Consider the following 53,586-nt stretch of genomic DNA (forward strand, 5'->3'; position numbering starts at 1 on the left):
CGCCCGGCTGGACGGCGAGGTGGTCGTGGACGCCTGGGCGGGCACGGCCGACCCGGCCGACGGGAGGCCGATGGGGCCCGACACCCTGGTGCCGGCCTGGTCGACCGGCAAGGGCGTGGCGGGGGCGTTGGTCGCCGTGCTGGTGGACCGGGGGGTGCTGGCGTACGACGCGCCGGTGGCGCGGTACTGGCCGGAGTTCGGCGCGGCGGGGAAGGAAACGGTCACGCTCGGGCACGTGCTCACCCACACCGCCGGGCTCCCGCACCTTCCGGCGGACACCACGCCCGAGCGGCTGCTCGACCTGCCGGCCATGGCCGACTGGCTCGCCGGGCAGCGCCCGCGCTGGGAGCCCGGCAGCGCGATCGGCTACCACGCCTGGACGTACGGCCTGCTGCTGGCCGAGATCCTGCGCCGCGCCACCGGCCGCACCTGCGACCGGCTCCTGCGCGAGGAACTGGCCGGCCCGCTCGGCCTCGCCGACGACCTGCTCTTCCACACCCCCGAGCACCTGCTGCCGCGCCTGGCCACCTGCCAGGACGGCGGCTGGGCGGCGCGGCTGCGGGGGATGCCCGCCGATTCGCCGTTCTTCGACTGCGCCCCGCGCGGCGTCCTGCCCGTGGCGGAGCTGGCCAACCGTGCCGACGTCCGGCGCACACCGCTTCCCGCCAACGGGACGATGACCGCCCGTGCCGCCGCCCGGCTGTACGCGGCCCTGGCGCGCGGCGGAGAGCTGGACGGCGTCCGGCTGCTCTCGGCGGCCACGCTGCGGGCGGCGACCACCGGCTGGGCGAGCGGAACGGACCGGTCGCTGGGGATCACCTGGACGATGGGCCGCGGCTTCGTGATCGGTGACAGCTCGTCACCACCGGTGCGCCCGCCGGGCGGTTTCGGCACCACCGGGTCGGGCGGCAGTACGGCCTTCGCCGACCCGGCGACCGGGTTCTCCTTCGCCCTGGTCAAGACCCGGATGACGCTGCCCGGCCTGGACGCCCGCCTGGTCGCCGAGATCCGCACGGCCCTGGGCCTCCCGACACCGGCCCCGGCCGCGTCGGGACCGGCGGGTCCGCCGGATTCGGCGGACCGACCCGGCGCCTGACCACGCCCGCCGTCCGCCCGCCGTCCGCACGCTCCCGCGTAGGGTCGGCTCGGCGGCGGCCTGCCGCCGCCCGAGGCCATGCCCGAGGACGACGAGAGAGAGCCGAGCCCCACCGTGTCGAACGCGCCCGTGATCCGCAGCGACGTCCCCGGGTCCTTCGCCTGGGGGGTCTTCCACGAACGCCACCCCGAGCTGGTCCGGCGGCTCCTCGCCGCCCTGCCGTACGGCCCCGCCGAGCGGGAGGCGGTCGAGCGGCTGCTCGCCGAGAGCACCGTCGGTGTGCTGGAGCCGCTGGGTGCGGACGCGCGGAACGAGCAGGCCGCGGGGGACGCGGAGCGGTGGCCGGCCTGGGGCGAGGGGCTGTGGGGCCGGCCGTGGGGTGAGGCGCCGTTCCTGTGGGCGGAGAGCTACTTCTACCGCCGGCTGCTGGAGGCCACCGGGTACTTCCGGCCCGGCGCCTGGCGGGGCGTCGACCCGTTCGCGCCGTTCAAGGCGGCCGAGCTGGCGGGGCCGGCGGTGGACGAGGAACTGGCGGCGCTCGGCGGACTCGACGGGCTGCCGCCGGCCCGGCGGGCGGACGCGCTGCTGTCCTCCGCGCTCTGGGGCAACCGCGCGGACCTCAGCTTCGGGATGACGGCCGAGCCGGGCGGGCCGGCCGCGTCCGAGCTGGTCGCCGACGACAGGGCGCTGCTGTGGGCCGCGCTGGAGCGGGCGGCAGGCGGGCGGGTGTGCGTCGTCGCGGACAACGCCGGCCGGGAGCTGCTGCCGGACCTGGTGCTGATCGACCACCTGCTCGCCCGTGGCCTGGCGGCGCAGGTCGTCCTGTACGTGAAGCCGCAGCCGTACTTCGTCTCGGACGCGACGATGGCCGACGTCCTCGCCGCGCTCGAACGCCTCCGCGGCGCCCACGTGGCCGCCGCCGCAGCGGTCGGCGAGCGGCTGTGGCGGGCGATGGGCGGCGGCGCGCTGGTGGTCCGCACCCACCCGTTCTTCTGCGCGCCGCTGCCGTTCCACGAGCTGCCCGCCGACCTCCGGGCCGAGTTCGCGGGCGCGGCCCTGACGGTCGTCAAGGGCGACCTCAACTACCGCCGCCTGGTCGGCGATCGACTCTGGCCGCCGACCACCCCCTTCACCGAGGTGACGGGGCACTTCCCGACGGCCGTCGCCGCGCTGCGGACACTGAAGTCGGACGTGATCGTCGGTGTCGAGGCCGCCACCGTCGCCCGGCTCGACGGCACCGGCGTCCCGTGGCGCACCAGCGGCCGCCACGCGGTCGTCCAGGTCGACGCACGGCCGTAGGCCCTGGCCGGCGGATCGTGCCGGGCGCCGATCCGACAGGATCCGCCGGACCGGACCAGCGCCCGCGGGCCGGCGCCGTCCGCGGGGTGCCGGCCCCGGGGCTCCCGGGCCGCGGCCGGTCAGCCGAGCAGGGTGCCGCGCTCGCGGGCCAGGGCCTCCAGGCCGTACCGGGCTACGTGCTCCGGGCTGGTGAGGTCGATCGTGCGGATCCCCGCGGCGGCCAGCCGTTCGTTGATCTCGTCGAGGTGCTGCTGGACCAGCTGCTTCTCGGCGTCGGTGGTGCGGCCCTTGTGCGGCTTGCCGGCGTGTTCCAGGCTCGCGTAGTTGACCCGCTCCTTGGCGCCGGCCGGCGCCGCGGCCTGGCCGGGGATCGCCGGGGCGACCCGCTTGGCCGTGCGCAGGACCTCGGACATCGGGGTGGCCGAGGCCAGCCGGTTGAACGCCTCGGCCTCCATCACGACCGTCTCCGGCCCGTCGGCGTCGGGGTAGTGCAGCTCGACCGTCACCAGGTCGAGCGCCAGCTCCTCCACCGCCGTCAGTTCGCTGCCGAGCGCCTCGATCTCGACCGGTCCGTCCTCCAGGTCGGGGTGCTGGCGGACGACGATGCGCACCAGGTCGTCGTCGTTCTCCACGTGCGTACCGGTCAGGTCCGAGAACCGGATGATCTTCTGGCCCATCTCTACCTCTCATGGCGGCGGTGATCAGGCCAGAGCCTACGCCCGGTCCTCTCCGCGCTGAGGACCGGTCAGGACCGCTCGGGACTGCTCGAGACCGCTTGGGACCGCTTGGGACCGCTTGGGACTGCTCGGCAACGCTCGGCAACGGCGCCCACGTCCTGAACCCCCGGATGGGGCCGCTACCGCTCCACTGTGGCCGAGGCGGCCGTCTCCAGGGCGGCCGCCCCCCGCTGGCACATCCCCTGCGGGCGCCAAATCGGGTGCGGGGGCTCCACACCGGGTGATACAAGGTCCGGGTGACTCAGCACCTCTCCTTCCCCACCCTGCTGCGGATGATCGACGAGCGGTCGGCCGCGTTCCGCGCCGCCGTCGCCGCGGCCCCCAGCCTCGACGCCGACGTCCCGAGCTGCCCCGGCTGGACGCTGTACGACCTGGCGAACCACCTCAGTGAGGGGGACCGCTTCTGGGCCCACATCGTGCGGAACACCGCGCCGGGGGACGAGCGGCCGAGCAAGGACGGGCTGGCGGCGCCCAGGGAGCGTGCGGCCCTCACCACCTGGCTGGCCGACTCGACCGGCCAGCTGCTCACCGCGCTGCGCGAGGCCGGCCCGGACCGGGGCTGCTGGGCCTGGTGGGAGCCGCTCGCCTCGCCGCACACCGTGGCGGCGGTGGCCCGCCGCCGCGTCCCGGAGTCACTGATCCACACCTACGACGCCCAGCTGGCCTCCGGCACCCCGCAGGAGCTGCCGACGCCCGAGGCGCTCGACGCCGTCGAGGAGTTCCTCGCCACCGTCTGCACCGTCACTGTTCCGTGGCCGGGTGAGCCCGCCACCATGGACTACCACACGGCCGAGGGCGGCTCCTGGCGCCAGACCGTGGACGCCGCCGGGTCCCGCTTCACCCGCCTCACCCCGGCGGAGGCCGCCGAGAGCAAGCCCACCGCGGCCGTCCACGGCACGGCGAGCGAGATGGCCCTGCTGATGTACATGCGCATCCCGGCCGACTCGCTGCGGACGGAGGGCGACGCCGACCTGCTCCGGCAGCTGCAGAACTGGGGCTGAGAGGGCACCGCCACCGCAGAGCCCGAGCGTCCGGACGGCGGCAGTTGTCCGGCGGATCAGGCGCGAGCGTGATCCGCCGGACACCCGGAGGGGTTCAGGTCGCCGAGAACCGAGCGACGTACTCCGCGAACGGCGGGATGCCGACCTCCGCACGGCGCTCGTCCATGCGCTCGGGATCCTCGCAGGGCCACGGGACCGGCGCGCCCCCCCTTCACCCCGGCGATCTGCGTGCCGTAGACCTGCTTCCGCCCTTCGTTCACCAGCGTGCGATCACGGAGGAAGGCGAGATCGCGCGGGCGGGCCTGGCCGTCGGCCACCGCCCGCTCCATCAACCGCAGCGCGCGCCGCTGGACATCGAGCTGCCGGTCGGCATGCTGGGCGATCAGCCACGCGGCCCGAGCCGCTTCCTCACCGAACAGCTCCGCGGTCGGCCACCCGTGCGCGTCCATGATCTCGGCGAGACGATCCGCGTGCCGGGCCGTCAAACGACGCCACGCCAACTGCTCCGCCGGGTCATCGCCGTTCGCCTGGCGCGCGCCCCGGTGGTCGGCCGCGGCCATCGCCGTGAGTTCCGCGGCCACCGCGGCGATGTCGGATGTCATCCCCACTCCCCCTCAGATCGACGTTCTTCCCTGGTCACCAGCAACCCTAGGTGCCCACATCACGACGGAATCTCCTCCCGGAGGCCGGTGACAAGGCCGCCCGGAGGTTGGGATACTCGATCCATCGGCGGAGCCGGAACCGGATCGACGCACCGCTGACGGTCCCGTGGGAGACGAAGGCCCGGTGTTGGTCACGGTGGAAGCAGCGCGAGCCGTCCTGTCCGGGCCGGTGTTCGTCCGGGTGCGTTCGGAGGTGGGCACCGCGGTCGTGGTCTGGCGCGGGGCCGCCGAGCCGGTGGGCCGGAAGCACCGCGTCGAGTGGACCGTCGACGAGGACATCGTCTGGCCGCGGAACACCCGGCTGAGCTCCGTTGCCGCGCCGGGGTTGTGGGAGGACGGTGACCACACGGTGCTGCGCGGGGTGCTGAGCCGCGACCAGGACGGCGGGGCCGTCCTGGACGTGGACGGGTCGCTGATCCTCCTCGACCTCGCCGGGCCGCCGCTGCCGGGCGGTGTCGACGGGGCGTGGGTCGAGGTCCGTGTCGAGCGCGGCCGCGTCGCCGTCTGGCCGTACCAGGTCTGAGCGCGGGTGGCCGGGTGCGGCCAGGCCCACTCGGCCAGGAGCCCAGGGTGCGGTGCCCGCCGGTTCGCGTAGGGTCTGCGGCATGCTCCTGTGGATCAACGGTCCGTTCGGCGGCGGCAAGACCCAGACCGCGCACGAGATCCGGCGGCGCCTCGCCGGCAGCGTCGTCTGCGACCCCGAGCACGTGGGCTTCGGTCTGCACCGGATGCTGCCGCCGGCACTGCGCGGGGACTTCCAGGACCTGCCCGCCTGGCGGCAGGGCGTGTTCGAGGTGCTGGACCGTGCGCTCACCGACCACCACGGCGTGGTGATCGTGCCGATGACGGTCGTCGAACCGGCGTACTTCCGCGAGACCGTCGGCCGGTTGCGCGAACGCGGCCACGACGTCCGGCACTTCGCGCTGCTGGCCGAGCGCGCCACGGTGGTGCGACGGTTGAGCGAGCGCGGCTTCGGGCACGCGGTGCGGTGGGTGGCCGGGAAGGACGCCCCGCTGCGCCGCGAGAGCTTCGCCCTGTCCAAGCTCGACCTGTGCCTGGAGCGCCTGCGCGGGGAGGAGTTCGCCCAGCAGCTGTGGACCGACCGGCTGACCGTCCCGCAGGTCGCCGACGACATCGCCACGACGTCCGGGCTGACCCTCGCCCCCGACACCGACAGCGCGATCCGGGGACGCCTGCGCCGGGCCTGGACGGGGGCCCGGCACATCCGGTTCGACTGAACCCCCGGTCACCGTGCGGGACCGGGGGCGGAACGTCACACCGTCAGGCGGGGACGTTGCGGATGATCGCGTCCGTCAGCGGCGAGAGCTGTGCGGACAGTCTGTCGAAGTCCGCGACCCGACCGTCGGACCACTGGGCCTGGCCGACCAGCAGCGCGCGGCCCAGCCCCCCGAACGCCTGCACGCGGTTGCCGGCGGCGGCCAGCCGGGTCAGGCCCGAGTCCGTGGACGGGAGTTGGACGGCGACTTGGAAGGACTCGGGGTGGGAGGCCAGGAAGGTGATCAGGTGCGGGACGTCGCCCTGGTCCTTCATGGTGAACAGCGCCAGGTTGTACTGGTTGCCCTCGGCGTCCCGGTACAGCGCCAGGCCCGCGCCGAGACAGCCGTGCCCCTGCGTGATCATCCCGGCGAGGGACGGCGCCACGGTGTTCGCGCCGGTGCAGGCCGGGAACGCCACGTTCGACACCAGCGAGTACCCCTGGACCTGCGCGGGGAAGACGGACAGCGGGATCGGCGCGGCCGGATCGTTCGGTGCCGCCGCCGGAGTGTCGAGCGGGGGCGTCACCGCGCGCGGCGAGGGCGCGGTCGGCACGGGGGCGACCGGCACGGGAGGTGCGGCGACCGGTGCCGGGTCCGGATCCGACGTCTGGAGCAGGTACGCCCCCGCCCCCGCGGCCACCACCAGAACAGCGGTCACCGCGGGCAGCAGCCGACGCCACGACGACGGCCGCCCCGGCTGCCCCTCCGACCGGGCGGACGGCCCCTCGGACCGGCGCGCACCATCGGCGGAACCCGGCCTCTCCACCGCCTTGCTCTTCTCGAACTCCCTGACGAACTCTTGCCACTGATCTTCACCGGATTCACGCATGCTCACAGCCTCGACACCTTAGTGATCGCCACCACCACGGGGAAGGTCGGCCCCCGTCGCCACTGTCATCGGACCCCTGAGGTGCGGGCGGGCCGACGGCGCTCGGCGGGTGGGCGACCGCGATCTGTCGGTGAGATGCCGGTGGGGGCTGCGAGCGTGGGCGGGTCAGTGCTCCCCGTGAGCACACTGCCCCCGAGCGCAAGGAGCCGGTCCCCGTGTCCTCCACCCCCACCTCCCGGACCCGTCCGTGGAACGTCCGCCGGCTCCCGTCCGCCGAGGACAGGACCGTTCTGGTCACCGGCGGCAACGCCGGGATCGGCTACTTCGTCGCGGAGCAACTCGCCGCCGCCGGCGCCGTCGTCGTGCTCGGCAGCCGGGACTCCGCGAAGGCCGGGGCCGCCGGCGCGGCGATCCGCGCACGCGTCCCCGGGGCGCGGGTGCGGCACCTCCGGCTGGACCTCGCGGACCTGTCGTCGCTGAAGGCCGCCGTGGACGGGCTGGACGTCGGTCATCTCGACGCGGTGGTGCACAACGCGGGGGTCGCGCTCGACGACCCGCCGCGTCGGGAGACCGCGGACGGCCACGAGCTGATGTTCGGCACCAACCACCTGGGCCACTTCGCGCTCACCCGGTGGCTGGCCCCGCTGCTGTCCGCGGCGCCGGAGGGCCGTGTCGTGACGGTGGGCAGCTTCGCGGCACGCTCCGAGCGACTCGACCCGGACGATCTGCAGTCGACCCGGGACTACCGGCCCAAGCGCACCTACGGGCGGTCGAAGCTGGCGCAGATGAGCTTCGGCTTCGAACTCGACCGCCGCCTGCGCGCCACCGGCAGCACGGTGCTCAGCGTGGTGGCCCACCCCGGCGGCGCGCTGGACTCCCTCACCCCGCCCCGCCCGCCGCTGCCCACGGCGACCCCCGGCGAGCGCCTGCGGGCGCTGCCCGCGGGCATCCTGGTGCAGGGCAAGGACGCCGGGGCATGGCCGATCGTCCGCGCCGTCCTCGACCCCGACGTACGGGGAGGGCAGCTCTGGGGACCGAGGATCTTCGGCCTGCGCGGCGACCCCCGGCCTGAGCCGGCCCTCCCGCACATGACCGACCCGGCCCTCGCCGCCCGCCTGTGGACCGCCAGCGCGGAACTCACCGGCGTCGAGTCGCACCTCGGCTTCCGGTAGGTGCCCCGCCGGCCGCTCGCGCAGCTGCATGCCGGTCAGCCGCCGCCGTGGTCGGCCGTGTCAGCGCCCCTCGCGCACCTCGAACACGCCGCTGTCCCAGTAGACGGACGGCTCGTCGGCCTCGCTCGGCCAGTCGCTCTGCAGATGGCGGCGACCGCGTCCGAGGGCGCCGACCCGGTGCGGACTCAACCGCCCGGCCACCAGGTCGTCCGCCTCCGCGTCGGTGACCGGCAGGACGGTCCGGTACTGCGCGTCCCGCGAGTCGACCCAGTCGACGTACTCGGTGAAGACGCTCACGAAGGCCTGCGAACAGCCGCCGCAGCGCTGGACGGTGACGATGAAGTGCGAGTCGTCCAGGATCGTCTTCTCGACCCGGACTCCCGTGGGGCTCCGGTGGTGCGCCCGGGCGACCGAGGCGTCCTCGGCACAGCACGCCGCACACCCGAATTCCTGGGACTCCGTCATGCCCACCCCCGTGGTCGAACCCTCTTCCGCCCTGGTGCCCCAGGCTAGACGGCGCCGCTGACAGGCCGGGCCCCGAGCCCGGCCGGACGCCCGGGCGCGCGCGAAACCCCGTTGACCGGTGGGGGAGGATGGGCGCGTGATCTCGAAGGAGCGGGCGGTCGAGCTCGTCGACGCCCTGTTGGCGCGCGAGCGGCCGAACTGGGCCTGGGCGCGGTTGATTCCGGATCTGGTCGTCCATGCCGTCGAGGAGCGCGCGGTGGGGTGGCTCTGCTACTGGACCTCGGGCGAGGGCGCCCGGGATCCTGGGCGGCGCGGGAACCTCCTGGGCGGGCCGTTCCTGGTCGACCGGGAGGACGGGAGCATCCACTTCGTTCCTGGCTGCCGCTGGACGGACGACTGGGAGGACTTCTACCTCTGGCAGGTCAAGGGCGTCCGGGCGCCCGACCCGCTCGCCGCGGCCGTCCGCCGCCTCGCGCAGTCCGCCGGGACGGCCGCCGCCATGCGGCACCTGCGCAAGCGGGCCGGACGGATGAGCCTGCGGGAGGCGAAGGCCTACGTGGAGAGCGTCAGGGACGGCAGCGAACCCTCCGAGGAACTGCTGAGCCTCACCCGTGACCCCGACGCCTGGCGGGATCTGGGCCCGATCGAGACGCTGGCCGGCCCCGTCCGGTAGGCGCACTTCCCGGACCAGCGGTACGCGTGACCGCGTCGGGGCGGCGGCTGCGGACCCGCCCCCCCGACGAGCCGGGGCGTGGACTACTGCGTGGACGGGAAGGCGGGCGGTCCGAAGCGGACGGGGTCGTGCCAGGGTTGGGTGCCGACGACCCACGCGACGTTCAGGAAGCCGTCCTTGTCCACGGCGAGGGCCGTGAGCAGGTCGGGCTTCTGTTTGGCCATGCGCAGGGCACCGCACCGGCACCGGCACCGCGCCGGCACGGCTCCCGGGTGCGTCACCGGAAGGCGGCGAGGCGGGCGAGCGTGTCGGCGGCGGGCTCGGTGCGGGCCAGGCGGTGGCCGGTGCCGGCCCACAGGTGGATCAGGTCGGTGTCGCCGGCGGCGGTGGCGGCCCTGCGCAGCGGGCCGGTGAGGTGGTGGACCGCCGGGTAGCCGAGCGGGGCGAGCGGTTCGTAGGTCTCGGTGAACCGGTTGCGCAGGGCGCGGGCGGGGCGGCCGGTGAAGGCGCGGGTCAGGACCGTCCCGGTGGACGCCGGGTCGGCCAGGGCGGCCTTGTGGGGTGCGGAGGCGCCGCTCTCGTGGGTGCGGAGCAAGGCGGTGCCGGCCATCACGGCGTGCGCGCCGGCCCGCAGGGCGGCGGCGGTGTCGGCGGGGGTGGCGATGCCGCCGGTGGCGATCAGGGGCAGGGGGACGGTGCGCCGGACGTCGCTCACCAGGTCGGGCAGGGGGGTCGGGGCGAGGGGCCGGGCCGGGGTGAGGGTCGCGGAGTGTCCGCCGGCCGCCGGAGCCTGAACGACCAGCAGGTCGGCTCCGGTCTCGGCGGCGGCGAGGGCCTCGGCGGGGGTGGTGACGGACTGGGCGACCAGGCTGCCCACGTCCTGGAGGGCCCGGACGGTGTCGGGGTGCGGCAGCCCGAAGGTGAAGGAGACCACGGGGACGGGGGTCCGGAGGAGCAGGTCGAGCTTGTCCGCCCAGGCGTCGTCGTCCTCCGTGACGGTGTCGGCGGGGAGGGTGACGTGGTGGCGGTCGGCCTCCGGCTGGAGGACGTGGGCGTAGGCGCGGTAGGCGTCCGGTTCGACCGCGAGCGGATTCGGGGCGAACAGGTTGACGCCGAACACCACGCCCGAGGACCGGACCTCGGCGATCTGGGCGGCGAGCTCGGCGGGGGTCCGGTAGCCGCCCGCGAGGAAGCCGAGCCCCCCCCGGCCCGGGCCGCGGCCCGGACCAGCGCCGGGGTGCCGGGGCCGCCCGCCATCGGGGCGGCCCAGACGGGCAGTGCGGTGGGGAGGGCGGTCAGATCGCGGGGCATCACGGAACTCCGGGGGAACGGGCGGGCGGGGGTCAGGGGACGACGGGGCGCGGGATCCGGCCCTTCGCCGTCGACGCTAGACCGTGGGCACGGATCCCGGGAAGGCCGGTGGCGCTGCGGTCGGCTCCGCGGGTCCTCCGGGTACGCCCACAGGGGGAGGGCGGCCCGTCCTGCGGGCGGACGGCGTACGGCCGGGCGCGCCGTATCGTCGGTGCCATGAGCCGAGGACTGCACCTGGACACCTACCTGCTGGCCTTCGACACCCGGGCCGGGGCCCTGCAGGACCGCACCCGCGCCGGCTACCTGGTGCGCGCCGCCGCCCTGGCCGAGCTCGCCCACCGGGGCGCCGTCGAGGAGGACGGGGCGGGCCGGGTCCGGGTGGTCTCCGGCGCGGCCACCGCGGACCCGGTCCTGGACGAGCTGCTCGCCGAGTTGGGCGGGGCGGCGCGCAGCTGGAAGGCCTGGATCCGGCGCGGTCGCGACGTCACCCTGGAAGCCGTCGAGGAGCGCCTCGCGGTGCTCGGCGTGGTGACGATGGCGGACCGCGACCCCTACGGCCCGGTCGTGCCGCACCGCCCGGTGACGATGGACGACCCGCGCGAGGCCCTGGACCTCCAGGCCCGGGTGGCCGAACTGGTCCGCGGTGGCACGCCGGTCGCCCGGGCGCCGTTCGCGGACGCCGTCCTCGCGGCGCTGGCCGCCCACGGGCACCTGCGGCTGGTGCTCTCCCGGGACGACCGCCGGGCCCACGCCGACCGGATCTCCGCCCTCACCCACCGGCTCGCCGACCACGCCCCCGGCCTGGCCAAGGCCGTCGGCGGCCTGAACCTGGCCATGATCGCCGGCCAGGGCGGCCTGGGCGGCGGCTGAGCGGGCCGGGCCCGCCCCGGCCGGCGCGACGGCGGACCCGCCGGCGGTCGGTGGACGTCCTCACCGACCCCCACCGACAAGGACGCCCGCCTCCGCCCGCTCCTCCGACCGGCTCTCCCGACCCCTTCCCGGGGCCCCGCCGCGCCGCGGGCCGGGCAGCGCGGACAGGGTTCACGGCTGCTCGGTCACGGCCGTTCGGGCAAGGCGCTCGGTCACGGGCGGGCGTCGACGGGCGGGCTTCGGCTAGCCTCCCCCCTCGTGGACGTTCCCCCCGAGCCGCCGACCCTGCGGGTCTTCGTGGCACTCGCGCCGCCCGACGACGCCAAGGACGAACTGGCCCGCGCCCTGCAGTCCGCCTACGCCGGGTACCCGCGGCTGCGGTGGAACCGGATCGAGGACTGGCACATCACCCTCGCCTTCCTCGGCGAACTGCCGGTCACGGCGGTGCCGCCACTGCGGTCGGCGCTGGCCGCCCTGGCCGCGTCGCGCCCCGCGCTGCGGCTGCGCCTGCGCGGCGGCGGCCACTTCGACGAGCGCCTGCTGTGGAGCGGGATCGACGGGGACCTGGACGGGCTGCACGTGCTCGCCGCCGACGTCCGGGAGCTGGTGAGGTCCCACGGGATCGCGTTCCGGGAGCGCCCGCTGTACCCCCATCTGACGCTGGCGCGGTCCCGCCGCGACGACTCCGTCAGCGTGCCGCTGGCCGCGGCCGGGCTGACCGGGTTCGCGGGCCGGCCGTGGCGGACCGAACGCCTCCACCTGGTCGGCAGCAACATCGGCCGCGGGCCCGGGCCGATCCGCTACCGGGACATCGAGGCCTGGCCGCTCGGGCGTCCCTGAGGCACCGCCGTCCGGGCCGTCGCCGCCGGGGACGCCTCAGGAGGACTGGTCAGTCCCGCTGGGGCCACGCGGCGCGCGACAGGGACAGGTGGACGCCGAAGTCGACGGGTCCGGCGGCGGCACGGAGGTCCGCCTGGAGCCTGTCCACCCGCTCCTGGCGGGCGGCCTGGCGGCCGGCCGTCCACGTCGACGTGATCTCGATCGCCACCGGCAGCCCGATGCCGTCCCGCGGGCCCGGCGGCCGGAAGCGGATCTCGACGTCCCCGGGCCGCAGGTCACCGTCGTCCGGCTCCTCCGGGCCCTCCACGGCCAGGGACACCAGGTGCGGCAGCGCGGCGCCCGACGCGCGCAGGAGCGGCTCGGGCACGGTGGGCGCGCAGGTCCCGTCGACGAGCGGCATGCTCCGCCCCCTCACCGCTGCCCCCGCCCGGCCGGAGCGCCGCCCCCGCGTCCGCGCCGCCGCTCCAACGGCGTTGGCCGGCACCCCGGTTGGGCTCGGACGCGCTCGGCGGCCCGGCCGGCCCGCCCCAGTGGCGGCCGGCCGTGAGCGGGGGCGCGCCAGACCGCCCGGTGGGCCGGATCCGCGGGGCAAGCCCTACGGCCGGTAGTGCTCGGCGAGGTCGCCGTAGCCGCCCGCCGTCCAGACCACCCGACGGAAGTCCGTGAGGGGGAGCGCCGCGGTGCCCTGCCCGGCGCCGGGCGGGAAGTGCGCGGTGCCGCAACGGGCGCAGTACCACGCCTGGTTCCAGAGCTGCTCGGCCCGCGGCCGGCCGGCCAGGCGCTGCCGCCTGGCGAGGAGCAGCGCCGTCCCGCCCGCCAGCAGGGCCAGCGCGCCGAGCAGGATCAGGTACGACCCCCAGAGCGGGACCAGCGCGTCGTTCGCGTCGGCGAGCGGCGCCGCCGCGTGCGTCACCGACGGGGCCGGAGCGGCCTTCGGAAGGGCGCCGGGGAGGTCGGTCGGGAGGTCGTACGAGAAGCCGTGCGGGAACCCCGGGTTCCTGGTCACCCAGTCCGGCGGCGAGAAGTCGGGCTGCTGGAGGACGGGCGCGCTGCGCGCCATGGCGCCCTGGATGAACGTGAAGACCGCCCCGAACAGCGCCAGGAGGCCGAGGGTCAGCAGTGTCCGGGCCGCCGGGGTGGCCGTGGGCGGCGCGGGGGCCAGGGCTCGGCCGAGCGCGGAGACCTCTTCGTGGGTCGTGGTCCGGGTGCGGCCGTCGCGGTCGGACCGGCGCACGGTGACGTTCCGTCGCTCGTCCAGGTGGACGGCCGGTACGCCGCGGACCCGGTCCGTGCGCGCGCAGCTCGGGCAGGGCGGCAGCGTGCCGGGCGGCGGTGGCGCGGGTTCTGCGTCGTCGATCGACATGTGTGAAGTCCCCCCAGGAGTAGGGCAGTCGAGCTGCCCTTCGTACCCGGGTGGACGTCGACGCGCCGCCTCCGGTTGCGCACCGCGACGTGGTCCGGTCAGCCGGCCCCGGCCGGGCGCACGGACCAGGGCGGTCGTCAGCCGTGAGCCGTCACCCGTCAGCCGTGGCCGAGGCAGCGCTTGAGCTCCTTGAGGTCGTAGAAGTGGCTGCCCCGGCTGACGGGCGTACAGGAGGGCTTGAAGGCGGTCTCCTGCTCGTTGTAGAGCATCCGCACCAGGTAGGTCGGCGACGTGCCGTCGGCGGGCGTGTTCGCGAACAGGTCCCACTGGATGTTCGCGGCCATCGGCGCGACCTCCGCGCCGCGCCACGGGTTGGTGCGGTAGGAGTACGGCTCCCCGGATCCGGCGGGGCCGGCGGGCTCGGTGCTGCCGGGCAGGCCCATCAGGGCGGCGAGCGGCTCGATCTCCTCGGCGTGGGTGAAGCGCAGGACGGCGCCGTTGTCGCTGGAGCCGTCCGCCTTCGCGGTGGCCTGGGCGAGGAGGTCGTCGAGCAGCACGCCGGCCATCCGGTAGGTGATCGTGCGGCCGCTGAAGGCCGGGCCCTTCTGGTAGAACTCCTCGGCGTCGTCCAGGTAGGCGAACCACTGGGCGTCGCGCGGGGTGAGGAAGCGCGTGAGGTCGACGTCCGGGGCCTCGACGCTCAGGTCGGGCGCCGCGGCGAAGAGTTGGTACAGGGAGCGGGCGAAGGAGACCTGGTCGGCGGTCGGCAGCGCGGAGGCGAAGTCCTGCCGGAACAGGCGGGCGACGACGTGCCGTGCCGCCTCGGCGGTGCGCGGGTCGGCGTCGATCGCCGCGAGGACGGCGGCCAGCTGGGGGTCGCCCGCCAGGTAGGCCTGGTAGTCGGCGTTCTGCGGCTGCTTGTGGAAGTACAGCAGGTCCTTGTCGGTCACCGGCGCCTTGATCAGGCCCGCCAGCGCCGGGTCCCCTTCGGTCAGACCGCCGGTGAAGGCGCCGGCACTCGCCACGGTCCGCGCCACGCCCGAGGTCTCGACGACCACGGGCTCGTGCTCGGTGGCGATCCTCGCGAACAGGGAGGGCAGGCGCTGTTCCATGCGCAGCGCGGTCTGCCGGTGCTCCTGCGCCCCGCGCGCGGAGAGGTTGCCGAAGCCGAGGGCCGAGGCCGCGTCCAGCAGCGACCGCACCTGCGGGCCCAGGTCCTCGCCCAGACCGGTGAGGGCGTCCTGCTCCTCGGCCGTGCGCAGCAGGGCGAGCACGGCCTCGCCGTCCTTGCCGTCCGACATGGCCCGGGAGCCGTGCCGGGCGACGTTCTCGGTGAACACCGGGCTGAAGCCCCGGGGCGGGCGCTGGTAGTGGTCCGCCTTCTCCTGCGGCGCGTAGGGCGTCTTCGTGCCGTACAGGTCCCGGCCGGCGTGCGGCGCGGCGCCCGCCTCCCGGGCGGAGGAGGATCCTGCGGTGCACAGGACGCCGACGGCCAGGGAGGCGGCCATGACGACGGAGAGCGGAGCGGTGCGCTTCAACGCGGGTCCTTCGGTCGCAGCGGACTACCGGTCGGTAGCCTCGGTCGCTCCGCAGGTTCGCGCAGCGACGGGAACCACCGCCGACACCGGGCGGTGGACGGGATGAAGGACGGCTGAACGGCACGTGAGGGGCCGGCCGGGAGCACTCCCTCGATTGTCCCGCGCGCGGGGAACGGTGTCGACGGCGGCGAGCCCGGAGCGGCTCCTCCGGCCGGAGCCAGGGGCTCAGCGCCGCTTCCCGCGGTACTGAGTCCTTCTCATCGGGACCGGACGGCGGCCTCCCGGCCCTGGAAGGTGCGGCGGTACGCGGCGGGTGAACCACCCGGGCGTCCGCCGTCCCTGTCGTCCGTGCCGAGCCGCCTCCACCGTTGCGGTCAGCTGTGGTTGACGATGACGGAGATGCCCCAGCCGACCGCGGCGAGGACGACCGCGAAGCACACCGCGGCGACGGCGTACCCGCCGGCCCCGGGGCGTCCGGCTCCCGTCGGGCCGGTTCCCGTCGGCTCGGCCCCGCTCGGCCCCGTTCCGCTCGGCGGGGCGAGGGCGCGCAGGCCGACGGCGAACAGCGCGGGCAGGCCGGCACCCGTGAGCAGGCCCACCACGATGATCTTCCAGAGCGCGTCCAGATCGATCCACTTCACAGGGGCACCTCGTCGCTGGGAGGCGGAGGGACGACCGAGCCGGTCCACGCGGCGTTGACGTTCTCCGGGGTGACGGCGGGGTGGCGGGAGGCGACGAAGAAGGCGATCGAGGCCAGCACCAGGACGACGAAGACGACCACCACCCCGGCGGTGCCGCCGATCCCGTGGGCGACCCAGTAGGCCAGCGCCCCGACCAGGCCTGCGGCCGGGAGGGTGAGCAGCCAGGCCGCCACCATGCGGTGCGCGATGTTCCACCGGACGACCGCGCCCTTCTTGCCGACCCCGGCACCGAGGATCGACCCGGTGGCGACGTGGGTGGTGGACAGCGAGTAGCCGAAGTCGGTGGAGCAGAGGATGACGGCGGCCGAGGCCGACTCGCTGGCCATCCCCTGCGGGGGCTCGATCTCGACCAGGCCCTTGCCCAGCGCCCTGATGACCCGCCAGCCGCCGATGTAGGTGCCCAGGGCGATGGCCACGGCGCAGGAGGCGATCACCCATGGCGGGGACTTCGCGCCCGCGCTCAGCGTGCCGTTGGCGATCAGGGCGAGGGTGATGACGCCCATGGTCTTCTGCGCGTCGTTGGTGCCGTGGGCGAGCGAGACCATGCAGGCCGAGCCGATCTGCCCGGTCCGGAAGCCGCGGGTGCGGGGGCGCTCGGCGACGTCGCGGGTGAGGCGGTAGACGAGGAAGGTGCCGATCGCCGCGATCGTGCCGGCGATGAACGGTGACAGGGCGGCCGGCACGATCACCTTGGCGACCAGGCCCTGCCACTTGACGGCGGAGGAGCCGGCCGCCGCCATCGTCGCCCCGACCACGCCGCCGATCAGCGCGTGCGAGGAACTGGACGGGATCCCGACATACCAGGTCGTCAGGTTCCACAGGATGCCGCCGGTCAGGCCCGCCATGACGACGGTCAGCGTCACGTCGTGGCTCTGCACCAGCCCGCTGGCGATGGTCGCGGCGACCGCCGTCGACAGGAAGGCGCCCACCAGGTTCAGTGCCGCCGAGACGGCGACCGCGACGCGCGGGGGAAGGGCTCCGGTGACGATCGAGGTGGCCATGGCGTTGCCGGTGTCGTGGAACCCGTTGGTGAAGTCGAAAGCCAGCGCGGTGGCCACCACCAGCGCCAGAACCGCGTCGTTGCTGGTCACGGGAACGAACCTAGCCTGAGGACCGCCGCCGCCCCCGTCCCCGGCCACCCGGACGGGGGCGGCGCCGAGGGGGATCACCCGTTCGGGCCAGCGGCCCGGCGAGGAGTCCCGGGGTGCGCCGGACGGCCCGCGGAAGGGCGGCCGTATCGTCGGGCCGGGTCGGGCCGGGTCGGGCCGGGTCGAGCGGGGTCGAACGGGTCGAGCCGGCAGGCAACCCGGGACGCGCCCCACCGCGTCGAGCTGCCGTGAGAGCAACGACGAGACCGCGGCCCGACCGGCCGCTGCGGCAGATGGGAACGGCACGGACACCATGGCGGGGACGACGGCAGGATGACGAACGCGACACCACCGGACTTCGAGGAGTTCGTCGCCGGCGCCGGGCCGAAACTCCTGCGGGTGGCCTGGCTGCTGACCGGCGACCCGCACCAGGCCGAGGACCTGCTGCAGACGGCGCTCGCCAAGGTCTGGCCCAAGTGGCGGCAGATCGCGCCCGACCGGCCCGAGGCGTACCTGCGGAAGGTCATGGTGAACTGCCACGTCTCCTGGTGGCGACGGCGCTGGACCGGGGAGCTGCCGCACGGCGAACTGCCGGAGCCGCCGCCGGCGGCGGACCCGTTCGACGGAGTGGTGCTCGGCCAGGTGGTCGCCGAGGCCATCCGCTCGCTGGCGCCCCGTCAGCGGGCCGTGGTGGTGCTCCGCTTCTTCGAGGACCTCAGCGTCGAGGAGACCGCGGAGGTGCTGCGCTGCAGCACGGGCACCGTCAAGAGCCAGACGCACCGGGCGCTGGCCCTGCTGCGCGGCCGGCTTCCGGCCCGGGAACTCCTGCTGGAGGGGGGACGTCGTGAGGGGAACTGACCTGCTCGACCCGGACGGGCCGACCGGCGGGGGGCACGACGAGGAGGAGCTGCGGATCCTGCTCCGGGACGCCGTTCCGGTCCTGGCCTCGCCGGACGACCGGATGGAACGCGTCCTCGCCCGCGTCGACCGGGCCAAGCGCCGACGGCGGGTGGCCGGGCTCGCGGCCGGGTTGGGAGTCGGACTCGCCGCCGCCGTCCTGGCCGCCGCGCCCGCGCTCGCACCCGGGCGGGGAGCGGAGCCACCGGCCGGGTCGCTCTTCGCGGCGGCGCAGAGCCCCGCGGTGTCGCCGTCGGCCTCTTCGCCGCCGTCCGCCGCTCCGTCGCCCTCGGCCGATCCGGTGCCTTCGGCCGATCCGCTGCCTTCGGCCGCGCCGGTGCCGTCGGTGCCGTCCGTGCCGTCGGGAGGGGGGGCCGAAGGGGTGGCAGGCTCCCCCGGTACCCCGGCGGGCACGGTCTTCTTCCCGCTGTTCCCGGTGATGCTCGTCGACGCGCCGGCGGACTGGCACGCGGTGGCCACCCCGGCCCTGGACTCCGCCGGGCGCTTCGGCTACCTCGGCACCCAGCCGTTCGACCGGGCGCCGACCTGCGTGGAGGGCCCCCTCGGGTGTTCCGTCCCGCTGCGACTGGCCGACGGCGGCGCGGTGCTCACCTTCCGCCTGGTGGACCCGGCGCTGGTCGACAAGTCCGGCTGGGACCAGACCAGGCTCGTCGAGACCGGGCCCGACAAGGAGTGCCAGGGCTTCGGCGGTACCCGCCGGCAGTTCGGCGTGCGCACCATCGTCACGGGCAGCCCGCGCGCGGTGGTCGAGGTGACGGCCTGCCTGCGGCAACCGTCCGAGGCGACGTTGCGGGAGGTGCAGCAGGTGTACGACTCCACCAGGCCCAGCCCGACGCTCAGCCGCTCGCCGTACGCCACGGGCGACTGAACGGCCCGAACCGCCGTGTCCCCACCCCGTCGCCCCGACGCGCCTTGGCTCCCGGCACGACTGAACCGGGCGCTCCCCGGCGTACCGCGGGCACTCGGGCACCCGGGCGTCGGGCACCCGGGCGCGGGCGTCAGGCCGGGCGGTGGCGGGTGTGGCGGGTGGCACCGAAGCCCGACTCGTGGTCCCACACGTGGGTGCAGGCGGGGCACTGGAGGTGGAGCAGGCTGCCGGTGTGGGCCAGCAGGTAGCGCCAGTGGTCGGCGCAGGTGCGGTCCTCGGCGCAGGCGGCGCAGTCCCGGCCGTCGTCGCAGCTCGGGCAGGTCACCCAGGCGCGGCGGCCGAGGTCGGCCTGCGGGTCGATCGGCAGCAGGCCGATCCGGGGGGTGGCCGGGCGGGTGGCGGCGGGGGCGGCGGTGCGCTTGCGGAACATGGACGACGAATTTAGGTAAGGCTTGCCTAACTGTCAAGCGCCGAGTTCCGGCCGGGCGCCGCCGTGCGCGTCCCCCTGCCCTCCGGGCGCACCCCGGGGCCCTACCGTCCCGCCCCCAATCGGCCTATCGTTGGCTGGCGCAAGCTATCGATTTCGCGATCCCCCTGTTCGATCCCCGGGGGCCCGGCACGGGCCCCGCACCAGGAGGCAGCGGTGGCGACTCGACTCTCCGACAGCGGCAGCCGGACCGGACGCGCCCGTCCCGTCCGCGGCGGTGTGGCAGCCGACCACCCCCGGTACAAGTGGGTGGCGCTGTCGAACACCACCCTGGGCACGCTGGTCGCCACCATCAACGCGTCGATCGTGCTGATCTCGCTGCCCGCGATCTTCAACGGCATCGGGCTGGACCCGCTGCAGCCCGGCAACGTCAGCTACCTGCTCTGGATGCTGATGGGGTACATGCTCGTCACCGCCGTCCTGGTGGTGACCCTCGGCCGGCTGGGCGACATCCACGGCCGGGTGCGGATCTACAACGCCGGATTCCTGATCTTCACCCTCACCTCGGTGGCGCTCGCGCTCGACCCGCTGAACGGCGGGGCCGGCGCGCTCTGGCTGATCGGGTGGCGGGTGGTGCAGGCGGTCGGCGGGTCGATGCTGATGGCGAACTCCGCCGCGATCATCACGGACGCGTTCCCGGCCAACCGCCGGGGCACCGCGCTGGGGGTGAACATCGTCGCGGGCATCGCCGGCTCCTTCATCGGCCTGGTGCTGGGCGGCCTGCTGGCCGAGTGGAACTGGCGGTCGATCTTCTGGGTCAACGTGCCGATCGGCGTCCTCGGGACCGTCTGGGCGTACCGCTCCCTGCGCGACACGGGTGTCCGGCGGCCCGCCCGGATCGACTGGTGGGGCAACGTCACGTTCGCGGTCGGCCTGACCGCCCTGCTCGCCGCTATCACCTACGGCATCCAGCCCTACGGCGGCCGCACCATGGGCTGGACCAACCCCTGGGTGCTGGCCGGGATGATCGGCGGGGCGGCGCTGCTGGCGGTCTTCTGCCTGGTCGAGTCCAGGGTCGCCGAGCCGATGTTCCCGCTGAAGCTCTTCCGCGACCGGGTCTTCACCGGCGGCAACGCCGCCACCCTGCTGGGCTCGATCGCCCGCGGCGGGCTCCAGTTCATGCTGATCATCTGGCTCCAGGGCATCTGGCTGCCGCTGCACGGCTACGACTACGCCGACACCCCGCTGTGGGCGGGCGTCTACCTCGTTCCGCTGACCATCGGCTTCCTCGCCGCCGGACCGCTGTCCGGCTACCTCTCGGACCGCGCCGGGGCCTGGCTGTTCGCCTCCGGCGGGCTGGTGGTGATGGCGCTCTCCTTCGCCGGACTCCTCCTGCTGCCCACCGACTTCGGCTACCCGTGGTTCGCCGTCCTGGTGTTCCTGAACGGCCTGGGCGGCGGCCTGTTCGCCGCGCCCAACACCTCGCTGATCATGTCGAGCGTGCCCGCGGAGGCGCGCGGCGCGGCCTCCGGCATGCGGGCCACCTTCCAGAACGCCGGGATGGTGCTCTCGATCGGCGTCTTCTTCTCGCTGATGGTGGCGGGCCTGGCCGGCTCGCTGCCGCACACCCTCACGGCCGGTCTCACCGCGCAGGGCGTCCCGGCCGGGGACGCCCGGGCCATCGCCGCGCTGCCGCCGGTCGGCACCCTGTTCGCCGCCTTCCTCGGCTACAACCCGGTCCGGGAGCTGCTCGGACCGCACGTGCTCGGGCAGGTGCCGCCGGCCAACGCGCAGACGCTGACCGGCCGGGAGTTCTTCCCGCAGCTGATCTCCGGGCCCTTCCACCAGGGCCTGGTCGTGGTGTTCTGGCTGGCGATCGCCATGTCCCTGGTCGCGGCGGCCGCCTCGCTGGTCCGCGAACGCCCCCGGTCGCCCGCCACCGGGCCGCACCGGGCGTCGGCGAAGGCGGACGCGCCATGACCGGCGCGGCAGGCACCCGCGGTGGCGACGACGGCGCCGGGCTGTCCGCCGAGGGGGTGGTCAGGCTGCGCCTGGTGATCGGCCGGCTCAACCGGCAGCTGACCCGCGCCTCCGGCCACCAGGACCTGACCGCCGCCCAGCTCTCCGCGCTGGCCCGGGTGGAGCAGCACGGACCGCTGCGACTGGGGGAGTTGGCGGCGCGCGAGGGGGTGACGGTGCCCTCCCTGGTCCGCACGCTGGCGCCGCTGACCGCCGGCGGACTGATCGCCCGGTCACCGGACCCCCTGGACGGCCGCTCCCAACTCCTCACCCTGGCACCGCAGGGCGAGGAGGCGCTGGGCCGGATCCGCCGGGAACGCTCCGCCCTCCTGGCCCGCCGCAGCACCCGGCTCAGCGCCCGCCAGTGCCGCGAGCTGGAGGCGGCGCTGCCCCTGCTGGAACTGCTGCTGGACGAACCCGAGGAGCCTGAGGGGCCGGAGGAGCCTGAGGGGCCGGGGGAGCCTCGGCGTCAATCCTGGTGACAGCGGCGGGCCCGGTCGACCATCATCGGCCGGTGACCGACGCCGTGGACGTGCTGGAACTGCGCATCATCTGCCCGCCGACCGCCGGGATCGGGCTGGAGGTCCGCCCGATCATCGGCGGACGGGACGTGTTCGCCGACACCCGCTACCGGAGCGTCAGACCGAGGCACCTGCTGGGTTCGGCCGGGCTGCTGCGGGCCACCGCCACCCCTCGCGAGGTCCGCATCGCCGAGACCGGATGCGTGGACACGTGCTGCGGCGCCGCCCACGTGACGATCAGGCGCGAGAGGGAGCACGTGCGCTGGACCGGCTGGCGCAATCCGATGGACAGCGATTTCCGTCTGGCCGACTACCGGTTCTCCGCCGCCCAGTACGACGCCGAGGTCGCCCGGGCCGAGGCGGACCGCAGGTGGCAGTGGACCGGCGCCGTGGTCGCCGACCTCCTCGAAGCGAAGCTGACGGGAGACGGCAGCGGGCTGGCCGCATGGGACTGCGAGCTCGAAGCGATCTGGGACAGCTGGAAGGAACCCGGCTGGATCGACGTCGTACTGCGCCATCCCCGCGTCCGTGACGAGTGCGAGGACGACTGGCTCCAGTTCGGGATCAGACTGCCGATCTCCGCGGACGACCCGGCCGGTCAGGCGGAGCGACTCGAAGCCCGCCTGACCGCCGAGGACCCGCGTGCCACGGCGCAGGTCTGGGGCGGTTCGCAGACGGCCGCCGAGAAGCTCGGCTACCGCTGGCCGCCGGAGTATCCCTGGGAGGCGTGAGCAGGACGTCCTCTGGCAGCCGACCGGCGCTTCGCCCCCCACCCCGCCCCAGTGCTGCGCGCAACGGCGGCCCACCGGACAGGACGGCGGCCGCATGGGCCTCCCGCGCGCGGGTACCTGCTCGGCATGCTGACTCTCGGCATAGAGGAGGAATACCTCCTCCTGGACCCCGCCACCGGCCTCCCGAGGGCGCGCGCCGCCCAGGTACGGCGCGCCGCGCGCCTCCAACCCGCGCTTCAGCGCGGCGAGGTCCAGCACGAACTCCTCCAGGCGCAGCTCGAAGTCGCCACCCCCGTCTGCCGGGGTCTGGAGGAAGCCGGCGGGCACCTGCTGCGGATGCGGTTGGCCCTGGGGGAGGCCGCCCGGGAGGAGGGCTGCCGGCTGGCGGCGTGCGGGGCTGCCCCGTTCGCCGAGCGCCTCCCCGTGCCGGTGACCGATACCGCCCGTTACCGTGCCATGCACGCCGATGCCCGACGGCTCACCGACGAGCAGCTGATCTGCGGGATGCACGTCCACCTCGGGATTCCCGACCGTGCGGCCGGTGTCACGGTGATGAACGGGCTGCGGGGCTGGCTGCCCCTGTTGGTCGCGCTGGCGGCCAATTCGCCGCTGTGGCAGAACACCGACAGCGGGTTCGCCAGCTGGCGCACGATCGTCTTCGGCCGCTGGCCCGTCAGCGGACCGCCGCCACGGTTCGACGGTGCGCAGGACTACGGTCTGCGCACCACCGCCCTGGTCGAGAGCGGGCTGATCCGTGACATCGGACAGGTCTACTGGCACATCCGCCTCTCCGAGCGCTTCCCCACGGTCGAGGTCCGCGCCATGGACGTCCAGCTGCGGCCCGACGAAGCGGTGATGCTCGCAGGCATCGCGCGGGCCCTGGCCACCCGGTCCCTCACCGACGCCCGAGCCGGGCACGAGCCCGCGCCGGTCCATGGCGAACTCCTCACGGCCGCGGTGTGGCACAGCGCGCGCCACGGCACCACGAGCACCGTGTTCGAACCCCTCTCCGGCCGTCTGCTCCCTGCCGCCGAAGCCACCGCCGCCCTTCTCGACCACATCGGCCCGGTGATCGACCACACGGGGGACCAGCGCCACATCACCCCCGTCCTGGAACACCTCCTGAAGGAGGGCAACGGCGCCACACGTCAGCTGCGCCGGCTGCATGCCGAGGGCCGTACCGGCCTCGTGGCGATGGTCACCGACCAGACCACCGGCCACTGACCGCCGCCTCCGCGAAGACGGTGGTCTGCGGTCCGTCGCCACCATCGGCAGAAACCTCCAGGGCAGGGACGTGGCTCACCCGCTCCACCACGATCGCCGACCCGGTCGGCGGGGAAGGCGGCGTCGTGATGGCGGCGGTGATCGGCACCCTCGGTGGCCGATCACCGCCGTGGTCGCAAGGACCGCGGGCTCCGGCGAGGTCAAGGCGATCCGCAGCAGCTCCGAGGCGACCATCGCGCCCTGCACCATGAGCGGCACCGTTGCCGCCACCGGGGCACACAAGCGCCCGCCTCCTGGAGGCCTGGAGGCCTGGGCGCCTGGAGGCCTGGACGCCGCAGCGACGGAACGGGTCCAGGGCCTCGTGAAGCAGCGTCAGTCGCTGGAGATGGCCTCGAGAAGGTCCCCGACCTTGGCATCGGGGAGGGCGCGGGCGACGTCGGCCAGGGCGACGATGCCGACCAGGCGGTGGCCGTCGATGACGGGCAGCCGGCGCACCTGGTGGGAGCCCATGGTGCGCAGGATCTCGTGGGCGTCGTCGTCGGCGCCGATGGTGACGGCCTCGCCCTGCGCGAGTTCGCCGGCCTTCACCCGGGCGGGATCCTGGCCGGCCCCGAGGACCTTGACGACGATGTCACGGTCGGTCAGGACTCCCTTCAGCCGGTCGTCGGTGCCACAGATCGGCAGGGCGCCGACTCCCAGCCCGGTCATCTTCTTCGCGGCCTCCAGGACGGATTCCAGCTCGCCGATGCACTCGGCGCCCTCGGTCATGATCTCGCGAGCCGTGGTCATGGCGTTCTCCTCGCGTCGTAGGGGTCACCGGACGCGCCGCGCCGCGCGTCGGCCTGGACGCTGCCCCACGCGGGGTCGCGGTGTCGTCCGCTCTCTCGCCAGCGCGGCTGCCCACCTTCCTGCCGGTGAATCCCGAGGCCGTCGTCGAGGTCGAGACCGACGAGCGGGCCGAGTGCGCGCGATACCGTCCCCGGCACCCACGAAGGACGCCACGACGTGGTGCCGGGAGTCGGCCTGCGACTCCCACTCCTCGCCGTCGGTCCGGCTACGGCGGCCTACTCGTAGTAGCGGCGCTCTTCGACCACCTCGTCGGCGTCCACCCTGCGGCCCACGCGCCGGCGCCGGAACACGTTGACGTACGTGATCATTCCCAGCAGGCCGGCGGCCATGAGGATCCAGCCGACCATGTGGACGTTGATGCCCTTCAGATGCCAGTCCGTCGCGAAGACCATGATGGCGCCGACGGCGAACAACCCGATGCAGCCACCGATACCCATGCTGTCTCACTCCTCATCAGTCGGCTTGTCCCCCGACTGCCCCGGATCCGGGATCGGATGCCGGTGGCGACGAAACTCCCCGGAGGACGGCGGGTCCGGCCTCCTGCCGCCAGCGGTCAGCGGCGACCGTGCGGGGCTGCAGATGTCGTCTCGGTCAGGCCGCCGGTGTAGCGGGGGAGTTCGTCGCCGGGCGAACCCCCCCCGAGTGTCGAAGCCTCGTAGCGAGGAATGCCGGTGGCTCCGGCAGGTCGACGACGCTGCACCGGTCACCGCCGGGATCCAGCCCTTCCTGAACGAGTCGGACAGGACTGCTACTCGGCATCTGCGGGCGCGGACGGTCTGATCAGGACCCGGCCGAACAGCGCCCCGCCGTAGATGGTGTAGCCGACCCCGACCAGCCAGGACTGCACCACCAGGACGGTGCCCACCGTGCCGTAGGACACCGCGTTGGCCACCAGCAACGGCGCCAGCACGAGGTAGGAGAAGAACCAGAGCCCGACGAGAGCCACCACCGTGGCGACCGCGCCCGGCAGCAGCAGCCTGCCCTCGACGCGGGAAGCGAGCAACAGGTGCTGCAGCCACCAGAACAGCAGGACGCCTCCGCCCAGGGTGACCGCGATCCGCAGTCCCGGCTGCAGCACCGTGGACCGCCCCAGCTGGCCGCTCCACTCCGCCGCGAGGATGTAACCCAGCAGGCCCGCGAGGCCGACGGCCTGTCGGGCGGCACTGTGCCACGGACCCCGGGGGAGGTCCCAGACCCGCTCGAACACACCCTGCACGGAGGCCATCAACGACACTCCGAACACCGCCACCGCCACCACACCGCCCACGGTGGTCGTGCTCAGGGTCCGGCCCCGGCTGCTGAACAAGTCCCGGACGGCCCGTTCGCCCGCGGCCCGCAGGCCCATCCCGTCGGTGATCCACTGCGCGAGCCCGCTGCCGCGGCTGGCCGACGCCGCCGCGATCACCACGAGCAACGGCATCAACGTCACCAGGAACAGCGCCCCGAACGCCATCGACCGCTCCAGCACCTGCAACGCCCGCCCGCGCCGCCACAGCTCGGCCCCCCGCGCCTTGACCCACCGCACCCCGCTCACCCCGCACCCCCTCCCTCCTGGACTCCGCCGGCCTCCGGCGGGCCCGAAGCTACCGGCGCCGTGCCCCGAAACGGTGTCGGGACACTCCGGGTGGACGGCAACGCCCTCCCGCTGCCCAGGGAAGGCCGTCCGCCCAGCCGTCCGCCCGGCCGTCCGTTCGGTAACGCATCGGGGCAGCCGTGCCGACGGGCCCGCATACAGTCCGAAATGCGGGTTATGAGGGGGATCAACGCCGGCGGCCCACCTGGGGCGGCAGTGCGGCGAGACCCTTCCACGGACAGGAGAACGGCACATGGGACACGGCGGCAACGTGATCGACGAACTGATGACGGACCACCGGGAGGTGGAGGAGCTGTTCGCCCGGGTCCAGGCGCTGCCCGCGGGCGACGAGCGGCGCCGCGAGGTCGCGGACCAGTTCACCATCGAGCTGGTGCGCCACTCGGTGGCCGAGGAGCAGTACCTGTACCCCGCGGTGCGGGAACACGTGCCCGGCGGCGCGGAACTCGCGGACAAGGAGATCGCGGACCACGAGACCGTCGAGAAGCTCCTCAAGGAACTCGAGGGCGTGGACTGCGGTGACGCCCGCTTCGGCGTGCTGGTCGACCGGATCGTCTCGGAGGTGTCGGCACACATCCGTGACGAGGAACAGAACCTCTTCCCGGCCCTGGCCAAGGCCTGCTCGGCGGAGCGGCTGAACGAACTGGGCGACCAGGTCCGGCGAGCGAAGAAGCTCGCGCCCACCCGTCCCCACCCGGACGCGCCCGACAACAAGCTGCTCGCCGCCGGTACGGGCCTCGTCGACCGCGCCCGCGACCTCGTGACCGGCCGCGGCAAGTCCTGACCTCGGGCCCGTCATGGGCCGGCCCGCCGTGAGGAACGGCGGGCCGGCCCATGACGCGTTCCGGCGCCGATCGGCCCTGCCCGGCGGCCGCGGCGAGCCGCGCCCGGGAGTCGGCCTCCGCGTCCGGGAGCCGGCGTCCACGCCGGGTGTCGGCCGCGTCCGGCCGCCGTCCACGCGCCGACGCCGGACGGTTCCCGGAGGAACCGCCCGGCGAAGGGTGACGGCGCCCGGCGCGTGCCCGTCGGTCCGCGCGGTCCCCGCGCGGCGCGTCCGGGGGCCGGTCAGAGGAAGGGGCCGACGTAGAAGGGGCCGTAGTAGGCGTCGTAGCCCGCCTGGTAGTCGGCGCCGCTGCCGTGGGTGGGGTCGAACGCGGGGCCGTTCTTGATCTCGTCCTTCGTGCGGTCGACGTACACCTTCTTCTCGTGCGGGTCGACCCTGGCCACGGTGCCCGCCGGCAGCAGGACCCGGGTGCCGAAGATCCACGGGCCGGTGTCGACCACGAGGTGGGAGGCGCCGACCTCCTCGGAGTGCTTGTCGACCTTGCCGATCGGGCCGTCGGTGGCCTCGACGTGGAAGCCGACCAGGTCGGCGCCCGAGACGTGGCCGGATTCGGAACGGAACTCCCAGATCCTGCTGGCGCTCATCTCTCTCCTCGCGTCACGGCGCCGCCCGTGCGGCGCGCTCCGTGGCGACCGCCTTCCCGCGCTCTGCGGTTCCATGCCCGCGGCGCGCTCCCGCGAGCGGGTCCGGCGGCTCCGGGCCGAACGCGCGACCGGCCCGTTCGGCGAGCGGACGCGAGAGCGGTCCTGTCCGGGCCCTGCCGTGCCCTTCGGGGGCGTGACGCCGTGACGGGCTGAGCCGTGACGGGCTCCGCCGTGACGGCTCAGCCGCGCTGGCTCAGGCCCGGCCGCCGCCGTGTTCCTCGTCCGGCCACTTCCGGGTGTCCCGAGGCGGCACGTACGGCTCCTCCGCCGGGGACATGCCACCCTCGATGGCCCGCTCCCGCGCCAGCTCGGCGTCGAACTCGAGCCCCAGCAGGATCGCCAGGTTGGACAGCCACAGCCACACCAGGAACACGATCACCCCGGCGAGAGTGCCGTAGGTCTTGTTGTAGGAGCCGAAGTTCGCCACGTACGCGGCGAAACCACCGGACAGGGCCAGCCACAGCAGCACCGCCAGCACGCTGCCCGGCGAGATCCACCGGAAACCCCGGCCGCGGACGTTCGGCGCCGCCCAGTACAGCAGCGCGATCATGAACGACACCAGCGCCACCAGCACCGGCCACTTCGCGATCGACCAGACCGTCACCGCGGTGTCCCCGAGTCCCAGAACGTCCCCGGCCCGCTTCGCCAGCGGGCCCGTGAACACCACGATCACGGCACTGGCCATCAGCAGCACCATCATCAGCAGGGTCAGTCCGATCCGTAGCGGAGTGGTCTTCCAGGCCGGCCGCCCCTCCCGGATGTCGTAGACCGCGTTGCCCGCCCGGATGAACGCCGCGATGTACCCGGACGCCGACCACAGGGCACCCGCCAGGCCCACCACGGCCAGCAGCCCACCCGTTCCCCGGCCGGCCTGCACCTGCGTGACGGCGCTGCGAAGAATGTCGCGCGCCGATCCGGGCGCGAGCTGCTGCAGGTTGTCCAGCACCCCGTTGGTCGCGGACGTGCCGATCAGGCCGAGCACCGACACCAGCACCAGCAAGGCCGGGAACACCGCCAGCACTCCGTAGTACGTGAGCGCGGCGGCACGGTCCGGCAGCTCGTCGTCGAGGAACTCCCGGCCCGTGCGCCTGAGCACGTGCCACCAGCCGCGAGCCGGTACGTCCGTCGGTTCGTCCGGTCCGTGGTCCGCGGCCTGCTGCGGGCCCCGCGTCGTCGCGTCATTCGCTTGTCCGTCGCGTGTTCGTCGCAAGAGTCCCATGGTCAGCGTGTGCCCGCCCGCCACGATCCACACCTTCGACGCCCTCACCGCGGCCCGGTGTGCGGCCCCGGCCCGTGGCCAGGCGCATCCGGCCCCATCACGGCAGCGGCGAGGTCAAACGGCCTCTCGGACCGCGATGCCCTGCCCCGCGACACGCCCGGGTGCGCCCTGTCCGGGTGCGCTCTGTCCGGGACCGCCCTGCCCGGGTGCGCCCTGCCAGGGGCCGGACTCCGCGACCTGTGCGCGCAGGTGCCGCAGCGCTCGGGCGGAGGCGATGCCCACCGCGCCGACCACCTGGCCGTCCCGTACGCAGGCCCCGGCGAAGCGGCGCTCGGCGAGGCTGCCGTCGACGACCTCGAAGCGGTCGGCGCCGCCCGGCGTGCCGAAGGCCTGGACCCGCAGCCCGTACTGGTCGGTCCACAGGTACGGGACCGGCTCGTACGCCTGCCGCGCGCCGCCCTCGCCCGCCAGCAGGTTCCGGGCGACGCACAGGGCCTGCTCGGTGGCGTTGGTGCGCTGTTCGAGGCGGCGCCGGCGGCCGGTGCGGGGGTCGGGCCAGGAGGCGGCGTCGCCGGCCGCCCACACGCCGGGGCCCGCGGCGCAGTGGGCGTCGCAGACCACGCCGTCGTCCAGCCGTAGACCGCTGCCGTCCAGCCACTCGGTGTCCGGTACGGAGCCGACGGCCATCAGCACGGCGTCGGCCTCCAGTTCACCGCCGTCGACCAGGCGCACCCCGGCGGCCCGGTCGCCGCGACGCACGACCGCGCCGGCCGTGCCCCGGCGGATCCGCACCCCGTGCTCGCGGTGCAGACCGGTCAGCAGCGCGGCCGGCTCGGTGCCCAGCACCGCGGCCAGGGGCGTGCCGGTGGACACCAGCCAGGTCACCTCGGCGCCGAGTCCGACGGCGGTGGCCGCCGCCTCCGCACCGAGCAGTCCGCCGCCGACCACCAGCAACCGGGTGCCCGGGCGCAGTTCGGCGCGCAGCGCGAGCGCGTCGGCGAGCGTGCGCAGCACGTGGGCACCGGGTGTGCCCGGCTCGCCGCCCGGCAGCCTGCGCGGCCGCACGCCCGTGGCCAGGACGACGGCCTCGGCCCGGACCCGCCGGCCGTCGGACAGCCCTACCGCCCGCTCGCGCCGGTCGAGGTGCTCGGCGCGTACCCCCAGGCGCAGGTCGAGACCGAGCTCGGCCAGCGCCTGCGGCTCGCGCAGCGCCAGCCGCGCGGGCTCCCACTGCCCGGAGAGCAGCTGCTTGGACAGCGGCGGGCGGTCGTACGGCGGCTCCTCCTCGGCGCCGATCAGGGTGAGGCGGCCGTCGTACCCGGCGCGGCGCAGCGCCTCGGCGGTGTGCAGCCCCGCCGCGCCGGCCCCGACGACGGCCACCGAGCGCGGTGCGCTCACGCCTCGTCCAGCTGGATCGCGGCGGCCGGGCAGACCGCGGCGGCGTCCCGGACGGCCTGGTGGGACTGCGCCGGGGGGCGGGCGTCGAGCAGGACGACGATGCCGTCCTCGTCGCGCTGGTCGAAGACCTCGGGTGCGGAGAGCACGCAGTGACCGGCGCCGCAGCACTTCTCCTGGTCGATCCGGACGAGCATGGGGTTCCTCTCGGGACGCGGCAGGCACGGCCTGCCGGGGCTGAACGGGGTTGAACGGGACTGAACGGGCTTGAACGGGCTTGAACGGGACCGAACGGGGTCGGAGCTGCGGGTGTTGCGGCCCTCCCGGTTCGCCCGGCCTCGGGCGAACCGGGAGGGGTGGGCGCGGCGCCCGCCCGCGCGCCGGCTACCAGGCGACGGGCAGTTCGTGGACGCCGTAGACGAGCATCTCGTCACGGAAGCGGACGTCCTCGAACGGGACGGCCAGGCGCAGGTCGGGCAGCCGCCGCAGGACGGTGTCCAGCGCGATCTGCAGTTCCAGCCGGGCGAGCGGTTGTCCCAGGCACTGGTGGACGCCGAAGCCGAAGGCGAGGTGCAGCCGGGCGTCGCGGGCGAGATCGAGGTCGTCGCCGTCCGGGAACGCGTGCTCGTCCCGGTTGGCGGCGTTGATCATGCAGATGACGCCCTCGCCGGCCGCGATCCGCACCCCGCCGACGGTGACGTCCTCGGTGGCGACCCTGGTCAGCCCGGAGTGCACGATGGTCAGGTAGCGCAGCAGTTCCTCGACCGCGCCGGGGACGGCCTCCGGGTGGGCCCGCAGGTGGGCGAGCTGGTCGGGGTTCCGCAGCAGGGCCAGGACGGAGAGCGCGGTCATGTTCGCCGTGGTCTCGTGCCCGGCCACCAGCAGCAGGCGCCCCATCGCGCCGATCTCCTCGGAGTCCAGCTCGCCGCGCTGCGCCAGCCGGCTCAGGATGCCGTCGTCGGGCTCGGCCCGCTTGGCGTCGGTGAGTCCGACCAGGTAGTCGGCCAGTCTCCGCTGGGCGGCCTCCACCTCTTCGGGCGAGGAGTCGTTGCGCAGCAGGATCCGGCTGCACTGCTGGAAGAAGTCGTGGTCCTGGTAGGGGACTCCGAGCAGCAGGCAGATGACCAGGGAGGGCAGCGGCAGGGCGAACTCGCGGACCAGGTCGGCGCTGTCGCGCCCGGCGGTCATCCGGTCCAGCAGGTCGTCGGCGATCCGCTGGATCTCCGGGCGCAGCGCCTCGACCTTCTTGATCATGAACTCGCCGGTGAGCATCCGGCGCAGCCGGGTGTGCTCCTGACCGTCCATCCGGATGAAGGTGCGCCGGCCGCTGCTCAGCTGCCGGGCGCCGGCGCTGATGAACGGGAAGCCGGGGCGGGTGGCGTCCGAGCTGAAGCGGGGGTCGCCGAGCACCGCCTTGACGTCCTGGTGGCGGGTGATCAGCCAGCTGGGCGTGCCGTCCCAGAGCGAGACGCGGCTGACCGGCTCCTCCTGCTGGGCCTGACGGTAGGCGGGCGGCGGGTCGAACGGGCAGCCCCCGCGGGCGGCGGGGTGGGCGAACCGGGGGGTCTGAGCGGCGGTGGCCATCATGGGCTCCCTTCTCGGAGCATCGGGTGCCGGCGGCGTCGGACGGGTGGGCCCGCGGCGCCGCGGAGCAGTTCCGGACCATTTACATGCCCTAAGCAACTAACTCACCGTCACGCTAACTGGCGGTCCGTGGTGGCGAAAGGGCTCACCGGGTGGCGGTGGAAACTGTCCGAAAACCGGTCACGCGTCCGCGCCGCCACCACGCCACGTACCGGATCGCTACAGTTCCTCCATGCCGGACGCCCCCGACCATCGGACCGCCACCGCCGACCTGGAGGCCGTCCTGGCCTCGCTGGCCTACCTGTTGACCCGCTCCCAGGAGCACGAACGCCGGGCCGCCCGGGCGGGCATCACGGCGGGGCGCTCGGACGTCTACCTGCTGCGTGCGCTCGCCGAGGCCGAGGGCGCCAGTCGGGTCGGCGACCTGGCCGCCCGGCTGATGGTGAAGCCCTCCCACGTCACCCGGCAGATCGACCGGCTGCAGGGCCAGCGCCTGGTGGAGCGCACCCCGGACGTCGCCGACCGGCGGGCCCGCCAGATCGAACTGACCGCCGAGGGGCGGGCGACGCTCGACCGCCTGAAACGGGCCAACATCACCGGGCTCGCCGACGCGCTGCAGGGCGTCCCGGAGGCGGACGTCGCCGCCACCGTCGCCGTGCTGCGCCACCTGATCGAGCGCTACGTCCACCGGGTCCGGTCCGGGGCCCTGTCCGAGGGCGGGGATCCCGGGGGTGACGCTCCCGGGGACGGGCCCGCCGAGGACGGTGCTCCCGAGGACGGAGCTCCCGAGGACGGCCCGTCCGCGGGAGCCGGAACGCACGGCGCCACCCACCCGGATCCGGCCGAAGCGCCCCTCGCTACCGGCCAGTGACGATCCGTCCACAACCTGGCGGCGCGGCAGGGCCGCCCGTACGGGTGGCAGGGCCCGGGGCGCGGCATCGGCATCCGCCTCCGGGGCGAAGCGTCACCCCCCCTCGAAAGGGGTGCGCCCAAGATCCTCTCCCGGCGGACCTCCGTGCGCCCGGCCGCCGGGACCACGCTCGGCGCGCTCTCGATCGGGTCGGCCGGCACCACCCCGGCCGCCGCGCCGGTCGCCGGACCCGCGTAGGAAGGTCCCCACCGGCGGCGGTGGGGGCCTTCGCGCGGTCCTCGCCGCCCGGGGCGGGCGGCCCTGCGGCGGTGCTCAGGCCGTCAGGACGATCTTGCCGGTGACGGTGCCGGACTCCGCCAGGCGCAGGGCCTCGGCGGCGCTGGTGAGCGGCAGTTCGGCGGCGATGCGGGCGGTGACCTCGCCGCGGTGGACGGCGGCGAGCACCTCGGTGAGGTCGCTCCGCAGCTGCGCCCGGAAGCGGTCCTTGGCGAGCGCGCGGCCGGCCCAGATGTTGTAGAAGTACGCGTGCTTGCCGTTGGGCAGGGTGTTCCACAGCGAGGTGCGGGCGAGGATCTTGAGGACCGGCCACTGCTTGGAGCCGCTGTCGTCGCGGGTGGAGGCACTGCCGTAGGCGACGAGGGTGCCGCCGGGCGCGAGCAGGTGCCAGGAGTCGACGACGCTGCGGCCGCCGACGTGGTCGAAGACCGCGTCCACCCCGCCGGGCGCCAGCTCCCGGACCAGCGCGGGCACGTCTCCCGCCCGGTAGTCGACGGGAGTGACGCCCAGCTCCCGCAGCGCTTCGTGGTGCCGGGCGGAGGCCGTGCCGATCACCCGCACCCCGGCGGCCCGGGCGAGCTGGGCCAGGACGGAGCCCACTCCGCCGCTCGCGCCGTGCACCAGGACGGTCTGCCCGGCGCGCACCCGCGCCTTGCGGTGCAGCATCTGCCAGGCGGTGATGCCGTTGACGACGACGGTCTCGGCCTGCGCCGCGCCGAGGCCCTCGGGGACGTCGACCGCGTCCGCGGCGTCGACGACCACGTGGCTGGCCCAGCCGCCGACCTTCACCAGGGCGGCCACCCGCCGCCCGGTCAGGGCCGGGTCGACGCCCGGCCCGGTCGACAGGACCCGGCCCACCAGGTCGTAGCCCGGCACGAAGGGGAACGGCGGCTGGGCGTAGTACCGGCCGCGGCGCATCTGCTGCTCGGCGAAGGAGACGCCGGTGGCCTCCATGGCGATCACGAGCTGTCCCGGGCCGGGCTGCGGCACGGGCGCGTAGCGGATCTGCAGACCCTCCGGGTCGACGACACCGGGCAGGACGACCTCGACAAGGCGCTCGCTGGTCACGGCGGCCTCCTTTCCTAGAACCTGTTGTGTTCGTTATAAGTTCTAACGCATACCGGCGTGAGAGTCAACAACAAGCGTGAGACCCTCTAACAAGGCCGTACCGACCGGGACGCGCCGATGCCGGCCGCGCCCCGGGTGGGCGCGGCCGGCATCGGCGCGTGGCGACCTCCTGGTGCAGCGCGGCTTCGTGGAGGTGGCCGCGACCTCCTCGACCGGGCGGACCACCCGGGTCGCTGTCACCGAGGCCGGACACCGGGCGCTCGCCGAGGCCGAACCGGCCTGGCGCCGTAGCCAGGCATGGCTCGGCGAGGCGATCGGCGCGGACGCCCGCGAGACCCTCGACCGCTGGATCGCCGCCCTGGACCCCGACCACCCGACCCGCTGAGGCGCTCGGCCGCCCGCTGTGCCTCCGGCCTGGCGTGGGCGAGCCCCGGTCGGGCGTGGTCAGGGGGGCGCGGTCGGAGTCCGCGTGCGGAGCGGCTCGGTGGAGCCGGGCCGGGTCCTGAGCCGCCGGATCGGCCCCGCCCGGAAGGTCGGCCTTTTCAACGTCTTGACGAACTGATGACACTGACGGACCATCATGCTGGCGCGCGCCGCACCTCCTCCACCGTTCCGCCCCCACGGACCCCCACAGGAGGACAGTCATGCGACTGCCCCGCCGAGGGAAGCCCGCCGCGGCCACCGCCGTCCTGCTGGCCCTCGCCCTCGCCACCCCGATCACCGCCCGGGCCGCCTCGCCCGACCACCACCCGGCGGTCGTGTCCGGCGCGATCGACCTCACCGACTGGGCCGACTTCTCCGCCGATGCCGCCGACTCCGCCGACAGCGCCCGGCAGTACCGGCTCGACGGCCCCCGCACCGTCGCCGAACGCACCGCCGTCGCCGCCACCGGCGCCTCCGTCGACGCCGTCCTGCCGGACGCGGTGGTGGTCACCGCCACCCCTGCCGAGGCCGCCCGGCTGCGGGCACTCGGCTGGTCGCCCGTCGCGCTGCCCGGCCCCCGCTACGGTTCCGAGTCCGGCGGCGCGCCCGGCGCCGGGAGCCCGGCCGGGCCGGTGTACGACTTCCCGCAGGCCGACTCGGGGTACCACAACTACGCCGAGGCGACCGCCGACATCGACGCCGTGGTCGCCGCACACCCGGACATCATGAGCAAGCGCGTCATCGGCACCTCCTACGAGGGCCGCCCGATCGTCGCCGTGAAGATCAGCGACAACGTCGGCACCGACGAGAACGAGCCCGAGGTGCTGTTCACCGCCCACCAGCACGCCCGCGAGCACCTCACCGTCGAGATGGCGCTCTACCTGCTGCACGAGTTCGGCGACAAGTACGCCACCGACAGCCGGATCGCCAACGCCGTGAACACCCGGGAGATCTGGGTGATCCCCGACCTCAACCCGGACGGCGGCGAGTACGACATCGCCACCGGCCGCTACCGCAGCTGGCGCAAGGACCGCCAGCCGAACCCCGGCAGCACCGGCGTCGGGACCGACCTCAACCGCAACTGGAACTACAAGTGGGGCTGCTGCGGTGGCTCCTCCGGCTCCACCTCCAACGAGACCTACCGCGGCAGCGCCCCGGAGTCGGCCAAGGAGACCAAGGTGGTCGCCGACTTCGTCCGCAGCCGGATCGTCGGCGGCAAGCAGCAGATCACCGCGGCCATCGACTTCCACACCTACAGCCAGCTGGTGCTCTGGCCGTTCGGCTGGACCACCGCCGAGACCGTCCCCGGCATGACCGCGGACGAGTACGACACCTTCGCCGCCCTCGGCCGCTCGATGGCCGCCACCAACGGCTACACGCCCGAGCAGTCCAGCGAGGTGTACATCACCGACGGCGCGATCGACGACTGGCTGTGGGGCTCGCAGCGGGTCTTCGCCTACACCTTCGAGATGTACCCCGGCCCGAGTGGCAGCGGCGGCGGCTTCTACCCGCCCGACGAGGTGATCGGACGCGAGACCAGCCGCAACCGCGAGGCGGTGCTGCGCCTGGTGGAGACGGCCGACTGCGTCTACCGCGCGATCGGCAAGCAGCAGCAGTACTGCGGCATCCCGGCCTGACCGGATCCGCGCACACGGATCCGCGCACGGGGCCCGCGCTCCGTGACCCGCCCAGCGTGACCCGCGCAGCGAGATCCGCACAGTGAGATCCACGCAGCGTGACCCGCGCACCGAGACCCGCGCACCGCGACCCGCCGGGCCCCCGGACCCGGCGGGTCACCGCGTGCCGGTCCTGGGTGAACTGCCCTGCTCGCGCTCACAGTTGGACCGCGAGTGCGACGAACAGCGCCGCCAGCCCGACGGCCAGCCACGCCACGTAGTCCCCGAGCAGCCCGGAGTGCAGGCGACGCAGCGGCAGGACGAGCGCCCGGTGGAGCCCGCCGGTGGCCCGCCGTGGGTCCCGGCGGAGGGCCGCGGTGGCGAAGGCGACGGCCACCAGGGCGGAGAGCAGCCCGAGTCCGAGGCCGGAGGCGGTCCACCAGGCCTCGGGCGCGACGGCCGCCGGCGCCGCCGGCGCCCCCACCCCCGCCGTCGTGGCCGCCCCGGCCGCCGCCCCCGTCCCCGCCGCCGCGGGTACGGCCGACTGCCCGAGCGCGTCGGTGAGGTAGCCGGCGCGGTCGGTGAAGGCCGCCGCGCCCGCCGCGAGGGCCCGGCCGACGCCGGGGAGCACGCCGACGGCCAGGCAGCCCGCCAGCAGCAGCCCGGGCACCAGCACCATCGGCGACGGCGGGCGCCGCACCGGCGCGCGGACCTCGGGTTCCTCGCCCTCCCCGGTGGTGTCGGCCACCTCGGGGTGCTCCTTCGGCGGTGCGCCGAGCCCGCCGAAGACCCGCAGGCCCGCCCGGAGCACCGCGCCACCGGTCAGCGCCGACACCAGTACGAACACCGCGGGCAGCCAGGCCTGTCGGTGCCCGGCCGCCTCCTCGGTGACGGCCTTGCCCAGCCCGGTGCCGAACGGCGGGAGCCCGGCGAGGGCCAGCGCGCCGAGGACGAACAGCAGCCCGGGCAGCCGGAGTTCACGGGCCCGGCCGTGCAGTCCGTGCTCGTCCACCGAGCCGTACCGGTCGAGCAGGACGCCGGTGAGCCCGAACAGCGCCGCCTTGGCGCCCGCGTGGCCGGCCACGTACACCGCCGCCCCGGCCAGTCCGGCCGGGGTGAGCAGGGCCGCGCCGATCAGGAACAGTCCGACGTGCCCGACCGTGGAGAACGCCAGCATCCGCTTCAGGTGCCGCTGTTGCCAGCACATCACCGCTCCGACCAGCGCCGTCAGCACCCCGGCGGCCAGCAGGGTGGTGCGGACGGCGGAGTCGGGCAGACCACCCGGGCCGGCGAAGACCACCCGGTGGATCCGGGCCGCGCCGTACACGCCGAGCTCGACCATCACGCCGGACAGCAGCATGCACACCGGGCTCGGCGCGACCGCGTGCGCGTCCGGCAGCCAGAAGTGGAAGGGCGTCGCGGCGGCCTTCACCAGCGGGCCGGCCAGCACCAGGACGAAGGCGAGCAGCAGCAGGGCGTCCGGGCCGTGCCCGGGGACGGCGAGCCGGTCGAGTTCGGCGCCGATCTGGGCGAGGCCGAGCTCGCCGGTGCGGGCGTAGAGCAGGCCGATGCCGAGCAGCGACAGGTAGGCGGCGGTGGAGTTGACGAGGCCGAAGGCGAGCGCGCCGTGCAGCGGGCGCGGGTCCTCGATCCGGTAGCCGGTCAGCGCGTAGGCGACGGCGCCCATCAGTTCGAAGAAGACGAAGGCGTCGAACAGGTCGCCGGTGAGCGCGAATCCGCACATCCCGGCCTCGAAGAGCAGCACCAGCGCGGGGAACATCCCGCCGTGCTCGCCGGAGGGTTCGTCGAAGTACCGCCAGGCGTAGCCGAGCACCGCGAGCACCAGTACCGCGGCGAGCAGGGCGAGGCCGGTGCCGAGGCGGTCGGCGACCAGCACGATGCCCACGCCGTGCCCGTCGCGCGGGAGCCAGCCGCCGAGCCAGGACACGGCCCGGCCGTCCGGTCCGGTCCGGGCCCAGAGCAGCGCCAGGCAGCCGAGGTCGGCGGCGGCCACGGCGGTGGCGAGCGCGTCGCGGCCGGAGCGCGGCAGCCACCGCCCGGCGACGGCCAGCGATGCGGCGCCCAGCAGCGGGATCGCGACGGCCAGGGGCAGCAGATCGGCGGTTTCCGACGGACTCACCCGCGCAGCCCGGTCAGTTCCTCCGGGTCCACCGTGCCGTGGCGCTTGCGCAGTTGGATCACCAGGGCGAGGAGCAGCGCGGTGACGGTGGCACCGACCACGATGTCGGTGAGCGTCAGCGCCTGGACCACGGGGTCCACCACCGGGGCGTCGGTCGGCAGGTCGGAGAAGACGGGCGCGGTGGCGCCGCGCCGGTAGCCGATCGCGAGCAGCAGCACGTACGTCGAGGACTGCGCGACGGCCAGGCAGCCCACCGCCTGCACCAGGTTGCGGCTGGTCACCAGGCCGTACAGGCCGACGAGCAGGATCCAGCCGGCGACCAGGTAGGGCAGTTCGCTCATCGGCGCTCGCCGCGGGGGACGACCTCGACGGCCTGGTCCAGGAAGTGCGCCAGCAGCACCACCACCCCGGAGGCGACCTCGACCCCGACCGCCGCGTTGACCACGGCCACCAGCCCGCTGGAGGAGAGCTGGTTGAAGGTGCCGAGCGGCAGGGTGTTGGCGAGGTAGCCGGCCCCGGCGGCGAGGCCGACCAGGCCGAGCGCGGCGAACGCCCCGGCGGCCAGCGCGTCCGCGACGTCCAGGGCGGCGAGCGGGCGGATCCGCTTGAGCACCCGGTAGTCGGCGGCGACGTACGCCAGGTGCAACGCCGTGGCGAGGGCCACCCCGCCCTGGAAGCCGCCGCCGGGGCTCAACGCGCCGTGCGCGATGAGGTATCCGCCGGTCAGCACGGTGACGGGCAGCAGCGTGGCGCCGAACAGCCGGGTGGTGGGCAGCACCGGCTCGGCGGTGGCGCGGCGCTTGTGCTCGTCCCGGGCCAGGCGCAGCAGCATGCCCGCGCCGAGCACCGCGCCGAACAGGATCGACTCCTCGCCGAGGGTGTCGAAGGCGCGCTGGTCGAAGTTGACGGAGGAGACGATGTTGGCCGTCCTGTGCTCCAGCCCGGCGGCCACCGCGCGTTCGCCGTACGGGTGGCGGGCGCCGCCGAAGCCGGGCAGCTCACCGGCGGCGGTGATCAGCCCGGCGGCGAGGACGGCGGCCGCGACCAGGAAGAGGCGCAGCCGGACGGTGCGGCTCACTCGGAGCCGTCCGTACGGTCGTCGGAGTGCTCGTCGCGGCGCACCCGGCGGACGGTCAGGAGGATCAGCAGCGGGGTGATCGCGCTGCCGACGCCGAGTTGGGAGAGCGCGACGTCGGGCGCCTGCAGCACGGTGAAGAGCACGGCGAGGCAGAGCCCGAGCAGGGCGAGGACGGCCGCCTGCCGCACCGGGTCGCGGGTGAGCGCGGCCGCGGTGGCGGTGAGCCCGGTCAGCAGCAGGGCGATCACGATCAGGGCGTCGGTCACCGCGGTGCCTCCGACTCGGTGCGGCGGGTGGCCCGGGCGACGGCCATCGTGGTGACGGTGCCGCCGACGGCCGACAGCAGCCCGATCACCAGCAGCTTCACCGCCGCCCGCCCCGGGCCGGTGTCCACCGCGAGGGCGAGCGCGACCAGCGGCACGCCGAGCCCGGCGGCGGGGGAGAGCGCGTGCAGCCGCAGGTACGGGCCGGGGAGCACCGCCAGCGCCAGGGCGGCGAGCAGCAGGGCGGCGGTGCCGGCCCAGAGCAGGACCAGGGCGAGGACGTGGCGGTCCATCAGCGCTCCTCGCCGGCCAGGAAGCGGGTGAACACCAGCGTCCCGGCGGGGGCGAGCACGGCCAGGTCCAGCGCCAGGTCGGTGTACGAGCTGCGGCTGAACCCCTGGGCGAGCAGCAGCAGGACGGCGGCGGTGACGGTGGCGGCGAGGTTCAGCCCGGCCAGCCGCCGGTGCGCCGCGCCGCGCAGTCCGAGCAGCAGGCAGGGAGCGAGCCCGCCGGTGGACAGCAGGGCCGCCGCGAGCAGCCAGGCGTTCACTCGGCGCCGCCCGTGCGCCCGGGTTCGCCGTCCGTCCCCGCGGCCCGGCCGCCGGTCAGCGCGCGTTCCAGGGCGGAGGCCCGGCGGCCGAGGGCGTGGACGGTCAGGCTGCCGTCGGAGCCCTCGACGGCGTAGGCGCCGGGGGTCGCGGAGAGCAGGGCGGCCGCCCAGGCGGGCCCGGTGCCGGGGGCGAGCCGGACGGTCCGGAAGCCGGCCTGCCGGTGCCGGCGGGAGGCGACCGCGAGGGCCAGCCGGCCGGTGTCGGCGAGCAGCGTCCGGGGGAAGGCCCAGAGTGCGGCGGCGAGCCGGGCGGGACCACCCGGGGTGGCGGCGGAGGCGCGCCGCACGGCGATCGCGCCGAGCGCCCCGAGGAACGCGGTGCCGCCGCCCACCGCCACTTCCAGCGGCGTCACCGAGCTGATCAGCACGGTGTTCAGCAGCAGCAACAGGCCCCACCAGAGCAGCAGTTCGGCCGCCGTGCGCACCTCGTCACCCCCGTCCCGGCCGGCTGGGCAGCGCCGCGGGCGCGGCGAGCGGCCCCCAGGTGTACCGCCCGGCGGGTGAGCGCGTCCCGCGCGCAACGCCGCCGCGCGCGGGATCGCCGTGCCGGTCCACCCGTTCGCCGGAGCGCGGGGCGCAGTCGTGGGATAAGCGAATCGGTGCGTTCAACTGATGCCTCGGATCAACGGATTCACCTGATGGTCGGTGCGGTGCGCGAGGCTCGGCTCAGTCCGGCGGCTCCTCCGGCGCGGGCTCGGTGGTCTCGTACTCGGGCCCGTCCTGCGGCCCCTTCTCCTCCTCGTGCTCGGGCGGCGGCGAGCCCTCGCCGGTCATCCGCGACTCGGGGGTCTCGACGCGGACCGGGGGATCCTCGGGTACGCGTTCGTGCTGGTCGGTCATGGGATCGGCCTCCTCGGCCGGACGGTCGAAGCGGTGGTGGCGGCGGTGCGGGGCCCGGGGGCGTTCGGGACGCCCCCGGGCGCCGGGTCAGTGCTTGCCCGCGTCCTTGATCTTCTCGCCGGCCTGCTTCAGGTCGCTCTTCACCTGCTCGCCCTTGCCCCTGATCTCGGTCGAGGGGTTCCCGGTGGCCCTGCCGGTGGCTTCCTTGGCCTTGCCGCGGGCCTTCTCCGCCATGTTGCGCATCTTGTCACCGGTGCCCATGGCAGGCACTCCTCTCGTCTCGTCGACGGGGCGGAACGCGCGTGCAGCGCGGTCCGCCCGGGGCGGAGCTCGCCCCGAACGGCGCCTGCCCGGATGGCCGGGTTCCATGCGCGGGGGGCGAAGGTCATGTCGCGCGGGCCTCCCCACTCGGCGGCGAGGGGTGGGCAGGAGCTGCCGTGATACCTTCTCACTGACGCGTGAGCATCTAGGCAGCGTGCTGCGGAGAGCGGGCGGACCATGGCGAAGACCGGCGCGGACACCCCGCGCGAGCGCTACCGGGCCCAGCTGCGCGAGGAGATCAAACGGCACGCCTGGGAGCAGATCGCCACCGCGGGCGCCTCCGCGCTCTCGCTCAACGCGATCGCCAAGCAGATGGGCCTGAGCGGCCCCGCCCTCTACCGCTACTACGCCGGGCGCGACGAGCTGATCACCGAACTCGTCCGGGACGCCTACCGGAGCCTCGCCGACACCCTCGCCGCGGCCGCCGGCGACGGCGCGGACCTCGCCGGGCTCGCCCGCGCGCTGCGCGGCTGGGCCCTCGCGGACCCGCACCGCTACTTCCTGCTCTACGGCACGCCCGTCCCCGGCTACCACGCGCCGGAGGACACCACCGCGATCGCCGGCGAGATGATGCGCACGCTCGTCGACGCCTGCGTGCCACTGGAAGACGGTGCCCCGCGGACGGAAGGCGGCGCCCCGCGGACGCCGTTCGCCGCGCACCTGGAGACCCACCGGGAGTGGGCCGCCGACCACCCCGCCCCCGCGGGGGCGCTGCACCGCTTCCTGATCTTCTGGACCCGCCTGCACGGAGTCCTGTCGCTGGAACTCGCCGGCCACTTCACCGGCATGGGCTTCGATCCCGCCCTGCTCTTCGAGGCCGAGCTGGAGGGCCTGCTGGACTGACGGCCTGCCGGTCCGGGTGCGCGGTCGCCTACCGCGGGGACCTCGCCGTCGCGCGTGCGGCCCTCCCGTCGGCTGCCCGTCCGTCCGGGGCCCGCCGGCCCGGGGGCCGCCGGTCACGGACCGCCGGTGAGGCGCAGGCCTCACCGCCCCCGGGCGAGCGCCCCCGCCGCCGCGCCGAGCAGTGCCGCGCCGCCGACGGCCGCGAGCAGCCCGTGGTGCTGGGAGGCCCACAACTGGACGCTGCGCTCACGGGATTCGGCGTCGAAGCGGCCGTGCGCGCCGTGGTCCTCGTCGGCGTCCCGGGGCGTCCAGAGGTTGAAGCCATCGTCCGCCCGGTCCGCCCGGTCCGCCCGGTCCGTCCGGTCGTCCCGCTGGGCGTCGATGCCGGTGCGGGCGAGGTAGCGGTCGAGCAGTCCGGGCGCCACGGCGTTGGCGATCAGGGTGGCGGCCGTGCTGGCACCCACCCAGTACTCCCGCCGACCGGGGTGGTCGGCCGCGAACCGGACCGCGCGGGCGGCCAGTTCGGGCTGGTGGACGGGCGGGACGGGCCGGGCGCGGCCGCGCAACCGGTTGAGCACCCAGTCGAACTGCGGGGTGTTGACGGCCGGGAGCTGCACCATGGTCACCCGCACCCCGGAGCCGCTGGCGAGCAGTTCGCAGCGCAAGGCCTCGTGCCAGCCCTGGATCGCGTGCTTCGCGCCGCTGTACGCGGTCTGCAGCGGGATGCCCCGGTAGGCGATCGCCGAACCGACCTGCACGATCGTGCCGTGGTCGCGCGGCAGCATCCGCCGCAGCGCGGCCCGGGTGGCGTTGACGTAGCCCAGATAGGTGACCTCGGTGACCCGCTGGAACTCCTCCGGGCTGATCTCGGTGAAGGGCGCGAAGACCGAGACGAAGGCGTCGTTGACCCAGACGTCGATCGGCCCGAACTCGGCCTCGGCGCGCTCGGCGACGCCCTCGCAGGCCTCGGGGTCGGCCACGTCGGCCAGGACGGTGCGCACCTGGGCGCCGGCGGCCTGCGCCTCCGCCGAGGCGGCGCGCAGGCCGGCCAGGCCGCGGGCGACCAGCACGAGGCGGTCGCCCCGGGCGGCGAAGGCGCGGACACAGGCCCGGCCGACCCCGGCGGTCGCGCCGGTGATCACCACGGTGCGGGGGCGGGAACGCTTACGGATCGTCATACCGGGGCGTCTAGCCCAGCGGACGCCGCCGAAACACCGGCCCGCCGAACCACCGGCTCCGCCGAACCGGGCCGCCGAAACACCGGCGCCGGGAACCGCCGCGCCCGACGGCCCCGTCAGCCCTGCCCGGGGTGCGGCTGCGGCTGCGGAGCCGGTTCGGGGTCGGCCGGGAACGGCTCGGGCGGCGGGAACGGCGGGATCGGCGGCGGCGCCGGATCGGGGCCGCCGGGCCCCGGCGCGGGGTTCGGGTGGGGGATCGGCTGGGTGTCGGGGTCCGGGGGTGTCGGGACGGTCATCGGGCACCTCCCTGGTCGGGGTCGCTGTCCCGCCGCGTGTACCCGGGGGGCGTGCGGCGAATCCCGGGCGGGTCGGAGGTTCCCGCCGGTGGCCCGGTTTCCCGCGCCGCGCAGCGGTTAGCCGCGTTGCGGGGGGCCGTAGGCGTGAAGCACGAAGGAGGAGCACCGTGACCCCGAAGGTTTCCGACCACATCCTGGAACGGCTGCGTGCCTGGGGCGTCGAGTACGTCTTCGGCTACCCGGGCGACGGCATCAACGGACTGCTCACGGCCTGGGGCCGGGCCGACAACCACCCCGTGTTCGTCCAGGCCCGGCACGAGGAGATGGCCGCGTTCGAGGCCGTCGGCTACGCGAAGTTCTCCGGCCGCACCGGTGTGTGCGCGGCCACCTCCGGGCCCGGCGCGATCCACCTCCTGAACGGCCTGTACGACGCCAAGCTCGACCACGTCCCGGTCGTCGCGATCGTCGGGCAGACCAACCGCAGCGCGATGGGCGGCTCCTACCAGCAGGAGGTCGACCTGCTCAGCCTGTTCAAGGACGTCGCCGCCGAGTACTGCCAGATGGTGACCGTCCCCGAGCAGCTGCCCAACGTCCTGGACCGGGCGATGCGCACCGCCGCCGCCCGCCGCACCGTCACCGCCGTCATCGTGCCCGCTGACGTCCAGGAACTGGACTACAGCCCGCCGGAGCACGCCTTCAAGATGGTGCCCTCCAGCCTGGACAGCGCCCGCTGGACGGTGCTGCCCGAGGAGGCGGAGCTGCACCGGGCGGCCGACGTGCTCAACTCCGGCCGGAAGGTCGCCATGCTGGTCGGCCAGGGGGCCCGCGGGGCCCGCCGCCAGGTCCAGCAGGTGGCCGAGCTGCTCGGCGCGGGCGTCGCCAAGGCGCTGCTGGGCAAGGACGCGCTGCCGGACACCCTGCCCTACGTCACCGGCGCGATCGGCCTGCTCGGCACCCGCGCCTCGTACGAGCTGATGCGGGACTGCGACACCCTGCTGACCATCGGCTCCAGCTTCCCGTACACCCAGTTCCTCCCCGAGTTCGGGCAGGCCAGGGGCGTGCAGATCGACCTCGACCCGTTCATGGTCGGCCTGCGCTACCCGTACGAGGTCAACCTGGTCGGCGACGCCGCCCGCACCCTGGACGCGTTGCTGCCGCTGCTGGTTCGCAAGGAGGACCGCGGCTGGCAGCGCACCGTGTGCGACAACGCCGAGCGCTGGCGCGAGGTCATGGAGCGGCGCGCCGGCGTCGAGGCGGACCCGATCAACCCCGAGTACGCGATCCACGCCCTGGACCAGCTGCTGCCCGACGACGCCGTGGTCACCGCCGACTCCGGCTCCGCCGCCAACTGGTACGCCCGCCACCTGCGCTTCCGCGGCGACATGCGCGGCTCGCTGTCCGGCACCCTGGCCACCATGGGGCCCGGCGTCCCGTACGCGATCGGGGCCAAGTTCGCCCACCCCGGGCGGCCCGCGATCGCCCTGGTCGGCGACGGCGCGATGCAGATGAACGGGCTCGCCGAGCTGATCACCATCGCCAAGTACTGGCGGCAGTGGGAGGACCCGCGGCTCGTGGTGGCGGTGCTCAACAACCGCGACCTCAACCAGGTGACCTGGGAGATGCGGGCGATGGAGGGCGCGCCGAGCTTCCTGCCCTCCCAGCAGCTGCCGGACGTCGACTACGCGGGCTTCGCCCGCTCGCTGGGCCTGGGCGCCCGGCGCGTCGACGAGCCCGGCGCGGTGACCGACGGCTGGCAGCACGCCCTGGCCGCCGACCGGCCGTACCTGCTGGAGCTCTGCACCGACCCGGCCGTCCCGCCGATCCCGCCGCACGCCACCTGGGACCAGATCCAGGCCGCCGCCGAGTCGGTGCTGCGCGGGGACGCCGACCGGGCCGCGATGGTCCGCCAGGGGTTCAAGGCCAAGCTGCAGGAGTTCCTGCCCTCCTTCGGAGGCCGGCATGGGCATCGTTGACCCGGTTCGGCGCGGCGCCGGCCTCGCGCTGCGCAACGTGCGCACCGGACGCTTCCAGCGCGCGCTCGCCCTGGCCACCGCCGCCGGCTCGGTGATCACCGCCGCCGAGATCTACCTGGAGCACGACCGGGCCGGCTTCGGCAACCGCGTGATGTGGTGGCCGGTCTGGCTCGGCCCGGTCGGCGCCGTCGCCGGGGTCGGCGGAGCGCTCAGCCCGCGCGCCGCGCACACCCTGCTGCCGGTCGCCTCCGCGGCGATCACCGCCAACGGGCTGCAGGGCACCTACCTGCACGTCCGCGGCATCGCCGAGAAGCCCGGCGGCTGGGCGATGGCCCGCTACAACGTCGAGATGGGGCCGCCGCTGTTCGCCCCGCTGCTGATGAGCCTGGTCGGCGGCATGGGGCTGGTCGCGGCCGTCCTGCGACGGGAGTCCAGGGATGCCTGAGCCCCGCGAGCGCCCGGAGCCGCGCTTCCCCGGGTACGACGTGCTCGACCAACTCCCCCACTGGGACAAGGAGACGGCCGCCGTGGTGGTCGCCCGGACGGGCGGCCCGCAGCCACCGCTGCGCTTCTTCACCCCCGCCGAGGAGGCCACCGCCCGCGCCCTGCTGGACCAGTTGCTCGACCACCCGGACGTGCCGCTGCTCGCCATGATCGACGCCCGGCTCGCCGAACAGCAGACCGACGGCTGGCACTACGCCGACATGCCGCCGGACGACGAGGCGTGGCGGCAGAGCCTGCACGCCCTGGACGAGGACGCCGAGGGCCCCTTCTCCGCGCTCACCGAGGTGCAGCAGCAGGCCTTGCTCGGCCGCGTCCAGGAGATGCAGGGCGCGCGCTGGCACGGCCTGCCCGCCCGCCACGTGTGGAGCCTGTGGACCCGCTACGCCTGCACCGCCTACTACTCCACCCCCACCGCCTGGAACGAGATCGGCTTCGGCGGCCCCGCCCACCCGCGCGGCTACCTGCGCCTCGGCGTCGGCCTGCGCGAGCCCTGGGAGGTCCCCGACGCCCACTCCCGGCCGCCCCGCCCGCCGGACGACGAACCCCCGCGCCCGGTGCCCCCCGCCACCGACCCGGGCCGCCACTCCCGGCTGCGCGCCGCCGCCGGGACGGTGCGGGCCAACGCCGCCGCCGAACGCGAGGTCCGCCGCCGCAACGCCTCCGCCTGGCTGCTGCCGCGCGACGGCCACGGCTTCGACCACACCCTGCGGCGCGACATGCGCCGCCACCGGGACACCGACGAGGTCGACCTGCTGATCGTCGGCTGCGGCGCCGGCGGCGCCACCCTCGCCCAGCGGATGGCCCGCCGCGGCTGGAGCGTGGTCGTCCTGGAGGCCGGTCCGTTCTGGGACCCGCTCACCGACTGGGTCAGCGACGAAGCCGGCTCCCACCACCTTTACTGGACCGAGCCGCGCCTCATCTCCGGCACCGACCCGGTGCCGCTCGGCTCCAACAACTCCGGCCGGGGCGTGGGCGGTTCGATGGTCCACTTCGCCGGCTACACACCCCGCTTCCACCCCTCCGACTTCCGCACCCACAGCCTGGACGGCGTCGGCGCCGACTGGCCGATCGACTACGCCGACCTGCGCGACTCCTACCGCCGCCTGGAGTACGAACTGCCCGTCGCCGGCCAGTACTGGCCCTGGGGCGAACCGCACCCCTACCCGCACCCGCCGCACCCCGTCGGCGGCAACGGCGAGATCTTCCTGCGCGGCGCCGCCGCCCTCGGCATCCAGGCCCGGGTCGGCCCGGTCGCCATCACCAACGGCCGCTTCGGCCGCCGCCCGCACTGCATCTACCGGGGGTTCTGCCTCCAGGGCTGCAAGGTCAACGCCAAGGCCTCCCCGCTGATCACCCACGTACCCGACGCGCTCGCGCACGGCGCCGAGATCCGCGCCGACTGCATGGCCTCCGGCGTCGAACTCGACCACGAGGGCTACGCCCGCGGCGTGCGCTACTTCCACCACGGCCGCGAACACCTCCAGCGCGCCCGGACCGTCGCGATCGCCGGGTACGCCATCGAGACCCCGCGGCTGCTCCTCAACTCCACCAGCCGCCGCTTCCCCGAGGGCCTGTGCAACGACCACGACCTGGTCGGCCGCTACGTCATGGTGCAGGGCGCGCCGCAGACCTCCGGCCGCTTCGAGGAGGAGATCCGCGCCTACAAGGCGCCGCCGCCGGAGGTCTCCACCGAGCAGTACTACGAGACCGACCCCGCCAAGCCCTACAAACGCGGCTTCACCATCCAGAACATCTCGCCGCTGCCCATCACCTGGGCCGAACACGTCATCGCCCAGGGCCACTGGGGCCCCGACCTGCGCCGCTACCTCGGCGACTACGTGCACTGGGCGACCCTCGGCGCCATGGCGGAACTGCTGCCCCAGGCCGACAACCGGGTCACCCTGGCCGCGGAGACCGACCGGCGCGGCCTGCCCGTCGCCCAGTTCTCCTTCTCCCAGTGCGAGAACGACCGGATGCTGATCCGCGCCGCCCGGGAGGTCATGGAGTCCCTGCTGCGCGCCGCCGGGGCGAGCGAGGTCATCACCATCGACCGCTACGCCCATCTGGTGGGCGGCTGCCGGATGGGCGCCGACCCCCAGAGCGGCGTCGTCGACCACCGGCTGCGCACCTTCGCCGTGCCCAACCTGCTGATCACCGACGGCAGCGTGCTCCCCACCCAGGGCAGCGCCAACCCGGCGCTGACCATCATGGCGCTGGTCGACCGCGCCGCCGGCCTGCTGGCGGCGGGCGAGCGCTCGGGACTGCGGGCGCCGTCATGAGCGAGGTCGAGCGGATCGGCGTCCGCGTCTTCACCGTGCCGACCGACGCCCCGGAGGCGGACGGCACCCTCGCCTGGGACCACACCACGCTGGTCCTGGCCGAGGCCGTCAGCGGTCCGCACCGCGGCCTCGGCTGGACGTACGGCGCGCCCGCCACCGCCGCCGTGATCATCGAGGAGCTCGCCCCGCTGGTCACCGGGCGGGACGCCCACGACACCAGCGGCGCGTACGGGGCGATGAACCGGGCGGTGCGCAACACCGGCCGCCCGGGCCTGGTCGCGGGCGCCGTCTCGGCCGTCGACTTCGCCCTGTGGGACCTGCGCGGACACCTGCTCGGCCTGCCCCTCGCCCGGCTGCTCGGCGGCGCCGCCCGCCCGGTCGCGGTGTACGGCAGCGGCGGCTTCACCACCTACTCGGCGGACCGGCAGCGACGGCAACTGCTCGGCTGGACCGAGGAACTGGGCATCCCCCGGGTCAAGATCAAGATCGGTGAGTCCTGGGGCACCCGCGAACGGCGCGACCTCGAACGGGTCCGCGCCGCCCGGACCACCGTCGGCGACGACGTGGAGCTGTACACCGATGCCAACGGCGGCTACCGGCGCAAGCAGGCCGTCCGGATCGGCGCCGCGCTCGCCGACCAGGGCGTCACCTGGTTCGAGGAGCCGGTCTCCTCCGACGACCTCACCGGCCTGCGCGCCGTCCGCGACGCCGTCGCGCCCGACGTCACGGCGGGGGAGTACGGCTACGACCTCGCCTACTTCGCCCGGATGGTCCGCGTCGTCGACTGCCTCCAGGCCGACGCCACCCGCTGCGGCGGCCTCACCGGCTGGCTGCGCACCGCCGCCCTCGCCGAGGCGCACGGCCTCGACGTCTCCGCGCACTGCGCCCCCCACCTGCACGCCCACGCGGCGGCTGCCGTCCCCAACTGCCGCCACCTGGAGTGGTTCCACGACCACGTCCGGATCGAGCGGCTGCTCTTCGACGGGACGCTCGACCCGTCCGGCGGCACCGTCACCCCCGGCGCCGACGGCGCACCCGGCCACGGCCTGCGCCTGGCGGCCGACCGGGCCGAGGGGTACCGCGTCGCCTGAGGGAGCCTATGAGCGGAGTCCATGAGCGGAGTTTCTGAGCGGAGTTCCTGAGCTGGGCTGATGAGCCGAGTTCATGAGCCAGGCCCCATCCGCGGAGCTCATAAGCGGGTCTCCTGAGCCGGGTTCATGACGGGGCCGCATGAGGTCGGGTCCCATCGGCCAAGACCCATGAGCCGAACTCATGAGAGGGTCCGACGCGCCGGGCCCAGAGCCGGGTCTCATGAGCCGCGTTCATGTGCCGGGCCCCATGAGACGAGTTCATGAGCCCAGCCCGCCCAGCCCGGCCGTGGCTCAGGCGCCCGGCGGCCGAGCCAACCGGGCCGCGGCCTCCAGCAGCATGGCGTGCACGAAGGCCTGGGGCAGGTTGCCCCGCTGCTGGCGCTGCGCGATGTCGTACTCCTCCGAGAACAGTCCCGCCGAGCCGCACAGGCCGCGGGTCGTCTCGAACCAGCGCGCCGCCTCCACCGCGTCGCCCTGCTGGTGCTCGGCCATCGCCAGCAGGAAGCCGCACAGCACGAACGCGCCCTCGGCCTCGGCCAGCGGCCGCTCGTCGTGCCGGAACCGGTAGGCGTAGTGCCCGTCGGTGAGTTCGCGGCGGCAGGCGTTCAGCGTGGCGACCGTCCGTGGGTCGTCCGGCGCCGGAGTGCCGCGCAGCGGCGGGAGCAGCAGGGCGAGGTCGGGCGCCGGGTCCCCGGGGGAGCGCTGCCAGCGGCCCGAGGGATGCACGGCGTGGCGGCCGGTGTGGGCCAGCAGCCGGTCGGCCAGGGCGGTCCAGTCCGCCGCGAGGCCGCCCGGGACGCCCGCCGGACCGGCCGCCTCCGGGCGGGCGATCGCGCGCAGCCCGGCGGCGCAGATCAGCCGGCTGTGGGTCCAGGCGCGGTCTCCCAACTCCCACACGCCGGCGTCCGGTTCGCGCCACCGGCGGGCGATGGCGGTGGCTGCCGTGCGGACCGCCGTACGGGCGTCCGGATCCAGCCGGCCGTGCCGGGCGGCCGCCGCGTACAGCAGCAGGGCCTCGCCGAAGACGTCCAGCTGGAACTGCCGGGTGATCTGGTTGCCGACCCGGTCGTGGCCGCCCGGGTAGCCGGGCAGGTCGACCGTCCGCTGGTCGGGCACCCGCCCGCCCGTCACCGTGTACGCGGGGGAGAGGCCGGGGCCGTGCTCGTCGAGCCTCGCCGTGGTGAACCGCACCGCGTCGTCGAGCAGTCCGTACGGCCCGCAGGCCGCCACCGCCTGGCCGGCCAGGCACTGGTCGCGGATCCAGACGTAGCGGTAGTCGTAGTTGCGGCCGGTCTCGGCCCGCTCCGGCAGGCTGGTGGTCGCCGCGGCCACCATGCCACCGGTGGCGGGCGAGGTGAGGCCGCGCAGCACGGCGTAGGAGAACCTGGCGTCGCGGTCGTCCAGGGTGTGCCCGAGCGCGGGCACGGCCTCCCGCCAGGCCCGCTCGGTGGCCCGCCAGCAGCGCTCCGGCTCCGGTACCGGTCCGTCCAGGCGCTGGTCGCAGGCCTCCAGCACGAGGTCCAGCCGCTCGCCCGGGCGGAGCACCAGCTCGGCGACGAGCCCGCCGCCCGGCGCCGGGCGGGCCGCGCCGAGGCCCGTCCAGCGCAGCCGCAGCGGCCCCGCGCGCAGCGACCAGCCCTCCGGGATCCGGCGCGGCGCCCGGCAGCGGCGCGAGGCGAAGCCCTGGCCCGGCTCCAGGACCACCCGGAACCGCACCGGCGCGAACTCGGCGGTCAGCCGGCGCAGCAGCACCAGCCGGTGCGGATCGGCGGGCAGAGCCAGCGCCTCCCGGCACACCAGCACCCCCTCCTCGGTGACCCACCGGCTGCGGCGGATCAGCCCGCCGTCCTCGTAGTGGCCGCCGGGCACGAACCGGCCGGCCGGCGTCACCGCGTACACACCACTGCCGCCGACCAGGCCGGCGAACAGCGGGTCCGAGTCCCAGCGGGGCGCGCACAGCCAGGCGACCTCGCCGAAGGGCCCCACCAGCGCGCCGCGTTCGCCGTCGGCGAGGAGGGCGTACTCGCGCAGGCTCCAGGGCGGGTGGGCCGTCACGGCGCGCTCCCCAGGGTCAGGCCGCGACCTGCGGCAGGATCTGCTCGCGGTAGAAGTCGAAGAACCCTTCCTGCTCCTGGCCGATCTGACCGACGTACACCTCGTCGAAGCCGGCCCCGACGTACGAGCGCAGCCGGTCGGCGTGCGCCTGCGGGTCGTCACCGCAGGTGACCGACCGGGCCACCAGGTCCTCGGTGACCAGCTCGGTGGCCTGCTCGAAGTGCTCCGGGGTGGGCAGCACCTGGGCGAGCTCGCCGGGCAGCAGCTCGGACGGCCAGAGCCGGTGGACGGTCTTGACCGCCCGCTCCTCGTCCTCCGACCAGCAGACCTTCACCCCGCCCAGCACCGGCCCGGTGCCGCCGGCCGCCCGGTAGCGGCCGATGATCTCGGTGTCCGGGGTCATGGTGACCAGCCCGTCCCCGAGTCGCGCCGCCAGTTCGGCCGCCTTGGGGCCGAACGCCGAGACGTACACGGGCAGCCGGCCCTCCTTCGGCGGCGTGTACAGCCGGGCGTTCTCGACCGTGTAGTGCGTGCCGCGGTGGGAGACCACCTCACCGGTGAACAGCTCGCGCATCACCGCGACGGCCTCCTCCAGCATCTCCGCCCGCACCGCGAACGGCGGCCAGCGGTCGCCGAGCACGTGCTCGTTGAGCGCCTCTCCGGTGCCCACCCCGAGGCGCAGTCCGCCCGCCAGCTGCACGTCCGCCGTGGCCGCGGCCTGCGCCGTCACCGCCGGGTGCAGCCGCACGGTCGGGCAGGTGACGAGCGTGGTCACCGGCAACCGGGTGACCTGCGACAGCGCGCCGATGACGCCCCAGACGAACGGGCTGTTGCCCTGGGCGTCGTTCCACGGGTGGTAGTGGTCGGAGATCGCGAGCCGGGTGAAGCCGGCCCGCTCCGCCAGCCTGGCCTGTTCGACCAGCTGGGCGGGCGTGAACTCCTCGCAGGACAGGAAGTAGCCGAACGCGGTCATGGCAGCCTCGGTTCCTCGGTGGACCCTCCGCCGGAACGGCTAACCCGACCGGGCCCGGCGAAACCTCCGGTGCCGCCGCGGGGTCAGGACGGCGCCTCGCCCGGGTCGGGGAAGGAGTGGTGCTCGTGCGCGACCAGCCAGCGTCCGTCCTCCTTGCGCAGCCCGACGGTCAGCCGCAGCCGCTGGGCCGGGCGCTGCGCGAAGTCCTGCGGGGTGCCGCAGCGCAGCAGGGCGTGCGCGAAGGCGACGTCCGCCCCGGCGGTCACCTCCAGTGACTCGATCTCGAACGCGGCGCCCTGCGCCTGCCACTCGAAGAACGGCGGCCAGGTCTCCCGGTAGGCGTCGAGACCGCGCACGCCCTCGTAGGGCGGCGGCACGTCGAACATCACGATGTCCGCCGCGTGGTCGGCGAGCACCCCGTCGAGGTCGCCCGTGTGGACCGCGGCGGCCCAGTTCCGGATCAGGTCCGCGACCTGCTCCTCGTCGCTCTTGGCCATGGTCGAGAGCATAGGGCCGGTCTTCGCACCCCCGCCTGCGGGCCGACGCTGCCCGGTCTCCGGCCGGGAGGTGCCGCACCGAGGCCGCCCGACCTGGCGGGGCCCCGGCCGCGATGGGGCGTGTACGCCCCGCCGCGCTCCCCGGGGAGCGCGTGTCCGGGGTCGGCGTGTTCGCCGCTTCGTCACGTCGGGTAGTGGATCAGTCGCAGCTTGTGCCCGAAGGGGGGTGGTCCAGGGAGTCACGATGTCGGAACAGGATCCGCTCGGCACGCGTGCCGGTTCGGAAGGGCCTCCGGTGCGGTCCGGCCGGGTGCCGCCGCAGCTGCCCCCGCCCGCGGGCGATGCCGGGCCCGTCCCCGCGGGCCCCGGGCACCCCGATCCCGCCGGACCCTGGCCCGACCGGATGCTGCCCCTGCTGCGCACCCCGACGGCCGATCGCCGCCCCGCGCCGGAGGCGCCCGGTGCGGATCCGGCCGGCGCCGCCGAGCCGGGCCCGGTCCTGGACCTCGCCCTGCTGGTGGGGGAGCTGCTGCTGGCCAGTGGCGAGGCGGCCGAGGACGTCGAGGCGGCCATGCTCGCCGTCGCCCGGGCCTACCGGGTCCACCCGTGCGACCCCCAGGTCACCTTCACCCGGG

At 74.9% G+C, this 53,586-nt stretch carries 59 protein-coding genes and 1 pseudogene (2 of these 60 running past the window's edge); 25 read left to right on the forward strand and 35 right to left on the reverse strand.

What is annotated here, in order from left to right; genetic code table 11:
• Both ACZ6Y7_RS07430 and ACZ6Y7_RS07435 read left to right on the forward strand, forming a co-directional pair.
• Window positions 1-1,096, forward strand: partial view of a serine hydrolase domain-containing protein gene (locus tag ACZ6Y7_RS07430; RefSeq protein ID WP_465756871.1) — the 3' portion only. It extends 101 nt beyond the left edge of the window; only the last 1,096 of its 1,197 coding nucleotides appear in the window; its start codon lies beyond the left edge, outside the window; it ends in the stop codon at window positions 1,094-1,096.
• A 78-nt stretch (window positions 1,097-1,174) separates the two neighbouring features.
• Window positions 1,175-2,395, forward strand: a complete 1,221-nt coding sequence (locus ACZ6Y7_RS07435; protein WP_465756872.1) for a damage-control phosphatase ARMT1 family protein — start codon at window positions 1,175-1,177, stop codon at window positions 2,393-2,395.
• A 119-nt stretch (window positions 2,396-2,514) separates the two neighbouring features.
• Here the strand turns inward: ACZ6Y7_RS07435 and ACZ6Y7_RS07440 are convergent, their stop codons facing one another.
• A complete protein-coding gene (locus ACZ6Y7_RS07440) occupies window positions 2,515-3,072 on the reverse strand; it encodes a hypothetical protein (protein WP_465756873.1) in 558 nt (185 codons plus the stop codon).
• Window positions 3,073-3,368: 296 nt separating this feature from the next.
• Here ACZ6Y7_RS07440 and ACZ6Y7_RS07445 point away from each other — a divergent pair, with 296 nt between their 5' ends.
• On the forward strand, window positions 3,369-4,133 hold the full coding sequence (locus tag ACZ6Y7_RS07445; RefSeq protein WP_465756874.1) for a maleylpyruvate isomerase family mycothiol-dependent enzyme: 765 nt from the start codon (window positions 3,369-3,371) through the stop codon (window positions 4,131-4,133).
• Window positions 4,134-4,227: 94 nt separating this feature from the next.
• Here the strand turns inward: ACZ6Y7_RS07445 and ACZ6Y7_RS07450 are convergent.
• Window positions 4,228-4,735 (reverse strand): annotated as a pseudogene (locus ACZ6Y7_RS07450) (DUF6624 domain-containing protein).
• Between the two features lie 196 nt (window positions 4,736-4,931).
• On the opposite strand from ACZ6Y7_RS07450, the gene ACZ6Y7_RS07455 reads away from it, so the two are divergent.
• Both ACZ6Y7_RS07455 and ACZ6Y7_RS07460 read left to right on the forward strand, forming a co-directional pair.
• Window positions 4,932-5,318, forward strand: a complete 387-nt coding sequence (locus ACZ6Y7_RS07455; RefSeq protein WP_465756875.1) for a hypothetical protein — start codon at window positions 4,932-4,934, stop codon at window positions 5,316-5,318.
• 82 nt (window positions 5,319-5,400) lie between these two features.
• Entirely contained in the window at window positions 5,401-6,033 is a 633-nt protein-coding gene (locus ACZ6Y7_RS07460; protein WP_465756876.1) for an AAA family ATPase, read from the forward strand.
• 43 nt (window positions 6,034-6,076) lie between these two features.
• Here the strand turns inward: ACZ6Y7_RS07460 and ACZ6Y7_RS07465 are convergent, their stop codons facing one another.
• Complete coding sequence (locus ACZ6Y7_RS07465; RefSeq protein ID WP_465756877.1) at window positions 6,077-6,730, reverse strand: hypothetical protein; 654 nt, start codon at window positions 6,728-6,730, stop codon at window positions 6,077-6,079.
• 386 nt (window positions 6,731-7,116) lie between these two features.
• Between ACZ6Y7_RS07465 and ACZ6Y7_RS07470 the strand changes: the two genes are divergently transcribed.
• Window positions 7,117-8,073: an SDR family NAD(P)-dependent oxidoreductase gene (locus ACZ6Y7_RS07470; protein WP_465756878.1), complete on the forward strand. Its 957-nt coding sequence runs from the start codon at window positions 7,117-7,119 to the stop codon at window positions 8,071-8,073.
• Between the two features lie 60 nt (window positions 8,074-8,133).
• On the opposite strand, the gene ACZ6Y7_RS07475 is transcribed toward ACZ6Y7_RS07470, so the two are convergent.
• Window positions 8,134-8,538: a hypothetical protein gene (locus ACZ6Y7_RS07475; protein ID WP_465756879.1), complete on the reverse strand. Its 405-nt coding sequence runs from the start codon at window positions 8,536-8,538 to the stop codon at window positions 8,134-8,136.
• A 136-nt stretch (window positions 8,539-8,674) separates the two neighbouring features.
• Here ACZ6Y7_RS07475 and ACZ6Y7_RS07480 point away from each other — a divergent pair, with 136 nt between their 5' ends.
• On the forward strand, window positions 8,675-9,211 hold the full coding sequence (locus ACZ6Y7_RS07480) for a YrhB domain-containing protein (protein ID WP_465756880.1): 537 nt from the start codon (window positions 8,675-8,677) through the stop codon (window positions 9,209-9,211).
• An 83-nt stretch (window positions 9,212-9,294) separates the two neighbouring features.
• On the opposite strand, the gene ACZ6Y7_RS07485 is transcribed toward ACZ6Y7_RS07480, so the two are convergent.
• Window positions 9,295-9,435, reverse strand: a complete 141-nt coding sequence (locus ACZ6Y7_RS07485; protein ID WP_465756881.1) for a hypothetical protein — start codon at window positions 9,433-9,435, stop codon at window positions 9,295-9,297.
• A gap of 53 nt (window positions 9,436-9,488) precedes the next feature.
• Window positions 9,489-10,481: a nitronate monooxygenase gene (locus tag ACZ6Y7_RS07490; protein WP_465757014.1), complete on the reverse strand. Its 993-nt coding sequence runs from the start codon at window positions 10,479-10,481 to the stop codon at window positions 9,489-9,491.
• Between the two features lie 257 nt (window positions 10,482-10,738).
• On the opposite strand from ACZ6Y7_RS07490, the gene ACZ6Y7_RS07495 reads away from it, so the two are divergent.
• Both ACZ6Y7_RS07495 and thpR read left to right on the forward strand, forming a co-directional pair.
• Window positions 10,739-11,392: a GOLPH3/VPS74 family protein gene (locus ACZ6Y7_RS07495; RefSeq protein ID WP_465756882.1), complete on the forward strand. Its 654-nt coding sequence runs from the start codon at window positions 10,739-10,741 to the stop codon at window positions 11,390-11,392.
• 258 nt (window positions 11,393-11,650) lie between these two features.
• A complete protein-coding gene (gene thpR / locus ACZ6Y7_RS07500) occupies window positions 11,651-12,232 on the forward strand; it encodes an RNA 2',3'-cyclic phosphodiesterase (RefSeq protein ID WP_465756883.1) in 582 nt (193 codons plus the stop codon).
• 49 nt (window positions 12,233-12,281) lie between these two features.
• Here the strand turns inward: thpR and ACZ6Y7_RS07505 are convergent, their stop codons facing one another.
• From ACZ6Y7_RS07505 to ACZ6Y7_RS07525, 5 genes are all read right to left on the reverse strand, one after another.
• Window positions 12,282-12,632 carry a hypothetical protein gene (locus ACZ6Y7_RS07505; protein ID WP_465756884.1) on the reverse strand — a complete coding sequence of 117 codons (351 nt, stop codon included), beginning with the start codon at window positions 12,630-12,632 and terminating at the stop codon, window positions 12,282-12,284.
• 195 nt (window positions 12,633-12,827) lie between these two features.
• Window positions 12,828-13,595 (reverse strand): hypothetical protein, encoded by a 768-nt coding sequence (locus tag ACZ6Y7_RS07510; RefSeq protein ID WP_465756885.1) that lies wholly within the window; start codon window positions 13,593-13,595, stop codon window positions 12,828-12,830.
• A gap of 158 nt (window positions 13,596-13,753) precedes the next feature.
• The gene (locus ACZ6Y7_RS07515) at window positions 13,754-15,133 is read right to left on the reverse strand and encodes a histidine-type phosphatase (protein ID WP_465756886.1); all 1,380 of its coding nucleotides are present in this window, start codon (window positions 15,131-15,133) and stop codon (window positions 13,754-13,756) included.
• Between the two features lie 374 nt (window positions 15,134-15,507).
• On the reverse strand, window positions 15,508-15,774 hold the full coding sequence (locus ACZ6Y7_RS07520) for a hypothetical protein (protein WP_465756887.1): 267 nt from the start codon (window positions 15,772-15,774) through the stop codon (window positions 15,508-15,510).
• On the reverse strand, window positions 15,771-16,925 hold the full coding sequence (locus ACZ6Y7_RS07525; RefSeq protein ID WP_465756888.1) for an inorganic phosphate transporter: 1,155 nt from the start codon (window positions 16,923-16,925) through the stop codon (window positions 15,771-15,773). The genes ACZ6Y7_RS07520 and ACZ6Y7_RS07525 overlap by 4 nt, the downstream gene beginning before the upstream one ends.
• 330 nt (window positions 16,926-17,255) lie before the next feature.
• Between ACZ6Y7_RS07525 and ACZ6Y7_RS07530 the strand changes: the two genes are divergently transcribed.
• Complete coding sequence (locus ACZ6Y7_RS07530) at window positions 17,256-17,780, forward strand: SigE family RNA polymerase sigma factor (RefSeq protein ID WP_465756889.1); 525 nt, start codon at window positions 17,256-17,258, stop codon at window positions 17,778-17,780.
• Entirely contained in the window at window positions 17,767-18,708 is a 942-nt protein-coding gene (locus ACZ6Y7_RS07535) for a hypothetical protein (protein WP_465756890.1), read from the forward strand. The genes ACZ6Y7_RS07530 and ACZ6Y7_RS07535 overlap by 14 nt, the downstream gene beginning before the upstream one ends.
• A 130-nt stretch (window positions 18,709-18,838) precedes the next feature.
• Here ACZ6Y7_RS07535 and ACZ6Y7_RS07540 read toward each other — a convergent pair whose 3' ends face one another.
• Window positions 18,839-19,138 carry a hypothetical protein gene (locus ACZ6Y7_RS07540; RefSeq protein ID WP_465756891.1) on the reverse strand — a complete coding sequence of 100 codons (300 nt, stop codon included), beginning with the start codon at window positions 19,136-19,138 and terminating at the stop codon, window positions 18,839-18,841.
• A 213-nt stretch (window positions 19,139-19,351) separates the two neighbouring features.
• Between ACZ6Y7_RS07540 and ACZ6Y7_RS07545 the strand changes: the two genes are divergently transcribed.
• The 4 genes from ACZ6Y7_RS07545 (at window position 19,352) to ACZ6Y7_RS07560 (ending at window position 23,630) form a co-directional block, all read left to right on the forward strand.
• On the forward strand, window positions 19,352-21,115 hold the full coding sequence (locus tag ACZ6Y7_RS07545; RefSeq protein ID WP_465756892.1) for an MFS transporter: 1,764 nt from the start codon (window positions 19,352-19,354) through the stop codon (window positions 21,113-21,115).
• Complete coding sequence (locus tag ACZ6Y7_RS07550; RefSeq protein ID WP_465756893.1) at window positions 21,112-21,636, forward strand: MarR family winged helix-turn-helix transcriptional regulator; 525 nt, start codon at window positions 21,112-21,114, stop codon at window positions 21,634-21,636. The genes ACZ6Y7_RS07545 and ACZ6Y7_RS07550 overlap by 4 nt, the downstream gene beginning before the upstream one ends.
• 32 nt (window positions 21,637-21,668) lie before the next feature.
• Window positions 21,669-22,406 carry a hypothetical protein gene (locus ACZ6Y7_RS07555; RefSeq protein WP_465756894.1) on the forward strand — a complete coding sequence of 246 codons (738 nt, stop codon included), beginning with the start codon at window positions 21,669-21,671 and terminating at the stop codon, window positions 22,404-22,406.
• 126 nt (window positions 22,407-22,532) lie between these two features.
• Window positions 22,533-23,630 carry a carboxylate-amine ligase gene (locus tag ACZ6Y7_RS07560; RefSeq protein ID WP_465756895.1) on the forward strand — a complete coding sequence of 366 codons (1,098 nt, stop codon included), beginning with the start codon at window positions 22,533-22,535 and terminating at the stop codon, window positions 23,628-23,630.
• Between the two features lie 372 nt (window positions 23,631-24,002).
• On the opposite strand, the gene ACZ6Y7_RS07565 is transcribed toward ACZ6Y7_RS07560, so the two are convergent.
• The 3 genes from ACZ6Y7_RS07565 to ACZ6Y7_RS07575 form a co-directional block, all read right to left on the reverse strand.
• Window positions 24,003-24,419 carry a CBS domain-containing protein gene (locus tag ACZ6Y7_RS07565; RefSeq protein ID WP_465756896.1) on the reverse strand — a complete coding sequence of 139 codons (417 nt, stop codon included), beginning with the start codon at window positions 24,417-24,419 and terminating at the stop codon, window positions 24,003-24,005.
• Between the two features lie 275 nt (window positions 24,420-24,694).
• Window positions 24,695-24,916 (reverse strand): DUF6458 family protein, encoded by a 222-nt coding sequence (locus tag ACZ6Y7_RS07570; RefSeq protein ID WP_465756897.1) that lies wholly within the window; start codon window positions 24,914-24,916, stop codon window positions 24,695-24,697.
• 311 nt (window positions 24,917-25,227) lie between these two features.
• Complete coding sequence (locus ACZ6Y7_RS07575) at window positions 25,228-26,013, reverse strand: ribonuclease BN (protein WP_465756898.1); 786 nt, start codon at window positions 26,011-26,013, stop codon at window positions 25,228-25,230.
• Window positions 26,014-26,305: 292 nt separating this feature from the next.
• On the opposite strand from ACZ6Y7_RS07575, the gene ACZ6Y7_RS07580 reads away from it, so the two are divergent.
• Entirely contained in the window at window positions 26,306-26,854 is a 549-nt protein-coding gene (locus ACZ6Y7_RS07580) for a hemerythrin domain-containing protein (protein WP_465756899.1), read from the forward strand.
• Between the two features lie 281 nt (window positions 26,855-27,135).
• On the opposite strand, the gene ACZ6Y7_RS07585 is transcribed toward ACZ6Y7_RS07580, so the two are convergent.
• The 5 genes from ACZ6Y7_RS07585 to ACZ6Y7_RS07605 form a co-directional block, all read right to left on the reverse strand.
• Entirely contained in the window at window positions 27,136-27,498 is a 363-nt protein-coding gene (locus ACZ6Y7_RS07585; RefSeq protein ID WP_465756900.1) for a PRC-barrel domain-containing protein, read from the reverse strand.
• A 253-nt stretch (window positions 27,499-27,751) separates the two neighbouring features.
• Window positions 27,752-28,777: a YihY/virulence factor BrkB family protein gene (locus ACZ6Y7_RS07590; RefSeq protein WP_465756901.1), complete on the reverse strand. Its 1,026-nt coding sequence runs from the start codon at window positions 28,775-28,777 to the stop codon at window positions 27,752-27,754.
• 114 nt (window positions 28,778-28,891) lie between these two features.
• Window positions 28,892-30,175: an NAD(P)/FAD-dependent oxidoreductase gene (locus ACZ6Y7_RS07595; protein ID WP_465756902.1), complete on the reverse strand. Its 1,284-nt coding sequence runs from the start codon at window positions 30,173-30,175 to the stop codon at window positions 28,892-28,894.
• Entirely contained in the window at window positions 30,172-30,369 is a 198-nt protein-coding gene (locus ACZ6Y7_RS07600; RefSeq protein ID WP_465756903.1) for a ferredoxin, read from the reverse strand. The genes ACZ6Y7_RS07595 and ACZ6Y7_RS07600 overlap by 4 nt, the downstream gene beginning before the upstream one ends.
• 187 nt (window positions 30,370-30,556) lie before the next feature.
• Window positions 30,557-31,759 (reverse strand): cytochrome P450, encoded by a 1,203-nt coding sequence (locus tag ACZ6Y7_RS07605; protein ID WP_465756904.1) that lies wholly within the window; start codon window positions 31,757-31,759, stop codon window positions 30,557-30,559.
• 229 nt (window positions 31,760-31,988) lie between these two features.
• Here ACZ6Y7_RS07605 and ACZ6Y7_RS07610 point away from each other — a divergent pair, with 229 nt between their 5' ends.
• Window positions 31,989-32,627 carry a MarR family winged helix-turn-helix transcriptional regulator gene (locus tag ACZ6Y7_RS07610; protein ID WP_465756905.1) on the forward strand — a complete coding sequence of 213 codons (639 nt, stop codon included), beginning with the start codon at window positions 31,989-31,991 and terminating at the stop codon, window positions 32,625-32,627.
• 312 nt (window positions 32,628-32,939) lie between these two features.
• Here the strand turns inward: ACZ6Y7_RS07610 and ACZ6Y7_RS07615 are convergent, their stop codons facing one another.
• Window positions 32,940-33,971, reverse strand: coding sequence for a medium chain dehydrogenase/reductase family protein (locus ACZ6Y7_RS07615; protein ID WP_465756906.1), 1,032 nt, complete (start codon window positions 33,969-33,971; stop codon window positions 32,940-32,942).
• Between the two features lie 172 nt (window positions 33,972-34,143).
• Here ACZ6Y7_RS07615 and ACZ6Y7_RS07620 point away from each other — a divergent pair, with 172 nt between their 5' ends.
• Window positions 34,144-34,356 carry a hypothetical protein gene (locus tag ACZ6Y7_RS07620; protein WP_465756907.1) on the forward strand — a complete coding sequence of 71 codons (213 nt, stop codon included), beginning with the start codon at window positions 34,144-34,146 and terminating at the stop codon, window positions 34,354-34,356.
• Window positions 34,357-34,615: 259 nt separating this feature from the next.
• Entirely contained in the window at window positions 34,616-36,031 is a 1,416-nt protein-coding gene (locus ACZ6Y7_RS07625) for a M14 family metallopeptidase (RefSeq protein WP_465756908.1), read from the forward strand.
• Window positions 36,032-36,227: 196 nt separating this feature from the next.
• On the opposite strand, the gene ACZ6Y7_RS07630 is transcribed toward ACZ6Y7_RS07625, so the two are convergent.
• The 9 genes from ACZ6Y7_RS07630 to ACZ6Y7_RS07670 all read right to left on the reverse strand — a co-directional run bounded on the left by ACZ6Y7_RS07630 (window position 36,228) and on the right by ACZ6Y7_RS07670 (window position 41,202).
• The gene (locus ACZ6Y7_RS07630) at window positions 36,228-38,150 is read right to left on the reverse strand and encodes a complex I subunit 5 family protein (protein WP_465756909.1); all 1,923 of its coding nucleotides are present in this window, start codon (window positions 38,148-38,150) and stop codon (window positions 36,228-36,230) included.
• On the reverse strand, window positions 38,147-38,491 hold the full coding sequence (locus ACZ6Y7_RS07635; RefSeq protein WP_465756910.1) for a sodium:proton antiporter: 345 nt from the start codon (window positions 38,489-38,491) through the stop codon (window positions 38,147-38,149). Before ACZ6Y7_RS07635 ends, ACZ6Y7_RS07630 begins: the two co-directional genes overlap by 4 nt.
• The gene (locus tag ACZ6Y7_RS07640) at window positions 38,488-39,228 is read right to left on the reverse strand and encodes an MnhB domain-containing protein (protein ID WP_465756911.1); all 741 of its coding nucleotides are present in this window, start codon (window positions 39,226-39,228) and stop codon (window positions 38,488-38,490) included. Before ACZ6Y7_RS07640 ends, ACZ6Y7_RS07635 begins: the two co-directional genes overlap by 4 nt.
• Entirely contained in the window at window positions 39,225-39,494 is a 270-nt protein-coding gene (locus ACZ6Y7_RS07645) for a Na(+)/H(+) antiporter subunit B (protein ID WP_465756912.1), read from the reverse strand. Before ACZ6Y7_RS07645 ends, ACZ6Y7_RS07640 begins: the two co-directional genes overlap by 4 nt.
• Window positions 39,491-39,784 carry a monovalent cation/H(+) antiporter subunit G gene (locus ACZ6Y7_RS07650; RefSeq protein WP_465756913.1) on the reverse strand — a complete coding sequence of 98 codons (294 nt, stop codon included), beginning with the start codon at window positions 39,782-39,784 and terminating at the stop codon, window positions 39,491-39,493. The genes ACZ6Y7_RS07645 and ACZ6Y7_RS07650 overlap by 4 nt, the downstream gene beginning before the upstream one ends.
• Window positions 39,784-40,041 carry a monovalent cation/H+ antiporter complex subunit F gene (locus ACZ6Y7_RS07655; protein ID WP_465756914.1) on the reverse strand — a complete coding sequence of 86 codons (258 nt, stop codon included), beginning with the start codon at window positions 40,039-40,041 and terminating at the stop codon, window positions 39,784-39,786. The genes ACZ6Y7_RS07650 and ACZ6Y7_RS07655 overlap by 1 nt, the downstream gene beginning before the upstream one ends.
• The gene (locus ACZ6Y7_RS07660) at window positions 40,038-40,526 is read right to left on the reverse strand and encodes a hypothetical protein (RefSeq protein WP_465756915.1); all 489 of its coding nucleotides are present in this window, start codon (window positions 40,524-40,526) and stop codon (window positions 40,038-40,040) included. Before ACZ6Y7_RS07660 ends, ACZ6Y7_RS07655 begins: the two co-directional genes overlap by 4 nt.
• Before the next feature lie 241 nt (window positions 40,527-40,767).
• Complete coding sequence (locus ACZ6Y7_RS07665; RefSeq protein ID WP_465756916.1) at window positions 40,768-40,941, reverse strand: hypothetical protein; 174 nt, start codon at window positions 40,939-40,941, stop codon at window positions 40,768-40,770.
• An 87-nt stretch (window positions 40,942-41,028) separates the two neighbouring features.
• Window positions 41,029-41,202 (reverse strand): CsbD family protein, encoded by a 174-nt coding sequence (locus ACZ6Y7_RS07670; protein WP_465756917.1) that lies wholly within the window; start codon window positions 41,200-41,202, stop codon window positions 41,029-41,031.
• A 237-nt stretch (window positions 41,203-41,439) separates the two neighbouring features.
• Here ACZ6Y7_RS07670 and ACZ6Y7_RS07675 point away from each other — a divergent pair, with 237 nt between their 5' ends.
• Window positions 41,440-42,105, forward strand: a complete 666-nt coding sequence (locus ACZ6Y7_RS07675) for a TetR/AcrR family transcriptional regulator (RefSeq protein WP_465756918.1) — start codon at window positions 41,440-41,442, stop codon at window positions 42,103-42,105.
• Window positions 42,106-42,245: 140 nt separating this feature from the next.
• On the opposite strand, the gene ACZ6Y7_RS07680 is transcribed toward ACZ6Y7_RS07675, so the two are convergent.
• Window positions 42,246-43,283, reverse strand: coding sequence for an SDR family oxidoreductase (locus tag ACZ6Y7_RS07680; protein WP_465756919.1), 1,038 nt, complete (start codon window positions 43,281-43,283; stop codon window positions 42,246-42,248).
• A 116-nt stretch (window positions 43,284-43,399) separates the two neighbouring features.
• Complete coding sequence (locus ACZ6Y7_RS07685) at window positions 43,400-43,579, reverse strand: hypothetical protein (protein ID WP_465756920.1); 180 nt, start codon at window positions 43,577-43,579, stop codon at window positions 43,400-43,402.
• 167 nt (window positions 43,580-43,746) lie between these two features.
• Here ACZ6Y7_RS07685 and ACZ6Y7_RS07690 point away from each other — a divergent pair, with 167 nt between their 5' ends.
• Genes ACZ6Y7_RS07690 through ACZ6Y7_RS07705 form a run of 4 tightly spaced genes read left to right on the forward strand, consistent with a single transcriptional unit; the run spans window position 43,747 to window position 49,426 of the window.
• Window positions 43,747-45,552 (forward strand): thiamine pyrophosphate-requiring protein, encoded by a 1,806-nt coding sequence (locus ACZ6Y7_RS07690; protein WP_465756921.1) that lies wholly within the window; start codon window positions 43,747-43,749, stop codon window positions 45,550-45,552.
• Window positions 45,539-45,997: a hypothetical protein gene (locus ACZ6Y7_RS07695; RefSeq protein WP_465756922.1), complete on the forward strand. Its 459-nt coding sequence runs from the start codon at window positions 45,539-45,541 to the stop codon at window positions 45,995-45,997. Before ACZ6Y7_RS07690 ends, ACZ6Y7_RS07695 begins: the two co-directional genes overlap by 14 nt.
• The gene (locus ACZ6Y7_RS07700; protein WP_465756923.1) at window positions 45,990-48,335 is read left to right on the forward strand and encodes a GMC family oxidoreductase; all 2,346 of its coding nucleotides are present in this window, start codon (window positions 45,990-45,992) and stop codon (window positions 48,333-48,335) included. The genes ACZ6Y7_RS07695 and ACZ6Y7_RS07700 overlap by 8 nt, the downstream gene beginning before the upstream one ends.
• Entirely contained in the window at window positions 48,332-49,426 is a 1,095-nt protein-coding gene (locus ACZ6Y7_RS07705) for an enolase C-terminal domain-like protein (protein WP_465756924.1), read from the forward strand. The genes ACZ6Y7_RS07700 and ACZ6Y7_RS07705 overlap by 4 nt, the downstream gene beginning before the upstream one ends.
• Before the next feature lie 291 nt (window positions 49,427-49,717).
• Here the strand turns inward: ACZ6Y7_RS07705 and ACZ6Y7_RS07710 are convergent, their stop codons facing one another.
• From ACZ6Y7_RS07710 to ACZ6Y7_RS07720, 3 genes are all read right to left on the reverse strand, one after another.
• Window positions 49,718-51,481: a glycoside hydrolase family 15 protein gene (locus ACZ6Y7_RS07710; RefSeq protein WP_465756925.1), complete on the reverse strand. Its 1,764-nt coding sequence runs from the start codon at window positions 51,479-51,481 to the stop codon at window positions 49,718-49,720.
• A gap of 16 nt (window positions 51,482-51,497) precedes the next feature.
• Window positions 51,498-52,454 carry a TIGR03557 family F420-dependent LLM class oxidoreductase gene (locus tag ACZ6Y7_RS07715; protein ID WP_465756926.1) on the reverse strand — a complete coding sequence of 319 codons (957 nt, stop codon included), beginning with the start codon at window positions 52,452-52,454 and terminating at the stop codon, window positions 51,498-51,500.
• Between the two features lie 83 nt (window positions 52,455-52,537).
• Window positions 52,538-52,951, reverse strand: a complete 414-nt coding sequence (locus tag ACZ6Y7_RS07720) for a nuclear transport factor 2 family protein (RefSeq protein WP_465756927.1) — start codon at window positions 52,949-52,951, stop codon at window positions 52,538-52,540.
• A gap of 244 nt (window positions 52,952-53,195) precedes the next feature.
• Between ACZ6Y7_RS07720 and ACZ6Y7_RS07725 the strand changes: the two genes are divergently transcribed.
• A protein-coding gene (locus ACZ6Y7_RS07725) for a threonine/serine exporter family protein (RefSeq protein WP_465756928.1) crosses the window boundary here: on the forward strand, window positions 53,196-53,586 show its beginning. It continues 1,133 nt past the right edge of the window; the window shows 391 of its 1,524 coding nt (coding positions 1-391); it begins with the start codon at window positions 53,196-53,198; its stop codon lies beyond the right edge, outside the window.

It is taken from the genome of Kitasatospora sp. NPDC053308 (assembly GCF_055585785.1).

Coding starts and splice junctions, on each gene's coding strand:
- ACZ6Y7_RS07635 (WP_465756910.1), bottom strand. CDS start 38,491: ATGAGCGAACTGCCCTACCTGGTCGCCGGCTGGATCCTGCTCGTCGGC.
- ACZ6Y7_RS07435 (WP_465756872.1), top strand. CDS start 1,175: ATGCCCGAGGACGACGAGAGAGAGCCGAGCCCCACCGTGTCGAACGCG.
- ACZ6Y7_RS07705 (WP_465756924.1), top strand. CDS start 48,332: ATGAGCGAGGTCGAGCGGATCGGCGTCCGCGTCTTCACCGTGCCGACC.
- ACZ6Y7_RS07675 (WP_465756918.1), top strand. CDS start 41,440: ATGGCGAAGACCGGCGCGGACACCCCGCGCGAGCGCTACCGGGCCCAG.
- ACZ6Y7_RS07715 (WP_465756926.1), bottom strand. CDS start 52,454: ATGACCGCGTTCGGCTACTTCCTGTCCTGCGAGGAGTTCACGCCCGCC.
- ACZ6Y7_RS07460 (WP_465756876.1), top strand. CDS start 5,401: ATGCTCCTGTGGATCAACGGTCCGTTCGGCGGCGGCAAGACCCAGACC.
- ACZ6Y7_RS07485 (WP_465756881.1), bottom strand. CDS start 9,435: ATGGCCAAACAGAAGCCCGACCTGCTCACGGCCCTCGCCGTGGACAAG.
- ACZ6Y7_RS07580 (WP_465756899.1), top strand. CDS start 26,306: ATGGGACACGGCGGCAACGTGATCGACGAACTGATGACGGACCACCGG.
- ACZ6Y7_RS07585 (WP_465756900.1), bottom strand. CDS start 27,498: ATGAGCGCCAGCAGGATCTGGGAGTTCCGTTCCGAATCCGGCCACGTC.
- ACZ6Y7_RS07650 (WP_465756913.1), bottom strand. CDS start 39,784: ATGGACCGCCACGTCCTCGCCCTGGTCCTGCTCTGGGCCGGCACCGCC.
- ACZ6Y7_RS07605 (WP_465756904.1), bottom strand. CDS start 31,759: ATGATGGCCACCGCCGCTCAGACCCCCCGGTTCGCCCACCCCGCCGCC.
- ACZ6Y7_RS07670 (WP_465756917.1), bottom strand. CDS start 41,202: ATGGGCACCGGTGACAAGATGCGCAACATGGCGGAGAAGGCCCGCGGC.
- ACZ6Y7_RS07505 (WP_465756884.1), bottom strand. CDS start 12,632: ATGCCGCTCGTCGACGGGACCTGCGCGCCCACCGTGCCCGAGCCGCTC.
- ACZ6Y7_RS07540 (WP_465756891.1), bottom strand. CDS start 19,138: ATGTTCCGCAAGCGCACCGCCGCCCCCGCCGCCACCCGCCCGGCCACC.
- ACZ6Y7_RS07440 (WP_465756873.1), bottom strand. CDS start 3,072: ATGGGCCAGAAGATCATCCGGTTCTCGGACCTGACCGGTACGCACGTG.
- ACZ6Y7_RS07600 (WP_465756903.1), bottom strand. CDS start 30,369: ATGCTCGTCCGGATCGACCAGGAGAAGTGCTGCGGCGCCGGTCACTGC.
- ACZ6Y7_RS07590 (WP_465756901.1), bottom strand. CDS start 28,777: ATGGGACTCTTGCGACGAACACGCGACGGACAAGCGAATGACGCGACG.
- ACZ6Y7_RS07665 (WP_465756916.1), bottom strand. CDS start 40,941: ATGACCGACCAGCACGAACGCGTACCCGAGGATCCCCCGGTCCGCGTC.
- ACZ6Y7_RS07695 (WP_465756922.1), top strand. CDS start 45,539: ATGGGCATCGTTGACCCGGTTCGGCGCGGCGCCGGCCTCGCGCTGCGC.
- ACZ6Y7_RS07475 (WP_465756879.1), bottom strand. CDS start 8,538: ATGACGGAGTCCCAGGAATTCGGGTGTGCGGCGTGCTGTGCCGAGGAC.
- ACZ6Y7_RS07680 (WP_465756919.1), bottom strand. CDS start 43,283: ATGACGATCCGTAAGCGTTCCCGCCCCCGCACCGTGGTGATCACCGGC.
- ACZ6Y7_RS07565 (WP_465756896.1), bottom strand. CDS start 24,419: ATGACCACGGCTCGCGAGATCATGACCGAGGGCGCCGAGTGCATCGGC.
- ACZ6Y7_RS07550 (WP_465756893.1), top strand. CDS start 21,112: ATGACCGGCGCGGCAGGCACCCGCGGTGGCGACGACGGCGCCGGGCTG.
- ACZ6Y7_RS07530 (WP_465756889.1), top strand. CDS start 17,256: ATGACGAACGCGACACCACCGGACTTCGAGGAGTTCGTCGCCGGCGCC.
- ACZ6Y7_RS07625 (WP_465756908.1), top strand. CDS start 34,616: ATGCGACTGCCCCGCCGAGGGAAGCCCGCCGCGGCCACCGCCGTCCTG.
- ACZ6Y7_RS07720 (WP_465756927.1), bottom strand. CDS start 52,951: ATGGCCAAGAGCGACGAGGAGCAGGTCGCGGACCTGATCCGGAACTGG.
- ACZ6Y7_RS07510 (WP_465756885.1), bottom strand. CDS start 13,595: ATGTCGATCGACGACGCAGAACCCGCGCCACCGCCGCCCGGCACGCTG.
- ACZ6Y7_RS07495 (WP_465756882.1), top strand. CDS start 10,739: ATGAGCCGAGGACTGCACCTGGACACCTACCTGCTGGCCTTCGACACC.
- ACZ6Y7_RS07700 (WP_465756923.1), top strand. CDS start 45,990: ATGCCTGAGCCCCGCGAGCGCCCGGAGCCGCGCTTCCCCGGGTACGAC.
- ACZ6Y7_RS07570 (WP_465756897.1), bottom strand. CDS start 24,916: ATGGGTATCGGTGGCTGCATCGGGTTGTTCGCCGTCGGCGCCATCATG.
- ACZ6Y7_RS07610 (WP_465756905.1), top strand. CDS start 31,989: ATGCCGGACGCCCCCGACCATCGGACCGCCACCGCCGACCTGGAGGCC.
- ACZ6Y7_RS07560 (WP_465756895.1), top strand. CDS start 22,533: ATGCTGACTCTCGGCATAGAGGAGGAATACCTCCTCCTGGACCCCGCC.
- ACZ6Y7_RS07685 (WP_465756920.1), bottom strand. CDS start 43,579: ATGACCGTCCCGACACCCCCGGACCCCGACACCCAGCCGATCCCCCAC.